Source organism: Mycobacterium sp. (assembly GCF_040509115.1).
Classification (GTDB): domain Bacteria; phylum Actinomycetota; class Actinomycetes; order Mycobacteriales; family Mycobacteriaceae; genus Mycobacterium.
In genome coordinates, this window is the sequence record NZ_JBEVLO010000375.1 from 1 (window position 1) to 44,852 (window position 44,852).

Consider the following 44,852-nt stretch of genomic DNA (forward strand, 5'->3'; position numbering starts at 1 on the left):
TGACCGTCGGGTTCGCCCGACGCGTGCCGACCTACAAGCGACTCACGCTGATGCTTCGTGATGCCGATCGCCTCGAACGGTTGCTGCTCGACGAGGAGCGTCCCATCCAGTTGATCGTGGCTGGCAAGTCGCATCCCGCCGACGACGGCGGCAAGGCGCTGATCCAGCAGATCGTCCGGTTCGCCGACCGGCCCGAGGTGCGGCATCGCATCGCGTTCCTCCCCGACTACGACATGTCGATGGCCAGGTACCTGTACTGGGGCTGCGACGTCTGGCTGAACAACCCTCTGCGGCCGCTCGAGGCGTGCGGCACGTCTGGCATGAAGAGCGCCCTCAACGGTGGGCTGAACCTGTCGATCCGCGACGGCTGGTGGGACGAGTGGTACGACGGCAACAACGGCTGGGAGATACCGACGGCCGACGGCCTCGCCGACGAGACCCGCCGCGACGATCTCGAGGCCTCCGCGTTGTACGACCTGCTGGAGAAGTCGGTCACGACGAAGTTCTACGAGCGCGACGAGCACGGCACCCCGCGGCGCTGGGTCGAGATGGTGCGGCACACGCTGCAGGCACTCGGCCCGAAGGTACTGGCCTCGCGCATGGTGCAGGACTACACCGAGAAGTACTACGTGCCTGCGGCGCAATCGCTGCGCCGCACGATCGCGGCCGTCGACGGGGTGCCGTTCGGGGCGGCGCGCGAGCTGGCCGGGTATTGCGAGCGCGCCCGCAAGGCGTGGCCGAGCGTGCGCATCAGCGACGTCGACAGCTACGGGTTGCCCGACACCCCGCTGCTCGGCTCTGAGCTGACACTGACCGCAACGGTGTACCTCGACGGGCTGAACGCTGACGAGGTCGTGGTGCAGGCCGTCGTCGGCCGGGTGGACGCCAGCGATGGGCTGATCGATCCGGTTACCGTGCCGATGGCCTACACCGGGGCCGCGGATGGCGGCAGCCAGGTGTTCTCGACCACGACTCCGCTACCGCTCGCAGGCCCGGTCGGCTACACGGTGCGCGTGCTACCGCACCATTCGCTGCTCGCCGCCGACAACGAGCTGGGTCTCGTCACCCTCGCGTGAACCGGATCCTCGAGGTCGCCGTCGACGGCGGACCGTACGCGCTGGCCGCGGGATCGGATGGCGCGATGTGGGTCACCTTGGTGCACCGCGGCGCGATCGCCAGGGTCGACGTCGACGGCAGCATCGCGGTCCATCCCGTCGCGGAGGACTCCAAGCCGTCGATCATCACCGCGGGGCCCGACGGCGCGTTGTGGTTCACCCGCTCGGGCGACGACCGGATCGGCCGGATCTCGACTTCCGGTGAGTTGCGATCGTTCGAATTGCGTTCCGGTAGTGAGCCATTCGGCATCACGGTGGGCCCGGACGGAGCGTTGTGGTTTACCGCGATGGCCACCGGCGTTGTCGGCCGGATCAGCGTCGACGGCGAGATCGTCGAGGTGGCCGCACCGGGCGGCGCGCCATCGATGATCACCACCGGACCCGACGGCGCACTGTGGTTCACGCTGAACCAGGCCAACTCCATCGGCCGACTCGATCCGGCGGGAGGCGTCACACTGCGCAAGGTTCCGACGCCGGCATCCGGTCCCGTCGGCATCGCGGGCACCCACGACGACGCGGTGTGGTTCACGGCCGTGCTCGCCGACAAGATCGGTCGCATCCCGATGGACGAGGCGCTGCAGGAACTCGACCTGCCTGGCAAGCCGCACGCCGTGGTCGCCGACCCGTCCGGCGGGGTGTGGGTGAGCCTCTGGGGCAGCGATCAGATCGCGCGGGTCGGGGCCGACGGAGAAGTCGACACCATCGATCTGCCCACGGGCAGCGAACCGCACGGCCTGGCGATCGGGCCCGACGGTGCGCTGTGGGCGGCGCTGGAGGCCGGCTACGTGATGCGCCTACCGACCGTATGACGCGTCTTGCGTGTTGAAACCCGCGCTCGGGTCGGGTTTCAACACACAGATCGCGGGAGGAGTCAGTCGAACCGGCCGAAGCAGCGGTCCTCGTCGCCGAGCACGCCCACGCGGAAGGCGTCGATGCGCGAGAAGCCCGACGGCACCGAGTCGCCGTTCACGTCGCTGGCGACGAGCCCGTTGACGAGCAGGCCGGAAACAGCCTCGTCCACGTCACCTGCGGTCAGCTTGATGGTCGTGCCGCTCGGAGTGGAGATCTCGTCGGTCATCTTGGTGGTCGCGACACCCGTCAGGCACGCCGTGCGCAACGCCGCCTTTGCGGTGTCCAGCGCGAGACCACCGCGCTCCTTCTGGAGTGCCTGCGTGAACCGGGACACGACCACCGAGTAGGCCGTGTTGTCGCCGGTGACCACGCCGCCGTCCACGGACTGCGTGCCCAACTCCTGCAACGCGGGCAGGTCGACGATGATCGTGTTGGTCCCCGGGCAGTAGGACGCGGCCCCGCCCGAACGGGCGTCGGGACAGTCGGCGGCGTCGAAGCCGACCTCCGGCGTTTCGGCAGGCTGAAACACGGCGTCCATCGCCTCGACGATCGACCGCACCGAGTCCTCGGTCACCGGCAACTCGCCCGTCTCGTCTTCGGGCAACAGCACGGGCAGGTCACCACGCCGCTGATTGATCTCCTTGAGGTCGATCGCCGCGCAAGAGCCCGCACCGTCGGTGAAGCCGAACTGGAACGCCGAAACGCGCTCGAACGCCGAACCGTGCTCGTTGGCGCCCGGCTCGTAGTCGCCTTCCATCAGAACCGGATCGCGGAAGGCGATCATCGCCGCCAGCAGGCTGTTCAGCCCGTCGCCGGTACTGAGGGTGAAGCGGCTGGACTTGCCTTCGGCGACCCAGCGCATGTACACCCCGGCCAGGCAGTCGGCCTGTTGCTCCCGGACCAGGACCGGCATCCCTAGCGATCGGCCCTGGCTCTGGAACTGCACCGAGTGGCCGTACTCGTGGGCCAGCACCATGGTGACCGCCATGTCGCCGTTGGCCTCACGCAACGACGGCAGCAGTTCGCCGCGGTCCCACCCGATGGTGTTCTCGTCGTAGCAGTAGCCGGCGTTGACCAAACCGATCGTGTCGCCGCCGCAGAACTCGGCGTCGTCGTAACGGGTGGAGTCCCAGGAGATCAGCGCGTCGATGGGGGTGAACTCGTCGTCGAACGCCTCACCGAAGGCCTGGCTCCAGAACTCCTCGATGTCGCTGACGGAGCTGCGAGCGAGCTCGTCGATCCTGCTGCCGTCGGTGTTGTCGACGTCGCGCGAGGGCTCCGCAGCGTCGTCACGCAGCCCGGTCGGGCCGTCGACGGCGGGCAGGCCCGCGACGCGGAACGGATCGTTGAACACCGAGACGGCGTTGCCCTGCAGCGTCGTTGCGCACGAGGTGAGAAGCAGTGCCGTGATCGCCACGACCGAGACGTGCAGCCGCCCCATGGACCCCGCCTTTCGCCCCCCGGCGGCCGAGGTCGGCGCGCCCCATGAAGTTGCCAGCCAGGATAGTGAACGTCGAGCTGCTGAGCCGGGGGATACGTCTATCGCATCCGCAGGCGTTCCAGCGCGCGTCGAACCTGGCTGGTGTCCGTGGTCGCCCAGAACGGTGGCAGCGACGCCCGCAGGAAGCCCGCGTAGCGCGCGGTGGCCATCCGCGAGTCGAGCACCGCGACGACACCACGGTCGTCGGTATGGCGCAGCAGGCGGCCCGCGCCCTGTGCGAGTAGCAGCGCAGCGTGGCTCGCCGCAACGGCCATGAACCCGTTGCCGCCGTGCGCCGCGATCGCCCGCTGGCGCGCAGTGATGAGCGGATCGTCGGGGCGGGGGAACGGAATTCGGTCGATCAGAACCAGTGACAGCGACTGGCCTGGCACGTCGACGCCCTGCCACAGCGACAACGTGCCGAAGAGCGAGGTCTCGTCGTCCTCGGCGAAGCGGCGCACCAGAGCCGACGTGGTGTCCTCGCCTTGGCAGAGCACCGGGGTGTCCAGGCGGGCGCGCATCGCCTCGGCCGTCGCCTTCGCAGCACGCGTCGAGGAGAACAAGCCCAGCGTCCTGCCGCCTGCCGCGGTGATGAGGCCCTCGATCTCGTCGAGTTGTTCGGTCGAGCCGGTGCCGTCGCGGCCCGGTGGCGGGAGGTGGGCCGCGACGTAGAGGATCCCCGACTTCGCGTGCGCGAACGGCGAACCCACGTCGATGCCCTTCCACCCGGGTGGGTCGTCACCCGTGGCGGTCAGCCCCCAGGACCGCGCCATCGCGTCGAACGTGCCACCGATGGTCAGCGTCGCGGAGGTGAGTATCACGGTGCCCTGCTCGAAGAGCCTGTTGCGCAACAGGTTCGCCACCGACAGCGGCGCCACCCGCAAGATGGCGCGCCGGGTACCGCGGTTCTCCTCGTGATCCAGCCACACCACGTCGGTGCGGTCGGGTATCGCTGGACCGAACGAGGCGAGGATGCGCGACGCGGTGTCGCTGACGTCGTTCAGAGCGGTGACCGCCTCGTTGCGCGCGGCGGCTGCCTTCGGGTCGCCGGGCGCGGTGTCGATCGCCGAGCGGGCCTTGTCGGACGCGTCGCGAAGCACGGTCAGATAGGTCGCCATCTCGTCGCCGAGCACGTCCTTGCGGCCTGGGTCCTCGTCGTAGATCGCCGAGGAGAACGTGGCGGTGGCCGCCTCCAGCCGTTGCGCGAGTTCGGGATCGATGAGTCTTGCCGACCGGCGCAACGCCACGCCGAGCATCGTCGCGGATAGCTCACCGGTGGCCACGCTGGTCACTCGGTCCACGAGTTCGTGAGCTTCGTCGACGACGAGGAGTTCGTGTTCGGGTAGCACGTTGATGTCGGAGATCGCGTCGATCGCGAGCAGGGCATGGTTGGTGACGACCACGTCGGCGGTGCCAGCCCGGCCGCGGGCCTTCTCGGCGAAGCAGTCGGTGCCGTACGGGCAGCGGCTGGCGCCGAGGCACTCCCTTGCCGAGACGCTGACCTGGCTCCACGACCGGTCTGCGACACCGGGCACGACCTCGTCGCGGTCGCCCGTCTCGGTGTCCGACGACCACTCGATCAGCCGCTTGACGTCGCGGCCGAGAGCAGTGGTCGCCACCGCGTCGAAAAGCTCCTCCTGCGGCACGTCGTCGGCGGAGTCGGAGGTCGACCCGTTGTGAATCTTGTTGAGACACAGGTAGTTCCCGCGGCCCTTGAGTAGAGCGAACTCCGGCCGTCGAGGTAGCTCGCCGGTCAGCGCGTCGGCCAGGCGAGGGAGGTCGCGGTCGAACAGCTGGCGTTGCAGCGCGATGGTGGCGGTCGAGATGACCACCGGTTCGGCCCGGTCGATCGCTCGCATGATCGAGGGCACCAGGTAGGCCAACGACTTTCCGGTTCCCGTGCCTGCCTGGACGGCGAGGTGCTCACCGGTCTCGAAGGCGTGGTCGACCGCCTCGGCCATCTGGATCTGGCCGCTGCGTTCGGTGCCGCCAAGCGCCGAGACGGCCTTGTCCAGCAGCTCCTTGACGCCGCCCGTGTCTCCTCCTCAGGCCGTGCGCGTCGGGTCGACCATGCGCGTGGGTATCGCCGGCTCGCCGCGAGAGAGCTTCAAACCGTCCCACGGCAGGCTGTGCAGCGCGGCGGCGACACGCGCGCGAGCCGAGCTGAGATCGAGGTCCGCCACGATCTCGCCTGCGCGAACCAGCGGATGCGCTAGCGCCGTGGCGGTCAGGCCGGGTTGCACGGCGGGAGGGTGACCCGTCGGATGCACGATCTCCTCGACGACGGTGCCCGTCGCCTTCGCCAACCGGTGGGCCTGCTTGCGGCCGCCGTGGGACTCCTTGTGGCTGCTTCGCTTCTCCACCGGGAGGCCGTCGACCTCGACGAGCTTGTAGACCATGCCCGCAGTCGGGGCGCCCGATCCGGTGACCAGAGAGGTGCCCACGCCGTAACTGTCGACGGGTTCGGCACGCAGCGAGGCGATGGCGAACTCGTCGAGATCACTAGACACGACGATCTTGGTTCCCACAGCGCCGAGGCCGTCGAGTTGGTCGCGCACCTGCCGCACCAGCACGCCGAGATCTCCCGAGTCGATGCGGACGGCACCGAGTTCGGGCCCGGCGACGGCGACCGCGTTGGCGACGCCCGCGGTGATGTCGTACGTGTCGACCAGCAGCGTGGTGCCCACGCCGAGGGCGTCCACCTGGGCCCTGAACGCTGCTTGCTCGTCCGGCCCGTCGGGAGTGGCGTGCAGAAGGGTGAAGGCATGCGCGCTGGTGCCCAGCGCGGGAACGCCGTAGCGGCGCTGCGCCTCCAGATTCGACGAGCCGGCGAATCCGGCGAGGTAGGCGGCTCGCGCTGCCGCGACGGCGGCGTACTCGTGGGTACGTCGGGACCCCATCTCGATCAGCGGTCTGCCCTCTGCGGCACTGACCATCCTGGCCGCCGCCGAGGCGACTGCGCTGTCGTGATTGAAGATGGAGAGGGCCAACGTCTCGAGAAGGACGCACTCGGCGAACGTGCCGTGCACCGAGAGCACCGGTGAGCCCGGAAAGTACAGGTCACCCTCGGCGTAGCCGTCGACGTCGCCGGTGAACCGGTAGTCCGCGAGATAGGTCAGAGTCTCCTCGTCGAGGAAGTCGCGAACCGTGGCCAGGTCGTCGTCGTCGAATCTGAACTGGTGCAACGCATCAAGGAATCGCCCCGTGCCTGCGACGATGCCGTATCGCCTTCCGTCGGGGAGGCGGCGCGCGAACAGCTCGAAGGTGGTCCGCCGGTGGGCGGTGCCGTCGCGGAGTGCGGCCGCGAGCATCGTCAGCTCGTACTTGTCCGTCAGCAACGCCGTGCTGGCACGCTCCTCGCGCAAGCGCTCGTGGGAAGTCACAGTGGCAACCGTAGCCGTTCGAAGTACTGGGGAGACCCCGTCTATTCTGGGCGACATGGTTACGCCAGCGCGGACCCAGCCGGGGACCCGGGAGGAACGCGGGGTCGAAACTACCGAGGCCACCGACAGTCCGTGGGTGACCCTCGTCTGGGACGATCCGGTGAACCTGATGTCATACGTGACGTACGTCTTTCAGAAGCTCTTCGGATACAGCGAACCGCATGCCACCAAACTCATGCTGCAGGTGCACGAAGAGGGCAAGGCCGTCGTCTCGGCGGGCAGCCGCGAGTCCATGGAGGTCGACGTGACCAAGCTGCACGCTGCGGGCCTCTGGGCCACCATGCAGCAGGATCGCTGAGACCCGGGGTACGTGGGCGTGCGCAAGTGGAAACGCGTCGAAACCGCTGAGGGAACGCGATTTCGGTCTGCCCTGGCGGCCCACGAGGCGGCCCTCCTGCAGAGCCTGGTGACCTCGATGATGGACATGCTGACCGATCGCGAGAACTCTTCTCCCACAGACGAACTCGAAGAGCTCACGGGGATGCGGACCGGCAACTCGCAGCCACCCGACGATGACACGATGAGACGGCTGCTGCCCGACTTCTTCCGGCAGCAGCACGACCACCCGGCCGGGTCGGGTACCGCCGAGAGCCTGAACAGTGCGCTGCGCAGCTTGCACGAGCCCGAGATCATCGAAGCCAAACGCCATGCGGGGCAACGCTTGCTGGACACTCTGCCGTCCGACGGCGGCCGGTTCGAGATCGCCGAGGACGACGCGCACTGTTGGGCGGCGTCCGTCAACGACATCCGGCTGGCGTTGGGCACGATGCTGGAGATCGGGCCGGGCGGTCCGGACCAGCTGCCCGCCGAACATCCCATGGCCGGACACCTCGACGTGTACCAGTGGCTGACGGTGTTGCAGGAGTACCTGGTGCTTGGGCTGATGGGCAAGCGGTGACCGCCCCGCAGGGCGATTCGGGCGCGGAAACCGTCGCTGGGCGAACGCAACCGCGCCCAAGTCACAGCCCGGGCTCGATCACCGACGTGTCGGGCCTCCTGGTCGGGCACCATCAGCGCCTCGACCCCGACGCGTCGCTGGGCGCGGGTTGGGCGTGCGGCACCACCGTCGTGCTCACACCGCCGGGAACGACGGGTGCCGTCGACGTGCGGGGCGGTGCGCCCGGCAGCCGTGAGACCGACCTCTTGGATCCGGCCAACAGCGTCCGCTACGTCGACGCCGTCGTGTTGACCGGCGGGAGTGCCTACGGGCTGGCCGCCGCAGACGGCGTCATGCAGTGGCTCGAACAGCACGACCGGGGCGTGGCCATGGACGGTGGAGTGGTGCCGATCGTGCCTGCCGCGGTGATCTTCGACCTCCCCGTCGGGGGCTGGGGTTGCCGCCCGACCTCGGAGTTCGGCTTCGCCGCTGCGAACGCCGCTGGCGTCGAGGTGCCCGTCGGCAACGTCGGTGCCGGTGTCGGGGCGCGCGCAGGCGCGTTCAAGGGGGGTCTTGGCACCGCGTCGATCAGGCTCGACGACATCGGCGTCACGGTCGGCGCGATCGTCGCGGTGAATTCGGCGGGCAACGTCGCCGACCCTCGCACCGGGCTGCCGTGGATGGCCGATCTGATCGCCGAGTTCAAGCTGACCCCGCCGCCCGGCGACCAGATCGCAGCCTTCGCCCGGCGCAACGACGAAATGTCCCCGCTGAACACCACCATCGCGGTCGTCGCCACCGATGCGGCGCTCAGTGCGGCGGCGTGCCGCCGGGTGGCGATCGCGGCGCAGGACGGCTTGGCGCGCACCATCCGACCGGCGCACACCCCGCTCGACGGCGACACCGTCTTCGCGCTGTCGACGGGCGCCGTGGAGGTCGCCCCGCCATCGGACACGCCCGCGGCGATGTCGCCGGAGACGAAGTTGACGACGAGGGTCGGCGCGGCCGCCGCCGACTGTCTGGCCAGCGCCGTCATGGTGGGCGTGCTCGCCGCCGAGTCGGTGGCCGGAATACCGACTTACCGTGGCATGTTGCCCGGTGCGTTCACGAGCTGAGAAGGGGAGACGTGCTGACCATTCGGCGTGACCTGGTCGAGGCCATGGTGGCGCATGCGCGCGCCGATCACCCCGACGAAGCGTGCGGGGTGATCGCTGGTCCGGACGACTCCGACCGGCCGGAGCGGTTCATCGCGATGGTCAACGCCGAGCGGTCGCCGACGTTCTACCGGTTCGACTCCGGCGAACAGCTCAAGGTGTGGCGTTCGATGGACGACGCCGACGAGGTGCCCGTGGTCATCTATCACTCGCACACCGCCACCGAGGCGTACCCCAGCCGCACCGACGTCAGCTACGCGTCCGAGCCGTTCGCGCACTACGTCCTCGTCTCCACCCGCGACCCCGAGGAACACGAGCTACGCAGTTTCCGCATCGTCGACGGGGTCGTGACCGAGGAACCGGTCACTATCGTCGACCAGTACTAGACCACTAGAGCCAGAAGAACCAGAGGAGCGTCACATGTCCGTTACGGTGTCCATTCCCACCATCCTGCGCACCCACACCGGCGGGGAGAAGCGGGTCACGGCCACCGGCGACACGCTGCAGGCGGTCATCACCGACCTGGAGTCGAACTACTCGGGCATCACCGAGCGCATCGTCGACGGCGGCAAACTGCACCGCTTCGTCAACATCTACGTCAACGACGAGGACGTACGGTTCTCCGGCGGGCTGGCCACCGAGATCGCCGACGGGGACTCGGTGACGATCCTGCCCGCCGTCGCAGGTGGGTGAGCGGGCGAATGACCCGCTATGACTCGCTGCTGGAAGCGCTCGGCAACACCCCGATGGTCGGGCTGCAGAAGCTCTCGCCGCAGTGGGACGACAGCTCCGAAGGTCCACACGTCCGGTTGTGGGCCAAGCTCGAAGACCGCAATCCAACGGGCTCGATCAAGGACCGCCCCGCACTTCGGATGATCGAGCAGGCCGAACGCGACGGACTGCTGCAGCCCGGGTCGACGATCATGGAGCCGACGAGCGGCAACACCGGCATCTCCATGGCGATGGCAGCGCTGATCAAGGGCTACCGGATGGTCTGCGTGATGCCGGAGAACACGTCGATCGAGCGGCGTCAGCTTCTCGAGCTCTACGGCGCGAAGATCATCTACTCGCCCGCCGAGGGCGGCTCGAACACCGCCGTTGCGATGGCCAAAGAACTGGCCGACGAGCATCCCGAATGGGTCATGCTCTACCAGTACGGCAACCCCGCCAATGCGGCCGCCCACTACGAGGGCACCGGCCCCGAGATTCTCGCCGACCTTCCCGAGATCACCCATTTCGTCGCGGGTTTGGGCACCACCGGCACGCTGATGGGCACCGGTCGGTTCCTCAGGGAGAACGTGCCGGGAGTCCAGATCGTCGCGGCCGAGCCGCGCTACGGGGAGGGCGTCTACGCGCTGCGCAACATCGACGAGGGTTTCGTTCCCGAACTGTACGACCCCGAGGTGCTGACGACGCGCTACTCGGTGGGGTCGTTCGACGCCGTGCGGCGCACCAGGGAACTGGTCCAGGTCGAGGGCATCTTCGCGGGCATCTCGACAGGGGCGATCCTGCACGCGGCGCTCGGCATGGCCGCCAAGGCCCGTAAGGCAGGCGAGCGCGCCGACGTCGTGTTCACCGTGTGCGACGCCGGTTGGAAGTATCTGTCGACCGGCGCGTACGCCGGTAGCCTTGATGACGCAGAGGACGCGTTGGAAGGGCAGCTATGGGCATGACGACTGGGGGGCAACGCCAGTGACGAGCCGCCCCGCGACCCCCACCAACAGGAAGCGGCCTGCGTGGATGGTGGGCGGTGCCACGATCGTCAGCTTCGTTGCCCTGCTGTACGTGATCGAGGCCGTCGACCAGGTGTCCGGAGATCGGTTGGAGGACAACGGCATCCGTCCGTTGGAGACCGACGGGTTGTTCGGCATCCTGTTTGCGCCGCTGCTGCACGCCAACTGGGGCCACCTGGTCGCCAACACCGGGCCCGCTCTGGTGCTCGGATTCCTCGTCACTCTGGCTGGCATGTCCCGGTTCATCTTTGCGACTGCGATCGTCTGGATCCTCGGCGGCATCGGCACTTGGCTCATCGGCAACGTCGGCGCCCCGCCGGGGGTGGAGACCAACCACGTTGGCGCGTCCGGGCTGATCTTCGGATGGCTCACGTTCCTCATCGTCTTCGGGTTCTTCACCCGCCACGTATGGCAGATCGTGGTCGGCATCGTCGTGTTCGTCATCTACGGCGGCGTGCTGTGGGGCGCCCTGCCGGGCACCTTCGGCGTGTCCTGGCAGGGGCATCTATGCGGGGGCATCGCGGGCGTGATCGCCGCGTACCTGCTGTCGGGACCGGAGCGCAAGGCCAGGGAACGACGCAAGCGCGGGGCCGCGCCGCAACTGTCGATCTGACGCGCCAAGCCGCTTTGCTGACTGAGGCGTTCACCACAGTGCAGAGCGGACTGGCTCGGCGTCTCGATCGGGATCGCGCCTGCTCCTGGGTCACAATGTGACGCGATGATGAGACTCGCCGGGAAAAGCGGTGATGTTTTCGTCACACGCTGTTGGGGCATGGCAAGCTTGTGTGCGTGCGAATCACCGTGCTGGGGTGTTCCGGTAGCGTTACCGGTCCGGATTCGCCTGCATCGGGTTATCTGCTGACCGCTCCCGACACCCCGCCGCTGGCCATCGACTTCGGCGGCGGCGTCCTCGGCGCGCTGCAGCGTCACGCCGATCCCGGCACCGTCAACGTTCTTCTCTCGCACCTGCACGCCGATCATTGCCTCGACCTTCCTGGGCTGTTCGTCTGGCGGCGCTATCACCCGGCACCGCCCAAGGGTCGTGCGCTGATGTACGGACCCACCGACACGTGGTCGCGCCTTGGTGCTGCGTCCTCGCCGGAGGGCGGCGAGATCGACGACTTCACCGACATCTTCGACGTTCGGCAGTGGGTCGATGCCGAGGCGGTGCAGATCGGTGCGCTGTCGGTGATGCCGCGTCTGGTGTGCCATCCGACGGAGTCCTACGGGATGCGCTTCACCGATCCGTCCGGGGCGACGCTGGTGTACAGCGGCGACACGGGCTACTGCGATCAGTTGATCGACCTCGCGCGCGGCGCCGACGCGTTTCTGTGCGAGGCGTCGTGGACCGACGGCCCGGACCGGCCACCGAACCTGCACCTGTCGGGTGCCGAGGCGGGCCGCACGGCCGCCGAGGCAGGTGTTCACGAGCTGCTGCTGACGCACATCCCGCCGTGGACGTCGCGCGAGGACGTGATCAGCGAGGCCAAGGCCGAGTTCGACGGACCCGTGCACGCCGTGGTGTGCAACGAGACGTTCGAGATCACGGCTCACTAGTCACGGCTCACTGGGCCGTCGCCCGCACCCGTTAGGGTTGGCGGGTGTCCAGACGAGAAGATGGCCGGCTCGACGACGAGTTGCGACCGGTGACCATCACCCGCGGCTTCACCAGTCACCCTGCCGGATCGGTACTCGTCGAATTCGGCCAAACCCGCGTGATGTGCACGGCCAGCGTCAACGAGGGCGTGCCACGTTGGCGCAAGGGCTCGGGCTTGGGCTGGCTCACCGCCGAGTACGCCATGCTGCCCGCCGCCACCCACACCCGTTCGGATCGCGAATCGGTGCGGGGCAAGGTCGGTGGGCGCACCCAGGAGATCAGTCGCCTGGTGGGTCGATCGCTGCGGGCGTGCATCGATCTGGGCGCGTTGGGGGAGAACACCATCGCCATCGACTGCGACGTGCTGCAGGCCGACGGCGGCACTCGCACCGCAGCCATCACCGGGGCGTACGTGGCGCTCTCGGATGCGGTGACCTACCTGTCTGCGGCGGGTCGGCTTTCCGATCCCCGTCCGCTGTCGTGCGCGATCGCGGCGGTGTCCGTCGGCGTGGTGGACGGACGCGTGCGGACGGATCTGCCCTACGAGGAGGATTCGCGGGCCGAGGTCGACATGAACATCGTCGCTACCGACACCGGAACCCTGGTCGAGGTGCAGGGCACGGGCGAAGGAGCCACCTTCCCGCGGACCACCCTCGACAAGATGCTCGACGCCGCGCTGGCGGCCTGCGAGCAATTGTTCGCGATTCAGACTGCGGCCCTCGAACTTCCGTATCCCGGTGTGCTGCCGGAGCCGAAGACGCCGCAGAAGAAGGCGTTCGGAAGCTGACCCGCGCGCGCAAGGAGCAGAGCAGTGGTTGATCTCCTCGTCGCCAGCCGGAACCAGAAGAAGCTGGCCGAACTTCGCCGGGTGCTCGACGCCGCCGGGGTGTCGGGCCTGCGTCTGCTGTCCCTGAACGACGTCGCTCCATTCGACGAGGCACCGGAGACGGGTGCCACGTTCGAGGAGAACGCGTTGGCAAAGGCGCGCGACGCATTCCGCGCTTCCGGTGTGGCCGCGGTGGCCGACGATTCCGGGCTCGCCGTTGACGCGATGAACGGGATGCCTGGCGTGCTGTCGGCGCGCTGGGCCGGGGCGCACGGCGACGACGAGGCGAACCTTCGGCTGCTGTTGGCTCAGCTGGGCGACGTGCCCGACGAGCGCCGCGGTGGCGCCTTCGTGTCGGCGTGTGCGTTGGTGTCCGCGGCAGGCGAGACCGTAGTGCGCGGTGAGTGGGCGGGCGTCATCGCGCGGGGGCCGCGTGGCGACGGCGGTTTCGGGTACGACCCAATCTTCGTCCCCGTGGGGTCGGAGCGCTCGGCGGCCGAGCTCAGCGCCGAGGAGAAGGACGCCGCGTCCCATCGCGGCAGGGCCCTGGCACTACTGGTGCCCGCGCTGCGTGACCTGCTCTGAACGGTCGATCGGCTACAAGTTGAAGGCGGCCTTGATCTGCTTGGTCTGGAAGTGTTCCACGATGATGCCGAGCAGTGGGATGGTGCCCGCGAGAAGCACGCCGATGGTCTTGCCGATGGGCCAGCGCACCTTGACCGACAGGTTCGCCGCGGACAGCAGGTAGACGAAGTACACCCAACCGTGCACGACGCCAATCCAGCTCGGCGGGTCCTCGACCTTGACGATGTACTTGAGCACCATTTCGTAGCAGAGCGCGATCAGCCAGAGGCCCGTCGTCCACGCCAGGATGCGGTAACCGGTCAGCGCCTTGCGGATGGCCTCGACGGACGTCTTCGGCGACGGGTCGGCGGCCGCCGGAGCGTCGGCGGGGGCTTCGGGGTCGGGACTGCTCATGGGGTGGTCCTGTCATCGGTGTTGTCGTTGGCCTTGGCAAGCTCGGCCAGATAGGCGTTGTACTCGCGCAGCGTCGGGTCGTCGTCGGACGGCGTTGCCGCCTTGGGGCGTTCGGGGAGGAGACCCTCGGGGATCTCGGTGGGCTGGCCGTCGCTCGGCTTCGGCGGGGTCTCTTCGTAGCGGACGAATTTGTAGTAGGCGTAGAAGCAGAAGCCTGCGAACATCGGCCACTGGAGGGCGTAGCCGAGGTTCTGGAACGACCCCGACGCCGATTCGTAGCGCGTCCATTGCCACCACGCCAGGGCCAGGCAGCCCGCGGCGCCGAGGAAGACCAACGCGATCAGCGCCGGTCTCCTACGCCGTGTAGTGGACATTCGTCCACGGTACCGCGACGGACTCGGGTCCGATGAACCCCTCTGCGGACCGCATGCTCGCCCCTTCGACGTTCCGGATGTGGGGGATGGTGACCGACGAATTCGTCGGTCGGTGGCGCGGTACTATCGGGCACGCTGCGGGCGTGGCGCAATTGGCTGACGCGCAGGTTTTAGGTACCTGTGTTCGAGAGAACGTGTGGGTTCGAGTCCCACCGCCCGCACTCTGCTAGCTGGTCGCGGCGTCGATCAACTCTTCAGCCGCCGATCTGGCGTACACCAGCGGCGCCTGGTCGTTGAGTGACGTCGCGAGGGCATTGCCTCCGTCGAACAGCACCGCGAGCTGGTGGCCAAGGCGCGACGGATCCCTGGCGCCTGCGGCCGTGGCGACGGTGACGAGGCGATCGACGAACGCGAGCTTGTGGGTCCGTACCAGCTCGTCGACGGTCGTCAATTCTCCTGCGCTCTCCACTGCCGCGTTGTGGAAGGGGCAGCCGCGGAAGCGTCCGGTGGGCATCGGCTCGAAGATCGCGAGAAGTCGGCTGCGAGGTGCTCCCTCGGTGTCGAGCGCCCGCTCGTAGGGTGATCCCCCTGCTGCGTCGATCCGCCCCAGGTACTCTTCGACGAGCCCTACCTTGCTCGGAAAGTGTTGGTAGAAGGTTCGTTTCGAGACGTGGGCCTCTCTGGCGATGCGGTCGACCCCCGTGGCGTGGATGCCGGCGCGGTAGAAGAGCCTCGCCGAGGCAGTCAGGATCCGCTCGCGGGCCCCTCTCCCGCCCCGGCTGGGCGTGGGCGTCTGGCTCATCGTCGAACCATACCGCTCGGTTTACTTCCAGCGAAAGCACTTGTACGGTCGAGAGGCTTAGTAAACCGATCTGTACCCAGCCTTCGGAGAGGAACCATGACCGAATCGACTGAGCCCACCGTCCTGGTGATCGGCGCCGGGGCACACGGCGGCACCGGCACCCGCGTCGTCGAGCAACTGCTGGCGCACGGCCGCCACGTCCGCCTGTTCCTACGGTCCCGCGGTGAGCACGTCGACCGCCTCGTCGACAAGGGCGTGGAGGTGATCATGGGCGATCTGATGGATCGCCGGACCCTCGTCGACGCGGTTCGCGGCGTCGATGCCGTCTACTTCGCCTATCCGATCGCGGCGGGTGCCATCCCTGCGGCGGCGAACTTGGCGTCGGTGATCCGCGCCGAAGGGCTATCCCCCCACCTGGTTGTGATGTCGATGGGGCCGAGTGCGGCGAATAGCCCGAGCGCGCTGGGGCGCGCGCAGTTCGTCGCCGAGGAGATCTTCACCTGGGCCGGCCTCGACCCGACGGTCCTCAGGGTCGCCGCGTTGTTCTTCGAGAACGTGCTGGTATTGCACGGCAACGAGATTCGCCACACTGGCCGCTTCGGGAACAGCTTCGGGACGGGCCAGGCGCCGTGGATCAGCGGACGCGATGCCGCCGATCTGGCCGTCGCGGCACTAGTGGATCCGGACCGCTTCGCCGATGACAAGGTCAGCTACCCGTCGGGCGCGGAGTTGCTCAGCCACGTCGAGGTGGCGGAGGTGATCAGCGCGGAGACGGGCAGCGACGTCGAGTTCGTGCCCGTCTCCCAGCAGGAGTGGCAGTCGACCCTGGAGGGCGCCGCGAAGAATTCCCCGGGCGTCGTCAACGCGGCAATGGCGCAACACATCTCGGCAGTGGGGGCGCAACTCGCACGGCGCGATGGGGCGGCAATCCCGCCGAATTCGCAACGGCTTCGGGAGATCATCGGCCACGCCCCGATGTCATTCGCGGAATTCATCCGCGAGCACCGCGAGGAATTCCTCCCAGCTCCGCCACCGGAGGCCGGATCGTGACCGACGTGCTCGGCTACCGCACGTTCGTCTCGCCACCGATACCGGTGGTGGGTGCGGGCACCGTACCCAACGGCGACCCACGAATGTTCTCGCCGATCACCACCACGTTGATCACCGGGGCCGGGGCAGCCGTCCTGGTCGACCCGCCGCTGACGATCGCCCAGGCCGCGGCGGTCGGTGACTGGATCGAGTCCTCCGGCAAGGAGTTGCAGGCGATCTACGTCACCCACGGCCACGCCGATCACTGGTTCGGCAGCGCCCCACTCATCGAGCGGTTCCCGGGAATCACCATCTTCGCGATGCCGGGCACGATCGGCGAGATGAAGATGCACGCGACGGCCACCTTTCGAGCAGCGTTGTGGGACAAACAGTTCCCCGGTCAGCTGCCCGACACAGACGCCGTCCGGCCCGTCGTTCCGCCAGCAGGCCGGCTCGAGTTGGAAGGCCAGGAGTTGATCGCCGTGGAAGTCGGACATACCGACACCGAAGAGACCACGGCGCTGCATGTGCCCTCGATCGGTCTCTTGGTCGCCGGCGACGTCGTCTACAACAACGTCCACCAGTACCTCCGCGAAGCGGACGGCGACGGCATAGAGCAGTGGCTGGCAGCCCTGGACACCGTGGAAGCGCTGCGTCCTCGGCGGGTCGTATGCGGACACAAGGACGTGAGCAAGCCCGACGATCCGCGCACGATCGACGAGACCCGTCAGTATCTCGTCGACGCGCAGAAACGCCTCGCTCAGCAGCCGACGGACCTCGAGTTCTTCGATGCCATGCTCGCGGACTACCCCACGCGGCTCAATCCCGGCGCCCTGTGGTCCAGTGCCGTCGCCCTGCTCGGGGACCCCTAGTTGCTCGCGGTCTTGAACCGGTTCCGGTAGGCGCTCGGCGTGATCCCGAGCTCGCGATGGAACAGGCGTCGCAAGGATTCACTGGACCCCAGGCCGGTCCGCTCGGCGACCTGATCCAGGGATGCGTGTCCGCTGGTGAGCATGGCGCAAGCCGCTTCAAGGCGGGTGCGGTCGATGAAGTGTTGTGGGGTGTGGCCGGTTTCGGCGAGAAACAGCCGTGACAGGTGCCGGGAGCTGATGCCCACCGTCGCCGCCAAGCTGGTCAGGGTGTGGTTGCGCTCGGGGTCGGTGGTGATGGCGTCCATCACGTCGCGAACGACGGAGTTGTTGGTGGGCAGCGCATCCAGTCGCACGCTGAACTGCGACTGATCACCCGGGCGGGCCATGAACACGACGAGGTCCCTGGCGACGTCGCGGGCGAGCGCGGGACCGTAGTCGTGTTCGATCAGCGACAGGGTGAGGTCGATGCCCGCCGTCACCCCGGCCGAGGTGACGTACGCCCCGTCGGTGACGAACAACGATGCCGAGTCGACGGTGACGTCGGGAAAGCGGGCGGCGAGCTGACGTGCCAGTTTCCAGTGCGTGGCCGCCCGTCGGCCGTCGAGGAGTCCAGTCGCCGCCAGGGGAAAGGCACCCGCGCAGATGGACACCGTCCGCGCGCTGCGCAGCGCGAGGGTACGGACGGCGTCGACGAGGGTGGCGTCGGTGATGCTCGCCTGCCAGTTCGGCGATCCCGGCACCAACAGCGTGCCGATGCGCTCCGGCAGATCGTCGACACCGGCATCCGCTCCGTGTCGGGCGCCCGAACTGGCCACCACGTCCGCTCCGGTGATCGAGGCATGCGTGATCCGGTAGGCCGACCCGAAGGAGTTGGCGGATGCGAATGCATCGATCGGACCGGTGACGTCGAGCATCTGGACGTCGTCGTACAGCAGCACGACGACGTCGTGCGGTTCGGTACCCAGGCTCATCGGCGGCCCTCCAGTCGACCAGTGTCCACATCTGAGGGTTTCATGGCCACCTTCGACGCGGCGGTGCCCTCGGGATCGGCCGATAGTCGAATCAATCGATCGACGGCCCCGTCGATCATCGGTTCGGAAGGACGGGTTTCATGACTGAGATCATCGCGGGAGTCTCGATTCCCGACAGTGCGCTGGTAGCCGACGCCACGGCGCTGATTCGGGACACCACGAACGACTTGATATTTCACCACTCTCGCCGGGTCTACCTGTTCGGCAGCCTGCAGTCCCGTCGGCTCGGAATCACCCCGGACGCCGAACTGCTATACGTGGCGGCCTTGTTTCACGACACCGGTCTGGTCGCGCCGTACCGTGGCACGGCGCAGCGGTTCGAGATGGACAGTGCCGACGCGGCAAGGGACTTCCTGGCCGCGCACGACATCACCGGCTCGGATGCCGACGTGGTCTGGGCGGCGATCGCATTGCACACCACCCCTGAAGTGCCGTACGCAATGCATCCGGTGATAGCCGCGACGACGGCAGGCGTCGAGACCGACGTTCTGGGAATCCGGTTGGAGGCAGCCACATCGGCCGAGATCGACGCGATCACCGCCGTGCATCCGCGGCCGAACTTCAAGGCCGAGATCCTGCAGGCCTTCAACGACGGGTTCAAGGACCGGCCGGACACGACGTTCGGCACCGTCAACGCCGACGTGCTTGAGCACTTCGTGCCGGGGTTCCGTCGCACCGACTTCGTCGACGTCATCAAGAACTCCGCGTGGCCGGAATAGCCGCACTCGGTCGGCACCACCGCCCGCAGTGGCAGGTCCAAGCCGAGACGCGCCCGGGTGGCTACGGACTGATGCAGCGCGCTACCTGCCGAACCGCTTCAACACCTGACGCGCCAGGCTCGGCGACTTGCCCGTCGCGGGCTGGCGGTCGGCGTAGGGCCACGGCTGATTGCGCTCGGGAACCGACGTGGCCCGGGCCTGCTTGAGCTGCATCCGCAGGTGCTGCCGAAGCTCGTGCAATTCCGGATCGGTCCACCGGTTGTCGGCCTCGACCGGATCGCTGGACAGGTCGTAGAGCTCCCACTGGTCGTCGAGCGGGTCGGTGCGGTACTCGTCGCCCCCCAACCCGTTCGATGCCAGGTGTCGGACACCGGGCTCGGTCCACGTGGCCGGATCGTCGAAGGTGCGCACCAGCTTCCACAGATGCCCGAAACCGCCGGGTGCGTCCACGTCCTCGACCCGCACCACCAAGCCCTCGAAGTTGGACGCGACGTGCGCCGGAACCCGGATACGCAGCGGCACCGGAGGATTCACGGTCTGCCCCAACTGCCGCGCCGCACCAGAAGCGCCGGTATCACCCTCGAGCACGTTGTCGCGGGTCATCAGATAGACGGCCCGGCCATCGTCGGCAGGTGCTCCGTCGACCACCGGCATCAGGTCGCGTCCAGGGAGCGGATGCACCTCGGAGAACGACTCGGCCAGTTCCGCAGCGACGCGCTCCACGTCGATGCCCGCCGCGCCCAACAACGTCGGCACGATGTCGACGTGCGACGTTGGCGCCGAGACGACTCGAGCCTTGGTCGCGCCCTCACCGACGCGGGCGACGATGAACGGCACGCGGGTGGCCTCGTCGTACAGGTTGAACCACTTCTGGTGCAAGCCACCGTGCGCGCCGAGCAGGTCACCGTGGTCGGACGTCCGCACCAGCACGGCATTCTCGGAGCCACCCTCGGTCACCGCGCGCCGCACCCGTTCCAGCGGCTCGTCGACCTCGGCGTGCAGTCGGTAGTACAGGTCGCGGTATTGCTGCGCATTGCGCTTGTAACCACGCCCGATCGCGGGAGCCGGTCCATATCCGGAGTAGTACGCCTCGCGAAATGCGATCTGTGCCGCGGGCTTGGTGCGCAAGTCCTCGTCGGCCGTGGGGGCGGCGGGAACGTGGGGCGGATCCAAGGTCGCGGAGGGTTCCACCGGGCTGCGCCGCTGCCACGCCGGAAAGAGCACGATGTCATGAGGATTGACGAAGCTGGCCACCAGGAGGAACGGGCGCAGCGCGTCCGCATCACCGGCGCGGCGTCGCTCGTACCGGTCGCTCAGCCAGGCGACGATCCGGTCGGCGAACAGCGGGTCGCGCCGAAAACCGCTGTTGGCCATCGCCGCTCCGTGCGGCTCCGGTCCCACCCACCCCGAGAAGCCGTACGCGTCGAGGCGATCGGCGTCGAGGTAGCGCTGAACGGCGGCGTGGTCGACGACTCCGTCGTCGTCATTGGTGGCCAGCGGCCCACCCGTCGCCGGGTCCTCCAGATCGGCGTGCGAGATGTGCCACTTGCCGTCGTAGTGGGTGTCATAGCCCGCGGCGCGGAACCAGTTGCCAAGGGTGGGAACCTCGCCCGCGCGCAGCCAGCGCAGCCGCGAATCGTCGAAACGCTTGCCGATGCCGTCGGTCTGGGTGACGCCGTGCAGGTCCGGGAACTGCCCGGTGAAGATCGTCGGCCGACTCGGCACGCACGCCAAGGAACCGGTGTAGTGACGGGCGAAGCTCACTCCGTTCTCGTCGAACCAGCGACGATTGGCCAGCGTGCGTTGCCGCCAGGCGAGCACGTCCGCCGACTCGTACGGGGGGACGGCGCGCTCCTCGTCGGTCATCAGAATCACGACGTCGGGTTGCGCATGCGAGGAGCCAATTGGCCGAAGGTCAGACATGGGTGTTCTCCAATCGTCGAGCCAGCCCTGCGAGCATCGAAGTGGATTCCTTGGCCATGCCGAGGCAGATGACCCACTCCGCCGCCCGCGCCACGGGATCGTTGCCGATCGCCACCGTGCTGGTGATCGTCACCGTCGTCGCCGCGCCGGACGCCTGTAGCGTCCAGCGATTGGCGACGTGCTTGAGCCGCCTGGGTAGGCCGGCGATGTCGTAGGCCAGCGCAGTGGGCGGGTCGAACTCGGTGATCCGTTCGACGAGCGCGTTGCGGCCCATCTGCACGCGACGGGTGGTGCCGATGGCGAGGCCGTCGGGGCCGTGGGTGAGGATGCAGGAGTGGTCGACGTTCCCGGCCCACGAGCTCAGGGCGCCGAAATCGGCAAGCACGTCCCAGATCGTCCGTAGCGGGGCGTTGATCGACCGGCTGCGCTTAATCCGTCTCCCGTCGCTTCGCACGCCAGGAATGTCCCCCACTCAGCCATCCAACACCATGCGCCGTTCAGATCATGTCGTTTCGGGTCAGCCACCGCATCACCGGCCAGCCGACGAACACGGGCAGCCAGCAAGTCAGCACACGGTAGAGCAGCACCGAGGGGACCGCGATCGCGGCGCTCACCCCGAACGCCGCCAGACCACCGATGAGGGCGGCCTCGACGGCGCCGACGCCGCCGGGGGTCGGAGCCGCCGACGCGAGCGTGCCGCCGATCATGGTGACGACCGTGACGGTGACGAAGGTGGTGTCGCCACCGAACGCATGCACACTGGCCCACAGCGCGAGCGCGGCGCCCAGAGTGGTTGCGGCGCAACCGGCGACGATGATCGCGCACCGCTTCGGCTCACGCACCAGGTCGACGAGCTCGCCGCCAACCTCCTTCAGACGGGGGCGCACCGCCATGCCGAGCCAGCGCCGCAGCTTCGGCACGAACGTGAACGTACCGACGATGCCGAGCGCCACCCCGCCGAGAAGGTAGAGCACCGTAGTGCTCGGGACGAAGTGCTCAAGGTTCGCCGACGTCCCCGCAACGACGCTGAAGAGGATCAGCAATCCGACGTGGGTGATCACCTGCACCGACTGCTGCAGCGCCACCGCGGCGGTAGCACGCACGGTGCCGAGCCCACCCTTTTGCAGAAACCGGGTGCTCAGCGCAAGGCCGCCGACGCCCGCCGGGGTCGTGGTCGCCGCGAAGGTGTTGGCCACCTGCATGATCGTCAGGTTGCGAAAGCTCACCGACCCCGATGCGCAGGCCCACAGCGCGGCCGCCGCGCCGACATAGGTCAGCGCCGACACGGTCAATCCGAGCAGCGCCCACCACCAGTTGGCCGTTCTCAGTTCGGAGAAGAACGCGGGCACCGTGCTGATGAACGGGTAGGCGACGTAGACCAACGCGACCAGCAGCACCAGCTGGATCATCTGGGTGCGGGTGAAACGGGTGATCGTCTCGGCCTTGATCTGGTCGGCTCCGGTCTGATGCATCACCTCGGCGCGCGCGGACTCAATCACGGTGGCGGGGTCGGACACCGATTCGCGGATGTGTCTCGGCACGGCGGACTTCGTCAACCGGCGGGACGCGTCCAACACGGCGGCGGCACCGAATTCCCCGATCGCCGCACGCACGGCGGGTTGGGCTCCGAAGATTGCCGTGGTGGTGACCAACAGCGTCGCAACGTCGGCCTGCAGTAGGACGGCGGTGGCACCGTATTCGGCACTTCCGAAGCCGCCGAAGAGCGCACCTCCGTCGTCGATGGTGATCTCCTTGCCACGTAGGTCGCCATGGGAGATCTGATGGCCGTGCAGCACGCCGAGGGCCTGCCACACGGGTGTCACCAACGATTCGTCGGCCGAGGACTGATCGATCGCGACGCCCCGGGCTGGGCTGTGCGCGTACAGCGTCCAGCCTCGGTCGAGCGCAGCCAGCGCCACCGTGGTGTTGTTGGCGAGGCCCAGCTCACCGATCGCGATGGCCATCAGGCCGCGGTGCTCGACGGCGCGCCGCATCGAGGCGTGCAGGGGCGCGGTTTCGCTGTTGCGCAATCGAAGTCGTCGCCAGATCTGGCGGACGATGCCGCCGCTGCGCTGGTTCGGGCCGTACAACTCGACGATGGTCCTCGACGCCTCGTCGACGTCGGAGTCCTCACACGATGCCCACAGCACCAGCGGTCCCGGCCCGGCGGGCCGCACCACCGTCAGTCCCGTCACCAGGCAACCGCGCTTGACCATCGCCCGCACGGCGCCGTCCAGCGGCACTTCCAGCGCGGGAGTTCCCACGACCAGGACGGTCAGGGCGCCGACGAACCATCCGACGGCAAGTCCGAGCAGGGAACGTGCAGGCACCACCGCGCTGACCACGAGATGGATCGGGACGAACGCCAGCAGCAGCGCCCACCACCACCGGCGCCAGCGGGCGGGCAGCCACGGCGCGGACACCGTCAGCACCGCAGCCAGCATCGCGATCCACCGCGGATCGTCGAGGAATTGGGACAGCAGGGTGTCCAGCCGATCGTTGAGGTCGAAGTGCCAGCGCGGCGCGGCGAAGCCGCTGGAGTTGAACGACAGCGCGACAACGGCGATCAGGCCCGCCGCCCCGTACGCGGCGAGTAACCGCCACTGCCGTGCGGTGACGAGACCGATGAAGATCATGAACGGCAGCGCCAGGATCGCGATGCCGTAGGCCAAGTACACCAAGTTGGACTGGGTGGGCGTCAGCACACCGACGATGCTCGAGATGGACCGCTCGAGCGCCACCCAATCGTTGCGGGTGATCAGCGAGCTGGTGATCACCGCCGCCAGGAAGACGAATGCAAGGGTCAACCGGAAGATGTCATTGGTCCGACGGATCAACGGTTGCAGCAGGTCGCCGGATACGGCCACCTCGCGTCCGTCAACTCGCATGTACCAGGGTCTCCCGGATCGCCGTCATGCCGCAGAGTCAGCGGCCCGCGGCCAACCTATCCCAGGTCGGGACGTGCGCCGGGCATTGTCGGACCGGGCTACATGTGCGTGCCACCGTCGACGCGCACCTCGGTGCCGGTGACCCAGTGGGCCTCTGGCGAGCCGAGCATCGCCACCACCGCGGCCACCGCGTCGGGTTTGGCGAACATGTCGCCGTCCTCGGTGGGCAGCACGGATCGGATCTTGCCGAGCAACGAGAAGTCCACGTCCGCAGGCAGACCGGGGCCGACGCTCTGCCGTGACGCGCCGACGCCGTCGGTCATCCCCGACGAGATCGAGCCGGGCTGTACGCAATTGAACCGGATCCGGTCCTTGCTGAACTCCAGTGCCAAGGCATGCGTCATCGCCTGAATTCCACCCTTGGATGCGGCGTAGGCGGCCATGTAGGGGTGGGCGAAGCCCGCCGAGGTGCTGCTGAAGTTGACGACGGCGGGGGAGTTGCCGAGCCGCAGCGGCGGGATCGCCTCCCTGGTGACCAGGAACGTCCCGAACAGGTTGACCCTGATCACGGTCTCGAAGTCGGCGAGGGTGGTGTCGGCGAAGTGTGAGGACCGCAGGATGCCCGCGGCGTTGACCAGGGTGTCCAGCCCGCCCATCGCGTCGAGCGCGGTCGCCATGGCGGCCCTGACGGACGCCTCGTCGCCGACGTCCATCAGGACCGTCGACAACCGCTCGCCGTACGCACCGGACTTGGCGACGGTGTCGGTCAAACCCGCGTCGCTGACGTCGGCGGCGACGACCAGGCCTCCCTCGGCGAGGATGCGCAGCACGGTGGCCTGGCCGATGCCGGACCCTCCGCCGGTGACGAGGACGCGGCGGTCGGCATAGCGATCAGCGGAAGTCGGCATGGGGCGATGATGCTCCACCGCGATGTCGATGTCCGGCTATTCGGGCTCGACGCCTGCCATGTGCAGCGCGGCGAGGTGGCTGAACAACATCGACGCCCCGATGGGGTTCCCGCCCCCCGGGTAGGTGGTGCCGCTCACCGCAGCCATCGTGTTGCCTGCGGCGTAGAGGCCGCCGATGGGCTGTCCTGCGGCGTCGAGGACCCTGGCGTGCACGTCGGTGCACAGACCTCCCTTGGTGCCGAGATCCGACAGGCCGAAAGCCGCGGCGTGATAAGGCGGCTCGACGATCGGCACCAGTGGCGACGCGCCGCCGGTGAACGCGCGGTCGTAGGCCTCGTCACCACGGCCGAAGTCGGCGTCGGAGCAGGCCGCCGCGAACTCGTTGAAGCGCGCGACCGTGGCGAGCAGGTTCTTCGGTGGCACGCCGATCGCGTCGGCCAACCCGGCCAGCGTGGCGGCGGTGTGCCAGAGCCCCGCCTCGCGGTAACACGCCGTGTCGACCATCGACACGCTCGTCGACCTCACCGGAGGAACTTCTCCCTCGGTGTCGTCATAGACCATCCAGAATGGCAGTTCCATTGCCCCCGAGCCGATTCGGTCGAGCACCGTCCGGCCCAGCCGGTCGTAGGGTCCGGACTCGTTGACGAACCGCCTGCCGTGGGAGTCGATGAAGATGCCGCCGGTGAACCACAGCGAGAACGTCGAACGGCCGTCGGGGTGAGTCAGACCCGGTGACCACCACGCCTGATCCATGAGGTCGGTGGCCGCCCCGGCGCGAATGGCGGCCCGATGCGCCAGGCCGGTATTGTCCGGCGCGCCCATCGAGTCCGCTACCCGCCCCGGGACGCCATACGCGGCGCGCATCTCGGGGTTCTGCTCGAATCCGCCTGCGGCCAAGAGGACTCCGCGGCGCGCGCCGATTCGCACCTCGTTGCCGCCGCGTCGGGCGAGCACGCCGAGGACGGCGCCGTCGGAGACGATCAGGTCGGTCAGCGGTGACTCGAGGTGCACCGACACGTCCGGGTACCGCCGCATCGCGGCGAGGAAGCGTCCGATCAGAGCGCGGCCACCGGTGAGCAACTCCGGTGCCGCCACCCCGAGGCGTTCGTTGTCGAGCGGACCTCGCACCCGGTCGGCGTGTTCGCCCAATGCGCAGGCCGGTAGTGCCCTTGCCACGATGTGCCGCAACCCATCTCGTCGCGCGCCCCGAACACTGCCGAAGTAGTCCGGCCAAGGCAGCACCTTGAACGCGAAGGAGTCGTCCTCCTCGAGGTACTCGACGAGCCGGGCGCCACCGCGCACGTAGGTGTCCTGCAGCTCGCGTGGCGTTCGGTCGCCGACGACCGCGTGAAAGTAGGCGAGGGCGTCGGCGATGGTGTCGTCGCTGCCCGCCCGTCGCAGCACGGGGTTGCAGGGGAACCACATTCCGCCGCCACCCGAGAACGCCGTCGTGCCACCGAACTTGTCACCTCCCTCCAGCAGCGCGACGGACAGTCCCTCTCGGGCCGCGGTGTAGGCGCCCGCCACACCGCCACCCGAGCCGACGACGACTACGTCGACGAGTTGGTCCCACTCCGGCGTCACCATCACCAAGCCCTAACTCCGCAGCGTGAATCCGGCATCGAGCGGCCACGAGGTACCCGTGATGAACTCCGCGGCGTCGGACACCAGCCATGCCACGGCGGCGGCGATCTGCTCGGGCCGGACCAGGGCGATGGGCAGCGCGTTCCGCTGCGACGCCAGCCACGGGTCACCCGCGGCGGACAGTGCCATCGTCGTCTCGTTGAGGATCATGTCGGTCGCCACCCCACTCGGATGGATCGCGTTCACCCGGACCGAATGCGGAGCCAACTGCATCGCCCAGCCCTGCATCAGGGCGACCAGTCCGCGTTTGGACGCCGCATAGGCTTGCAGCCCTGGACGTTCGGTGCCCGAGGCCTTGATGCCCTGCGTCGAGCTCACCAGCACGATGGACCCGCCACGGCCGCCTGCGATCAGCGCGGGGATGGCGGCGTCGACGGTGTTCCACGCCCCGATCAGGTTGACGTCGACGACGTCTCGGAAGACCCTCCGCGGATCGTCGGCGGCAGTCATGCGGATGATCCCCGCGTTGGCGATGACGACGTCGAGACGACCGAACTCGGCCAAGCCGTCCGCGACGGCCGCGTCCACCGCATCGGGATCACGGACGTCGGCGCGGCGGGCGAGGATCCGACGCCCCTGCCCCTCGACCAGCTTCACCGTGGCGGCGAGGTCCTCCTCCGTCGCGCCCGGGTAGTCCGTGGAGTCGAACTCCGCGCACACGTCGACGGCGATGACGTCGGCACCCTCGCTTGCGAGCTTCACGGCGTGAGCCCGGCCCATGCCGCGCGCCGCGCCGGTGACGAGGGCGACCTTGCCCGCCAGATTCGCCATTTCCCGAAGACAACCAGCCGGGCCCACCGATGTCAACGATGGCTAATCTCGGACCGTGACATCACACTGGTCGCCGAACCGACTCGGCAATCTGACGGGCAAGCGCATCGTCGTCACCGGCGCCACCAACGGTGTCGGCCTCGCCACCGCGCGCGCCCTGACGCGCGCCGGTGCGCACGTCATCCTCGCGGTGCGCAACCTGGAGTTGGGCGCGGAACGCGCCGCCGAGATGGGCGGGGAGACCTCCGTCCTCAAGCTCGACCTCGCCGACCTGTCGTCGGTGCGGGCGTTCCCCGAGCTGTTCGAGGGTGACGTCGACGTCCTGATCAACAACGCCGGGTTGGTGGCACAGAACCGCACGGAGACCGTCGACGGATTCGAGTCGACGCTGGGCACCAACTTCCTCGGGCCCTTCGCGTTGACGAACCTGTTGTTCGGAAGGGTGCGCTCGCACATCGTCAACGTCGGCTCCGACGCGCACAAGTCGGCGACCATCCATCTCGACGATCCCCATCTGCGCACGCGGAAGTGGTCGGCGTTCCCCGCCTACGCCCGCTCGAAGCTGGCGGTGATGCTGTGGGGGCTGGAACTCGACCGACGGCTGCGTGTGGCGGGTTCGCCGATCACCAGCCAGCTGACCCATCCCGGCTGGGTCGCGTCGAACCTCTCGAACCTCTCCGACAACCGTCGGATGGCCGCCTTCCACAAGGCGGTGCGGGCGGTGGGCAAGGTCTTCGCCAACGACATCGACGCCGGGGCCGCGCCGACGCTCTACTGCATCAATGAACCGATTCCGCCGGGTAGTTACGTCGGCATCGACAGCAGGTTCGGGTTGAAGGGCGGTCCGACGCTGAGCGGGCGCAGCGCTACCGCATGCGACTACGAGATGGCCGCCAGGCTGATCGAATTCGCCGAAGGGGAGACCGGCACGACGCTTCCCGGGTAAGGCCCGTCAGCCCCGCGCCAGCGCCCACCGGATGCCGCCCACCAGCGTCAGCCCGGCCAGCCGTACCGCGGTGGCCTCGACGGGGGGAAGGTAGGGCAGCCGCAGTGGCCGCCGCGCCCACGCGGGCAGCATGGCCACCGACGTCACCGCCAGCGCGGCGTACGGTGGCCTGGCCAGCAGCGGAAGCGGCGGCGTGAGCAGCAGGAACCTGGCCGCGTCGCGGGCCGCCGGGGTGCTGCGCAACTCGGGTCGGTAGGCCTCGACGCGCGCCTTGAGTTCCCGCTCGCTGCGCGGCGGGTCGGTCACCCCGAGGGCGGAGGCGACGCGGGCGGTGTCCGCGACGTACTCGTCGCGACCCTCCTGATCCAACGGCCTTGAGCCGTAGAGCTGATGCGCAAGAAGGAAACTGTCCACCTCGGCGACGTGCACCCATTCGAGCAGGTGCGGATCGGAGGCGTGATAGACCCGCCCGTCCGCCGCCGTGCCGTGCACCCTGCGGTGGATGCCCCTCACCTTGTCGACGGCCCGTTGGGCGTCGTCGGCCGGTCCGAAGGTGGTCACCGCGAGGAAGGTGCTGGTGCGCTGAAGCCGACCCCACGGGTCACCGCGATAATCGGAGTGGTCGGCGACACCGGCCATCGCCAGCGGGTGCAACGACTGCAGAAGCAGGGCGCGCAGCCCACCGACGAACATCGAGGCGTCGCCGTGCACGCGTCTGATCGGTCGGTCCGTCGGAAACCAGCGCGGCCCGGGTGTGTCATGGATGCGCGCCCGGTTCGCGGGCCCGTCGGGGCCCGCCACCATGCCGAACAGTCGTTGGCCCAAGCTATCTCGCACGTCGGTCAGACTTGGCAGCGCCACGACCTCGAATCTACGCCTGGTTCGCGAGTCGACGTCTCACCGTGAACTGCGCTCGCCTGCCTTGGCGCGACGTGCCGCCGCGTGCACCGACGACACGATGCGCGGCATCGCGGTGGCGTCATACCAACGCAACCAGGTGGCGGTCTCGTTGGCGTAGCGCTGAACGTCGTCGGCGTCCGCTTCGGTCGGGCGACGATGCGGGGCGGCGAAGTGGACGGTGACCGCCCCGGTCACCAGGCCGTCGGGAGCGCACAGCGGCGTCGAGAACACCGACCGGACCCCGGCCTCGAGCACCATTCGCCGATCCTCGGCGGTGTAGATCGAGGAGGTCTCGACGTCGTCGACGAACGTCTGGCACCGGTATTCCATCGTTGTGCCGCAAGCGGTTCCGGTGTCGTCGAGATAGCTGAAGTGATCGAGGAAGTCCCTCGAGAAGCCGCGCTGGTTCTCGATGACGAGACCACCGTGCACGGTGTCCCGCAATTGAACGGCGCCGAAGTCCGCGCCGAGGAGCGTGGTGGCGGACTGCAGCAGATCCCGCAACACCAGGGAACGATTCGGCTGAGCGCCGTAACCGCGCTCGGTGAACGACAACGGCGGCGGCTTCGAACGCCTCGTTCGCCGCGAGCCCCTGCCGAACTCGCCCGACGAGAGGATCGCCGCAGCCACCGAGCGGAGCTTGACGTTGTGAGTCTGCGACGCCTTCTGCAGGGCGCTGAATCCGAGGCCCGCATCGGCCAGGCCGTGTTCACGCTGCAGCCGTTCGATCGCCGAACTGATCGTCCTGCGCGACAACACGCCGACCCTGGGGATGTCCTCACCCAACTCGAAGTCGGCAGCGTCGTCTAGGGAGCCCCGCAAATCCGTGCCCTGCCCTTCATGCGAGCGGCGTTGTGAGCGACGGCCAGAGGCTGCGGTCTCAACCGTCGCTGGTGTCGAACTCAACCTACACGCGAGAGCGGGCATCAATGCTGGTAAATGGCACAAATCGTGGTTGACGACGATGGCAGGCGCCCGTCGGCGAGGCGTAGGTTCAGCCCGCCCGCAGCGGTCCGCGTTTGCCACGGCACACTCGGGAGAGCACCACCGCGTTCGTGCGGCATCACCGTCCTCGGCGCCGGCGGCGTCCAGATCGGAGCAGAGCATGCGTGAGACCGTCATCGTCGGGGCCGTCCGTACGCCCGTCGGCAAGCGCAACGGTGCGCTCTCCGGCCAGCATGCCGCCGATCTGTCCGCGGTGGTGTTGACCGAACTCGCCGAACGGACGGGCATCGATCCCAACGTCATCGATGACGTCATCTGGGGGTGCGTCTCCCAGGTCGGCGACCAGTCGAGCAACATCGGCCGCTTCGCGGTGCTTGCGGCGGGCTGGCCGGAACACATCCCCGGCACGACGGTGAACCGGGCCTGCGGGTCCAGCCAGCAGGCGCTCGACTTCGCGGTGCACGCCGTGATGTCGGGCCAGCAGGACGTCGTCGTCGCGGGTGGAGTGGAGGTGATGAGCCGGGTGCCCCTCGGTTCCGCCCGCGCCACCGGCATGCCGTACGGGCCGAAAGTCCTTGCCCGGTATGATGATTTCTCGTTCAACCAGGGGCTCTCCGCCGAGCTGATCGCCACCAAGTGGAACCTGTCCCGCACCCGACTCGACGAATACTCCGCGCAGTCCCACGACCGGGCAGCGGCCGCGCAGGACGCGGGCGCCTTCACCGACCAGATCGTCCCGATCTTCACCGAGGGTGACGTCGTCGCGGCCGACGAGGGCATCCGGCGTGGCACCTCGGTGGACAAGCTCGCCGGGCTGAAGCCGGCCTTCGCCGAGGACGGCGTGATCCACGCGGGCAATTCCTCGCAGATCTCCGACGGTGCCGCCGCACTCCTGGTGACCACGTCCGAGACCGCTCTCAACCTGGGGCTGACGCCGCTGGTGCGATACCGCGCCGGTGCCGTCACCGGCGCCGACCCGGTGCTCATGCTGACCGGTCCGATCCCCGCGACGAAGAAGGTGTTGCACAAGGCGGGCGTCGGCATCGACGACATCGGCGTGTACGAGGTGAACGAGGCCTTCGCCCCGGTGCCGCTGGCCTGGCTGGCCGACACCGGCGCCGACGAGGCGCGCCTCAACCCGCTGGGCGGGGCGATCGCGCTGGGCCATCCGCTAGGCGCCTCGGGTGCGGTGCTGATGACCCGGATGATCCATCACATGCGCGACAACGGAATTCGGTACGGGCTGCAGACCATGTGCGAAGGTGGCGGCACCGCGAACGCGACCGTCGTCGAACTCATCGGCTAGAGGAAGAGAGATCCGCATGCGCCGCGACCTGTTCACCGAGGACCACGAGGCGTTCCGCCAACTAGCACGCGAGTTCGTCGAGAAGGAGGTCGTGCCCAACTACGCCGAGTGGGAGAAGGGCGGCCGGATGCCCCGCGAGGTGTTCGCGCACATGGGCGAACTGGGGCTGATGGGCATCGCCATCCCCGAGGAGTACGGCGGCGGAGGCATCCCGGACTATCGGTACAACGTCGTCATGCAGGAGGAGGCGGCGCGCGCGCTGGTCACCCTGTCCACGGTGCGCACTCAACTCGAGGTGATCCTGCCGTACTTCCTGCACTACGCGAACCACGAACAACGGCAACGCTGGTTCCCCGGGCTCGCGGCGGGCACCCTGCTGACCGCCGTGGCGATGACCGAGCCGGGAACGGGGTCGGACCTTGCGGGCATGCGCACGACGGCCGTCCGCGACGGGGATGACTACGTGATCAACGGTGCGAAGACGTTCATCACCGGCGGGATGCAGGCCGACCTCGTCGTGGTCGTGGCCAGGACGTCGACCGATCGGGACAACCGACGAAACGGGTTGACGCTCTTCGTCGTCGAGGACGGCATGCCCGGCTTCACCCGCGGGCGTGAACTGGAGAAGATGGGGTGCAAGGTCCAGGACACCGCCGAGTTGTCGTTCGTCGACGTCCGGGTTCCCGCCGCCAACGTGTTGGGTACCGAGGGAGAGGCCTTCCGCTACCTCGGCAGCAACTTGCCGCAGGAGCGCCTGACCATCGCCGTCGGGTCGGTGTCCCAAGCGCGCTCGGCCATCGTCGCGGCGATCGACTACACGAGGGACCGCAAGGCATTCGGCACGCCCGTCGCGTCCTTTCAGAACACCAAGTTCGAGCTCGCCGCCTGCTCGACGGAAGTCGAGGCGGCCCAGGCGATGCTGGACCGCGCCGTCACGCTGCACGTCGAGGACGACCTGTCCGCCGCCGACGCCGCTCGCGTGAAACTGTTCTGCACCGAGGTGCAGGCCAGGGTGATCGACCGCTGCCTGCAACTCTTCGGCGGATACGGCTACATGATGGAGTATCCGATCGCCCGGCTGTACACCGATGCCAGGGTGGCCCGCATCTACGCCGGCACCAGCGAGGTGATGAAGGTGATCATCGCGAAGTCGCTCGGCCTCTAGGGACCCCGCGATTTGGGCGCGCTCCCGTTCGCGTGGCGAACGTTCGCGCGCCCAAGTCGCCCGTGGGATGGAGCGTCTTCCGCTGACCCGGCTACTGTCTCCTCGATGGAACCGTGCGCGATCGTGCCGCTGCCGGGGGCGGTCGACCCGTCGAGCGTCGTCGTCCCGGTGGCGGGCGAGGCACCACTGGTGCGCATCGTGCGCGCGGCACTGCACGGGGTCGGCCCGGCGCGGGTGGTGGTCGCGGTGGCGCCGACCCTGGCGACCGTGACCCGCGACTGTCTGAGCTCGGCTGGTCTGGACGCGGTGGCCGTCGTCGTGGCCAGCCACCCGGCATCACGCGGGGAGGTGCTGGTGGCGGGACTGGAACACCTTGGCCTTCAACCGCATTCGCCGACACCGGTCCTGCTCTGCGACCACCGGTACCCGCTGGCGCCCGGCGAACTCGCTGAAAGGGTGCTCGACGGTGTGGTCGCCGGTCACGACGTGGTGGTGCCCGTGCTGCCGGTGACGGACACGGTGAAGACCGTCGACGAGCTCGGATCGGTGCTCAGTACCGTCGACCGGTCCGCCCTGCGCACGGTGCAGTACCCGCGCGGTTTCACCGCCGCGGCGCTGTGGGACGCGATCTCGGGCCCGCCTGCGTCACCGCGCGACGGCGCGGACGAAGTCGACGCGGTGCTGCGCGCCGGCGTCGACGTCGCCACGGTGGTCGGGCATCCGGACGCCCTTCGGTTCGAGCTGCCCCGCGACGCGCCCCTGCTCGACGCCATCATCGGTTGCCGCCTCAGCTGACGCCGCCGCGCAGCAGCTGCTCGGCCACCAGGACGTCCGGTGCGAACGTCACCTTGAGATTGGTTGCCGCGCCGGGGTATACGCGTACGTCGACGTCGGTGAAGTGCTGGACGCAGGATGACGTGTCGGTTCCGTCGAACGTCCCGCCTGCCGCCAACCGGTAGGCCACGAGAAGCGGCTCGGCGCGAAACGCCTGTGGCGTCTGCACCCGCACCAGGGTGCCCTCGACCGGTGAGACCCGTCCATTGCCGACGTCCTTCACCACGTCGGCGGCCGACAACACCGGGATGGCGCCGCCGAAGGCGCGTGCCGTGGCCAGCGCCGTGGCCACCATGTCGGGCCCGGCGAGTGGCCTTGCGGCGTCGTGGATCACGACGACGTCGATGGCTCCCGAGGTGATGTCGGGCGCCAAGTACTCGAGTACGTTCTCCTCAGAGCCGTGTCGGGTATCGCCACCCTCGACCAGTTCAATTGTCGCAGAAGGAATTTCCTCAGCGAGGGTGGTGGCGGCGAGATTGCGCTCCCCGCGCCGGTGGACGACGACGGTGCGGGCGATGCCGGTCGAGCGCAGAACGGCATCCACCGACCACGACAGCATGCTGCGACCGGCCAGCGGCAGGTACGCCTTGTTGCCGTCGGCGCCGACTCGGGTTCCCATGCCCGCGGCCAACACGACGCCGACCGCGATCGGGTCCGGCGTCACGGGCATCCGCCAACGGTAGCGCGAGGTGCGCGCCCCGACCGGGCGCGGTCACTCGGCGAGGTCGAATGCCTTCAGTACCTTCGTCGGCCGGACCCGCACCACCAATTCGCCGGGGACGCCGTTGCGGCGCCCGTACTCCTCGGCCTTGTCGGCGCCCATGTACCTGCCGCCGGTGCGGGTGGCGACCTCGACCAGATCCTCGGGGTCCTCGCTGATCGACGCGATGCCCTGAACCTGGACGAACGAATAGGGCGGGTGTGGGTCGTCGACACAGATGACGACGCGGGGATCCCTGGCAACGGCGCGCCCCTTGGCGGTGTCCTTGCCGGTGTTGAACACGAGCTGCCCGTCGTCGACGACGAACCAGACCGGTGCCACCAGCGGCCTTCCGTCGGCCGCTAGGTAACCGAGCATCGCGGTACGGGTCCCCTCGGACAAGAATGCGATCACGTCATCGGTGAGTTGGTCCACCCCGACCACGTTAGGCGACGGCGCGCGTTCGCCGGTCCAATTGACAGCGGACAGTTATACGGCCTAAATGTATTCATCCAAAAGATGCCGGGTGGTTCGGCGCTGGCATGACGAGGGGGTGAGCGTCGGATGAGCGACACACAGCTCGCCCCGTCGAAGCTCGCCCGCTTGATCAGAGTGTTCGCGCTGCCGATCTTGCTCGGCTGGTTGGCGCTCATGATCGCCACCAACGTCCTGGTGCCCCAGCTGGAGGTGGTGGGCCAGCAGCACACCGTCTCGATGAACGCCAAGGACGCTCCGTCGATGATCTCGATGCAGCACATCGGCAGGACCTTCGACGAGTTCACCTCCGACAGCAACGCGATGATCATCCTGGAGGGTGAGCAGCCGCTCGGTGCTGACGCCCATCGGTACTACGACGAGATCGTCAAGAAGCTCGAGGCCGACAAGGCCCACGTCGAGCACATCCAGGACTTCTGGGGTGATCCGCTGACGGCGGCCGGCGCGCAGAGCAACGACGGCAAGTCGGCCTACGTCCAGGTCTATCTGCACGGCAACATGGGTGAGACCCTGGCCAACGAGTCCGCCGAAGCGGTTCGAGCGATCGTCGACGAGACCCAGGCGCCACCGGGGGTGACGGCCTATGTCACCGGCGGAGCGCCGTTGGTCGCCGACCAGCAGGATGCCGGCGACACCAGCATCATGATCGTCACGATCCTCACGATGGTGGTGATCGCGGTGATGCTCATCCTGGTGTACCGCTCGGTGGTCACGATGATCATGGTGCTGCTGATGGTGTTCGCCGAACTCGGCGCCGCCCGCGGGATCGTGGCCTTCCTCGGCTATCACGAGATCATCGGCCTCTCCACCTTCGCGACCAGCCTGCTGACCCTTCTGGTGATCGCCGCGGGTACCGACTACGCGATCTTCCTCATCGGCCGATATCAGGAGGCACGCGGCGCGGGAGAGGACAAGGAGTCCTCGTACTACTCGATGTTCCACGGGACCGCCCACGTCGTGCTGGGCAGCGGCCTGACCATCGCCGGGGCGATGCTCTGCCTCAGCTTCACGCGGCTGCCGTACTTCCAAACCCTTGGCGTGCCCTGCGCCGTCGGCACCCTGGTCGCCGTGCTCGCTGCCCTGTCCCTCGGGCCCGCGGTCATCGTGCTGGGTTCTCGCTTCGGATTGTTCGAACCGAAGCGCGCCATCCGGTCGCAGGGTTGGCGCAGGGTGGGCACCGTCGTCGTGCGGTGGCCCGGTCCGATCCTGGTCGCGACGATCGCGCTGGCCCTGGTCGGGCTGCTCGCGCTGCCGAGCTACCGGGCCAACTACAACGACCGCGAGTACCTGCCCACCGACATGCCCGCCAACGTCGGGTACCAGGTGGCCGACCGGCACTTCAATTCGGCGCGGATGAACCCCGAGCTGATGATGATCGAGAGCGATCACGACCTGCGCACGTCGGCCGACTTCCTGGTGATCGACAAGATCGCCAAGGCCATCTTTCGTACGCCCGGCATCTCCCGCGTCCAGACGATCACCCGGCCAGACGGCAAGCCCATCAAGCACTCGACGATCCCGTTCCAGATCAGCATGCAGGGCACCTCGTCGCAGATGAACCAGAAGTACCTGCAGGACACGTTCGCCAACCTGCTCACCCAGGCCAACGACATGCAGACCATGATCGACACCCTGACGCACATGCTGGCGCTGATGGACGAGCTCTCCGAGAACATCCACGAGATGACGGGCAAGATCACCGAGCTCACCAACACGGTCTACGAGCTGCGGGATCACATCGCCGACTTCGACGACTTCTTCCGGCCGCTGCGCGCGTATCTCTACTGGGAGCCGCACTGCTACGACATCCCGATGTGCTGGGCGGGGCGGGGCATCTTCGACACGCTGGACGGCATCGACGCGCTGAGCGACCAGATCGGTGGACTGGTCGACAACATCCAGCAGCTCGACGCGCTGACGCCCCAGTTGGCGGCGTCGCTGCGGCCCCAGCTGGAGCAGCTGAAGTCCGTCAAACAGATGCTGCTGAGGACGTATCAGACCCAGAAGGGCTTGCAGGACCAGCAGTCGGCGATGCAGGAGAACTCGTCGGCGATGGGCGACGCGTTCGACGCCGCGATGAACGACGACACGTTCTACCTGCCGCCGGAAATCTTCGACAACGCGGACTTCAAGCGGGGGATGAAGAACTTCATCTCCCCGGACGGGCACGCGGTGCGGTTCATCATCAGCCACGAGGGCGACCCCGCGAGCGCCGAGGGCATCTCGCACATCGACGCGATCAAGCAGGCCGCGAAGGAAGCCATCAAGGGCACGCCGCTGGAGGGCTCCAGCATCTATCTGGCAGGCACGGCGGCGACCTACAAGGACATGCGAGACGGCTCGTCCTATGACCTGATGATCGCCGGGATCTCGGCCGTCACCCTGATCTTCATCATCATGCTGATCATCACGCGGGCGATCGTGGCGGCGGCGGTGATCGTGGGCACCGTGGTGCTGTCGCTCGGTGCGTCGTTCGGGCTGTCGGTACTGCTGTGGCAACACCTCCTGGGTCTCGAGCTGCACTGGATGGTGCTGGCCATGTCGGTGATCCTGCTGCTCGCGGTGGGATCGGACTACAACCTGCTGCTGGTGTCCCGGTTCAAGGAGGAACTCCACGGCGGACTGAAGACCGGCATCATCCGCTCGATGGCGGGCACGGGCTCGGTGGTCACGTCGGCCGGGTTGGTCTTCGCCTTCACCATGGCCTCGTTCGCCGTCAGCGACCTCATCGTGATGGGGCAGGTCGGCACGACGATCTCGCTGGGCCTGCTGTTCGACACCCTCATCGTCCGCACGTTCATGACCCCGGCGGTCGCCGCGCTCATGGGCAAGTGGTTCTGGTGGCCACAGGTGGTCAGGTCGCGGGCGGCCAGCCGCCTGCACGGCCCGGTCGCGGGGGACCCCGTCGTCGTCGACACCAAGGCTTAGCGCAGCGGCTCGACCGACCGGTACGGTCGACTTCCTTCAGGAAGGGAGTTTCATCGGGTGACTGAGTCGGAGCCCCTGCAGCCCGTGGTGCGCGCACACCACCTCCGCAGGATGACGGGACGCGACCCCCACGAGCGCCACCGGGTGGCCACCCCACTGGAGCTGCTGTTCGACCTGACCTTCGTCATCGCGTTCGGGGTCTCCGCGTCGGAGTTGTCCCACGCCCTCGCGGCCGGACACGTGGGCGTCGGACTGGTCGGATTCCTGTTCGCGACGTTTTCGGCGTGCTGGGCGTGGATCAACTTCACCTGGTTCGCGTCGGCCTATGACACCGACGACTGGATCTACCGCGTCTTGACCATGGGGCAGATGGTCGGCGTCCTGGTGCTGGCGCTCGGCATCCCGCCCTTCTTCGCCTCGATCGAACACGGCGGCCATCTCGACAACGCCCTCATGGTCGCCGGCTACGTCGTGATGCGGGTCGCGATGGTGGCGCAGTGGCTGCGAGCGGCGCGGCAGGACCCCGAGCGCAAGCAGGCCAGCATGACGTACGCGACCGTCATCACCGTGGTCCAGGTCGGCTGGATCGTCTCGATCTTGCTGCCGCTGTCTGTGGTCACGGGGCTGGTGGTCTTCGCGCTGCTTGGGCTCGCCGAGATGGTCGGCCCGTGGCTCGCCGAGACCCGCAGGGGCGGCACGCCGTGGCACGCCCACCACATCGCCGAGCGGTACGGCCTGCTCGCGATCATCGCGCTCGGCGAGGGCGTCGTCGGCACGGTTGCGTCCCTGACCGCCGTCGTCAGTGAACACGGGTGGACGCCGGACGCCGTCATCCTCGCCGTCGCGGGCACCGGATTGACGTTCGGCATGTGGTGGATCTACTTCGCGGTGCCCGCAGCGGACCTGCTGCACTCCCACCGGGAGCGGTCCTTCCCATTCGGCTACCTGCACATCGCGGTGTACGGGGCGATCGTCGCGACCGGGGCGGGCCTGCACACCGCCGCCTACTACGTCGAGGAGCATTCGGAGCTTGGCGCCGTGGGCACCGTGCTGTCCGTGGCCATCCCCGTCGGTGCCTACATCGCACTGGTCTTCCTGCTCTACGGTCTGATGGTGAGGAGCTGGGACGCGTTTCACGTCGTGCTGCTGGTGCTGAGCGCAGGTGTGCTGGTGGCCGCCGTGGCGTCGGCGGCCGCAGGCGTTCCGATGACCGCGTGCCTGTTGATCGCCACCTTCGCGCCGTTCGTCAGCGTCGTCGGCTTCGAGATTCTGGGCCACCGGCACGCGCAGGAGGCGATCGCGGGAGGCAGCCACGACGACTGAGAGACCCAACGGATCAGCGCGGGGTCGCGTTCGGGTCGAACGTCTCGAGCAGCGAGCGTTCCTGCTCGGCCTTCATGAGTCGGCGTGCCTTCTTGCGGGTGATCAGGATCCCGACGACCGCGAGGATCCAGACCGCGTACTGCACGGTCCAGGCCAATCGGAACGAATCGAACGAGTAGCCGCCCGCCGCGTCGAGGATGACGCCCATCGCCTGCATCACCAACAGCGCAGCGATGAAGCCGCCCATGTTCACCATTCCCTGAGCGGTGCCGAGGACGGAGCTGGGATTGAACGTCCTGGCGAAGTCGAAGCCGACCATGGACCCGGGTCCGCCGATCGAGATCACCACGATGAGGACACCCAGCAGCCACAGTGGCGCCCGGCCGGGCAACGCCAGCACCACGGTCCACGCGATGGCGTTGCTCACGATGATGGACAGGACGATCCGCGACCGCCAGAGCGGGTAGCGGCCCGTGAAGATCCCGACGACGATGCCCGCCGAGATGGCGACGACGACGGAGACGGTCAGGAGTGCGCCCGCCACGCTCGTCGATTGCCCCTGGGCGACCGTGAGGTAGGGCACGCCCCACATCAGGCAGAACACCGTGACGGCGAACTGGCTACCCATGTGGGTGAAGAACCCGAGCCGCGTGCCGGGACGCAGCCACACGGCTTTGACGCTGGACAGCACGGCCCTCGCCGACAAGTTCTCGGACGCGACCACCCGGCCCCGCGGGGTGTCCTTGACCACCAGCATGACGACGACAGCTGCGATGACCCCGAACGCGGCGACCGACAGGTACGCGGTCGCCCAGCTGCTGGCGGTGAGGAGGGCGAGGAACGGCACGGCCGACAGCACCTGCCCAAGCTGACCGCAGATGCCCGTCAGCTGGGTCAGCAGCGGGACCCGCCGGGGCGGGAACCAGCGGGGCACCAGCCTCAGCACCGAGATGAACGTGAGGGCGTCGCCCAGCCCGACGATGGCCCGCGCCACGATCGCCAGCGGCAAGGACTCGGTCAGGGCGAGCATCAGTTGTCCGCCGGACATCAGGGTGGCGCCCGCGACGATCAGCGCCCGCGACCCGTACCTGTCCAGCAGCACGCCGGCAGGTACCTGCGCAGCGGCGTAGACGATCACCTGAAGCACCACGAACGTGGAAAGCACGCTGGGGCTGGCGTTGAATCGCTCGGCCGCATTCAGCCCTGACACGCCAAGAGTGGTGCGGTCGAGCACGGCGATGATGTAGGCCAACAGTCCGATCGTCCAGATGATCCACGCACGCACTCGGTGAATCGTTGCGTAAGTTGGCGCCTCTTGGCGAATCGGCCGAAAAACATGACGCGGATGTGTAAATCTCGCAAACATCGGGAACGGGCTACCATGGTTTAATGCATCGTTGCGGGCCGAGAGAATTCAGCACCGTGACCGGCCGTTTGGGGGAGCATGGGGTTGTCTGAGTATCGGCTCGACGAGCTGGCAACCCTGTCGGGCGTCAGTGCCCGCAACATTCGTGCCTATCGCGAGCGAGGTCTGCTCGATCCGCCGCGCCGAGAGGGGCGCTTAGCCCTCTACGACGACCACCATCTGTCGCAGTTGAGAACGATCAACGAGCTGCTCCGGAAGGGCTTCACCTCGGCACACATCGCCGAGTTCCTCGCGAGCACGCGCAACGGACACGATCTGGCGGGCATTCTGGGGCTGCAGCAGTCCATCTTCGGGGAGCGTCGGCACGGGGCCGTTGTCGCCGCCGGCGTCGACCCGGACGGCGACGAGGCCCGTCGACTGGTGCAGCACGGGCTGGCCGAGATCGTCGACGACGGGGTGACGTTGGTCGATCCGAACATCGCCGAGATCGTCGGGCGTGCGCCCGAACAGTTGCCCTACGTCCAGACCATCCTGCGCGTGGCCGACGGCATCGCGGACTTGCTCGACGAGCTCGCGGCCGCCGTGGTGCGGGCGTTGGAGGCCGGGCTCGCAGCACGGTTCGGCACGAATTACGTGCCGAAACCCGAGGACATGGTCGAACTGAGTCGGCTGGTCACCGACTACCGGGCGCTCGGCAGACGCGTGGTCGCCGATCAACTCGAGGACGCGCTACAACGCATCGTGGTCAACGCCGTATCCGACTACACCCCGGACACCGTGCCGGGTGGGCAGCGGGACCAGGCCTCGCCCTGAGCGTCTACACGCGTGCGGTGCCGGGGTCTCCTCCGAAGCGTTGAGCCAGCCACACTGGGATGATCGCGAGGATCGTCAAGGCCGCGGCGACCACGTTGATGACCGGAGCCTGGTTGGGACGGAAGAGGTTTCCGAAGATCCAGATCGGCAACGTCTGCACGGCCGGTCCCGCGGTGAACGTCGTGACCACGATCTCGTCGAAGCTCAGGGCGAAGGCCAGGATGGCTCCTGCCACCAGGGCGCCCCGCATCATCGGAAACGTCACGTACCGGAACGTCTGCCACGACGACGCCCCGAGGTCTGCCGAGGCATCTTCGAGATCCGTTCCGAGCCTGCGTAATCGGGCCTGGATGTTGTTGAAGACGATCACGATGCAGAAGGTGGCGTGTCCGACGATCACCGTCGCCAATCCCAGTGTCACGCCGAGCGTCGACGTGAAGGTGGCGTTGAGCGCGATGCCGGTGACGATGCCGGGCAAGGTGATCGGAAGAACGACGAGGAAGCTGATGGTGTTGCGACCGAAGAACTCGTAGCGCTGGACGGCGAAGGCGGCCATGGTGCCCAACACCAGCGCTATCACGGTGGCGCCGAGGCCCACCACTGCCGAATTCGCCAGCGACGTCCACATGCCGTCGTTGTTCCAGGCGTCGGCCCACCACCGCAGCGTGAACCCGGTCGGGGGGAAGGCGAACGTCCGCGACGAGTTGAACGCGTTGAGCACGACGAGAAGCAGTGGTGCGTAGAGGAATGTCAGCACCAGCACGGTCCACACTCGAACGACGCGGCGGGCCCCGGTCGATAGCATCAGACGTTCTCCAGGGCGCCGGTGCGTCGCATCGCGAGCAGATAGAGGATCACCGCGACGAGCGGAATGATCGAGAGTGCGGCCGCCAGCGGTTGGTTGTTGGCGGTGACCAATTGTCCGTAGATCACGTTGCCGAGCAGCTGTGTCTTGCCGCCGACGATCTGGACGGCGATGTAGTCACCGAGTGACAGCGAGAACGTGAAGATCGACCCGGCAGCGATACCAGGAAAGACCAACGGGGCGACCACCATTCGTAGCGTCGAGACGTCGGAGGCGCCCAGGTCCGAACTCGCGTCGATCAGATGGTTCGGCACGCGATCGAAGCTCGCGAACACGGGAATGATCATGTACGGCAACCACAGGTAGGTCAGCGTGATCACGGTGGCGGTCAGTCCGTATCCGGGGCTGTACCCGGTGACGGTCGACAGCGGCCCGTCGGGCGCCAGCATCACCCGCCAGGCATATGCCTTGACCAGATAACTGGCCCACAACGGAGTGGTGACGGCGACCAACAGCGCCACGCGCATTCGTGGCGAGGCGATCTTGGCCATGTACAGGCCGAGGGGGATGGCGAGCACCGCACAGATGACGGTGACCAGAACCGCGACCACGATCGTCCGCGCGGTGACGGTGCGGTACAGCTCGCCGGTCAGGACGTCGACGAAGTTGTCGCCGGTGACAGTCTGCACCACCCGGCCCGTGAATGAGTTGGTCGTCCAGAAGGCCGAGACCAGCAGCACGGCAAGCGAACCCAGGTACGCGACCACCAGCCACGCCATCGGTGGAATCAGAAGGAACGCCAGGGTCAGCCGTCGGAGCCGGCCCTGCTGTGACCGCCCCGTCTTGTCGACGACGGGAGCGGCTGTCGTCACCCCTTTATTTCCTGCCACTTCGTGGTCCACTCGTCGTAGGCCGTGCAGTTGTCGCCGCTACCGTCCACGCACTTCTTGGTCGGCGTCGTCCAGTAGTGGATCTTCTCGGCGTAGGCGGCGTCGGTGGCGTGGTAGACGTCGCAGAAGTCCTTCTGGGCGGTGAACTCGCACGCCTTGGTCTGGGCGGGCGCCTCTCCGAAGAACTCGGCGACCTGGGCGTTGACCTCCGGTGAGGTGATCCAGTCCATCCACTTGTACATGCAGTTGGGATGGGCCGCCTTCGCGGCGATCATCCAGGTGTCGGACCAGCCCGTCGACCCCTCCTTGGGGACGATGGCGTTGACCTGAACCTTGTTCTCGCCACCGATCGTGTTGGCGATCACCTGCCAGGTGGTGCCGATCACCGACGTGCCCGTCTCGAAGGCCTGCACCTCCTTGGTGTAGTCCGACCAGTACTCGCTGATGTTCTCCCGCTGCGCCTTGAGCAGTTCCACTGCGGCGTCGAGCTGTTCGGACGTCAGGGAGTACGGGTCCTTGATGCCCAGCTCGGGCTTCGACTTCGACAGGTAGAGCGCGGCGTCGGCAATGTAGATGGGTGAGTCGTACGCCGTCACCTTGCCCTTGTACTTGCTGCCCTCGTCGAACACGGCTCCCCAGGAATCCGGGGCGTCGGTGACGACTCCGACGTTGTACATCAAGAGGTTCGCGCCCCAGCCGTGGGGAATGCCGTACATCTGGCCGTCCACCGAGTTCCACGGCTTGTCCTTGAGGAACGGCGAGATGGTCTCGTAGTTGGGCACCAGGGAGGTGTTGACCGGTGCGACGTCCTCGCCGTAGATCAGCCGCAGCGTCGCGTCGCCGGATGCGGACACGCCGTCGTACTGTCCGGAGTGCATCAGCTGCACCATCTCGTCGGACGTGCCGCCGATCTTGACGTTGACCTTGCAGCCGGTCTTCTCGGTGAAGGGCTGCACCCAGGTGTCCTCGGCGTAGCCCGCCCACGCGATCAGGTTCAACTCGCCCTCGCCGTCGCCGACGGTGGAAAGGGGCTCGATCTTCGGCGGTGCCCCTGCTCCGGAGTCGTCGGCGCTGTCCGAACCGGAGCACGAGACGAGGAGGGCGGCACACGCGGCAAGGGTGACGCCGATGCGCAACGCTGAGAGATTCATGACGCTCCGTTCAATTCGGTTTCTGGTCAATTCAATTGGTGAGATCGTGCACGGCACTGTCGGCCCAGGCCAGGGTTATGGGCGTGCCGTGGCCCAGGTCGTCGGGCAGCGTGGCGGTGGCGTTCAGGACGGTGGCGGTGAGCGTGATTCCTGACGCGGCGATCGCGGCAACGCGGGTGGTGGGGCCTGCGTAGATCACCTCGGCGACCGTGGCGTCGACGGTGCGGGTTCCGGGTGCCGCCACGCCGCCGTGGGCCAGCACGGCGATCCGCTCCGGCCTCACGGCGAACATGCCGGACCGGCCGACCAGGGCCTCGGCGGCGTCGCCGTCGAGGACGTTGGAGGTTCCGACGAAGTCCGCGACGAAACGATTCACCGGGTTCTCGTAGACGTCGCGCGCCTTGCCCACCTGCTCGATGCGCCCCGCGTTGAAGACCGCCAGCCGGTCGCACAGTGTCAGGGCCTCGTCCTGGTCGTGCGTGACGATGACGAAGGTGATGCCCACTTCGCGCTGAATTGCCTTGAGCTCCACCTGCATCTGTTCGCGCAATTTGAGGTCGAGCGCGCCGAGCGGTTCATCGAGAAGCAGCACCCGGGGACGTCCGACCAGCGCGCGGGCCAGCGCCACGCGTTGCTGCTGACCGCCGGAGAGCTCGGCGGGCTTGCGGGCCTCGTAGCCGGCGAGCCGGACCATCTCGAGCGCTTCGGCGGCGCGGCGACGCCGTTCGGGCTTCCCGACACCGCGCACCCGCAGCCCGTACTCCACGTTCTGGGCGACGGTCATGTGCGGGAACAGCGCGTACTGCTGGAACACCGTGTTGGTGTCGCGCTGGGCGGGCGGGAGTGCGGTGACATCCTTGCCGGACAGCTTGATGGTGCCGGCCGTGGGTTGTTCGAATCCGGCGACCAACCGCAGCAGAGTCGTCTTGCCGGACCCGGAGGGCCCGAGAATCGCGAACAGCTCACCGTCGGCGACGGACAGGTCGGCGCCCTCGACGGCTACGACATCTCCTGGGAATTCCTTGCGGACCCCGATCAGCTCGATCTGCGGGACAGCGGCGGCGCGGTCGGACTCCGCGCCCTGCTGCGACGTGGCCGCTCCGGATGGCATGGACGAATCCTAGGAACAACAACGCGATACCGCAGTGGAGCGACGATATCGCCCCTCAGCGAGTGGCGGGCGCAGCCATCGCGGCGGCCAGGTCCGGCGGGACGGGCATCGGTGTCATCAGTCCGGCCGCCGTCCTGCCGGTGTTGCCTTCAGGATAG

45 protein-coding genes and 1 tRNA gene are annotated in these 44,852 nt (G+C 67.9%); 23 read left to right on the forward strand and 23 right to left on the reverse strand.

The window, feature by feature from the left end; all coding sequences use genetic code 11:
- A partial coding sequence (gene glgP, locus ABW137_RS25870; protein ID WP_526404320.1) for an alpha-glucan family phosphorylase occupies positions 1–1,076 on the forward strand: 1,076 nt, incomplete at its 5' end.
- Positions 1,077–1,081: 5 nt separating this feature from the next.
- Positions 1,082–1,924, forward strand: a complete 843-nt coding sequence (locus ABW137_RS25875) for a Vgb family protein (protein ID WP_526404357.1) — start codon at positions 1,082–1,084, stop codon at positions 1,922–1,924.
- A gap of 62 nt (positions 1,925–1,986) precedes the next feature.
- On the opposite strand, the gene ABW137_RS25880 is transcribed toward ABW137_RS25875, so the two are convergent.
- The 3 genes from ABW137_RS25880 to ABW137_RS25890 all read right to left on the reverse strand — a co-directional run bounded on the left by ABW137_RS25880 (position 1,987) and on the right by ABW137_RS25890 (position 6,830).
- Positions 1,987–3,408, reverse strand: coding sequence for a neutral zinc metallopeptidase (locus tag ABW137_RS25880; protein WP_526404321.1), 1,422 nt, complete (start codon positions 3,406–3,408; stop codon positions 1,987–1,989).
- Between the two features lie 98 nt (positions 3,409–3,506).
- Entirely contained in the window at positions 3,507–5,408 is a 1,902-nt protein-coding gene (locus tag ABW137_RS25885; protein ID WP_526404322.1) for an ATP-dependent DNA helicase, read from the reverse strand.
- 84 nt (positions 5,409–5,492) lie between these two features.
- Positions 5,493–6,830 (reverse strand): nicotinate phosphoribosyltransferase, encoded by a 1,338-nt coding sequence (locus ABW137_RS25890; protein WP_526404323.1) that lies wholly within the window; start codon positions 6,828–6,830, stop codon positions 5,493–5,495.
- Positions 6,831–6,885: 55 nt separating this feature from the next.
- Between ABW137_RS25890 and clpS the strand changes: the two genes are divergently transcribed.
- The 10 genes from clpS (at position 6,886) to rdgB (ending at position 13,662) form a co-directional block, all read left to right on the forward strand.
- Complete coding sequence (clpS, locus tag ABW137_RS25895) at positions 6,886–7,188, forward strand: ATP-dependent Clp protease adapter ClpS (RefSeq protein WP_526404324.1); 303 nt, start codon at positions 6,886–6,888, stop codon at positions 7,186–7,188.
- Positions 7,189–7,206: 18 nt separating this feature from the next.
- The gene (gene aosR, locus ABW137_RS25900; protein WP_526404325.1) at positions 7,207–7,788 is read left to right on the forward strand and encodes an oxidative stress transcriptional regulator AosR; all 582 of its coding nucleotides are present in this window, start codon (positions 7,207–7,209) and stop codon (positions 7,786–7,788) included.
- Between the two features lie 77 nt (positions 7,789–7,865).
- Positions 7,866–8,882: a P1 family peptidase gene (locus tag ABW137_RS25905; protein ID WP_526404358.1), complete on the forward strand. Its 1,017-nt coding sequence runs from the start codon at positions 7,866–7,868 to the stop codon at positions 8,880–8,882.
- Positions 8,879–9,307: a M67 family metallopeptidase gene (locus ABW137_RS25910; RefSeq protein WP_526404359.1), complete on the forward strand. Its 429-nt coding sequence runs from the start codon at positions 8,879–8,881 to the stop codon at positions 9,305–9,307. The genes ABW137_RS25905 and ABW137_RS25910 overlap by 4 nt, the downstream gene beginning before the upstream one ends.
- 34 nt (positions 9,308–9,341) lie before the next feature.
- Entirely contained in the window at positions 9,342–9,614 is a 273-nt protein-coding gene (locus tag ABW137_RS25915) for a MoaD/ThiS family protein (protein WP_526404326.1), read from the forward strand.
- Between the two features lie 8 nt (positions 9,615–9,622).
- Positions 9,623–10,594, forward strand: coding sequence for a PLP-dependent cysteine synthase family protein (locus tag ABW137_RS25920; RefSeq protein WP_526404327.1), 972 nt, complete (start codon positions 9,623–9,625; stop codon positions 10,592–10,594).
- Between the two features lie 67 nt (positions 10,595–10,661).
- Positions 10,662–11,267, forward strand: coding sequence for a rhomboid family intramembrane serine protease (locus ABW137_RS25925; protein ID WP_526404360.1), 606 nt, complete (start codon positions 10,662–10,664; stop codon positions 11,265–11,267).
- A gap of 170 nt (positions 11,268–11,437) precedes the next feature.
- On the forward strand, positions 11,438–12,211 hold the full coding sequence (locus ABW137_RS25930; RefSeq protein WP_526404328.1) for a cyclic nucleotide-degrading phosphodiesterase: 774 nt from the start codon (positions 11,438–11,440) through the stop codon (positions 12,209–12,211).
- A gap of 44 nt (positions 12,212–12,255) precedes the next feature.
- Positions 12,256–13,038 (forward strand): ribonuclease PH, encoded by a 783-nt coding sequence (gene rph, locus ABW137_RS25935; protein ID WP_526404329.1) that lies wholly within the window; start codon positions 12,256–12,258, stop codon positions 13,036–13,038.
- A 24-nt stretch (positions 13,039–13,062) separates the two neighbouring features.
- A complete protein-coding gene (gene rdgB, locus ABW137_RS25940) occupies positions 13,063–13,662 on the forward strand; it encodes an RdgB/HAM1 family non-canonical purine NTP pyrophosphatase (RefSeq protein ID WP_526404330.1) in 600 nt (199 codons plus the stop codon).
- 12 nt (positions 13,663–13,674) lie between these two features.
- Here rdgB and ABW137_RS25945 read toward each other — a convergent pair whose 3' ends face one another.
- Positions 13,675–14,055 (reverse strand): DUF3817 domain-containing protein, encoded by a 381-nt coding sequence (locus ABW137_RS25945; RefSeq protein WP_526404331.1) that lies wholly within the window; start codon positions 14,053–14,055, stop codon positions 13,675–13,677.
- Positions 14,052–14,429 carry a hypothetical protein gene (locus ABW137_RS25950; protein ID WP_526404332.1) on the reverse strand — a complete coding sequence of 126 codons (378 nt, stop codon included), beginning with the start codon at positions 14,427–14,429 and terminating at the stop codon, positions 14,052–14,054. The genes ABW137_RS25945 and ABW137_RS25950 overlap by 4 nt, the downstream gene beginning before the upstream one ends.
- A gap of 137 nt (positions 14,430–14,566) precedes the next feature.
- On the opposite strand from ABW137_RS25950, the gene ABW137_RS25955 reads away from it, so the two are divergent.
- Positions 14,567–14,650: transfer RNA gene (locus tag ABW137_RS25955), tRNA-Leu, on the forward strand.
- A gap of 5 nt (positions 14,651–14,655) precedes the next feature.
- Here ABW137_RS25955 and ABW137_RS25960 read toward each other — a convergent pair.
- Complete coding sequence (locus ABW137_RS25960) at positions 14,656–15,231, reverse strand: TetR/AcrR family transcriptional regulator (protein WP_526404333.1); 576 nt, start codon at positions 15,229–15,231, stop codon at positions 14,656–14,658.
- A 96-nt stretch (positions 15,232–15,327) separates the two neighbouring features.
- On the opposite strand from ABW137_RS25960, the gene ABW137_RS25965 reads away from it, so the two are divergent.
- Positions 15,328–16,281 (forward strand): NmrA family NAD(P)-binding protein, encoded by a 954-nt coding sequence (locus ABW137_RS25965; RefSeq protein WP_526404334.1) that lies wholly within the window; start codon positions 15,328–15,330, stop codon positions 16,279–16,281.
- The gene (locus tag ABW137_RS25970) at positions 16,278–17,132 is read left to right on the forward strand and encodes an MBL fold metallo-hydrolase (RefSeq protein WP_526404335.1); all 855 of its coding nucleotides are present in this window, start codon (positions 16,278–16,280) and stop codon (positions 17,130–17,132) included. Before ABW137_RS25965 ends, ABW137_RS25970 begins: the two co-directional genes overlap by 4 nt.
- On the opposite strand, the gene ABW137_RS25975 is transcribed toward ABW137_RS25970, so the two are convergent.
- A complete protein-coding gene (locus ABW137_RS25975) occupies positions 17,129–18,103 on the reverse strand; it encodes a GlxA family transcriptional regulator (protein ID WP_526404336.1) in 975 nt (324 codons plus the stop codon). The two genes, ABW137_RS25970 and ABW137_RS25975, sit on opposite strands and share 4 nt — an antisense overlap.
- A gap of 140 nt (positions 18,104–18,243) precedes the next feature.
- On the opposite strand from ABW137_RS25975, the gene ABW137_RS25980 reads away from it, so the two are divergent.
- A complete protein-coding gene (locus ABW137_RS25980; RefSeq protein WP_526404337.1) occupies positions 18,244–18,882 on the forward strand; it encodes an HD domain-containing protein in 639 nt (212 codons plus the stop codon).
- An 81-nt stretch (positions 18,883–18,963) separates the two neighbouring features.
- Here ABW137_RS25980 and ABW137_RS25985 read toward each other — a convergent pair whose 3' ends face one another.
- The 6 genes from ABW137_RS25985 to ABW137_RS26010 all read right to left on the reverse strand — a co-directional run bounded on the left by ABW137_RS25985 (position 18,964) and on the right by ABW137_RS26010 (position 27,016).
- Positions 18,964–20,805 (reverse strand): sulfatase-like hydrolase/transferase, encoded by a 1,842-nt coding sequence (locus ABW137_RS25985; RefSeq protein ID WP_526404338.1) that lies wholly within the window; start codon positions 20,803–20,805, stop codon positions 18,964–18,966.
- Positions 20,798–21,268: an SRPBCC family protein gene (locus tag ABW137_RS25990; protein ID WP_526404361.1), complete on the reverse strand. Its 471-nt coding sequence runs from the start codon at positions 21,266–21,268 to the stop codon at positions 20,798–20,800. The genes ABW137_RS25985 and ABW137_RS25990 overlap by 8 nt, the downstream gene beginning before the upstream one ends.
- Positions 21,269–21,302: 34 nt before the next feature.
- On the reverse strand, positions 21,303–23,693 hold the full coding sequence (locus tag ABW137_RS25995) for a lysylphosphatidylglycerol synthase transmembrane domain-containing protein (protein ID WP_526404339.1): 2,391 nt from the start codon (positions 23,691–23,693) through the stop codon (positions 21,303–21,305).
- A gap of 98 nt (positions 23,694–23,791) precedes the next feature.
- On the reverse strand, positions 23,792–24,601 hold the full coding sequence (locus ABW137_RS26000; RefSeq protein WP_526404340.1) for an SDR family NAD(P)-dependent oxidoreductase: 810 nt from the start codon (positions 24,599–24,601) through the stop codon (positions 23,792–23,794).
- Positions 24,602–24,637: 36 nt separating this feature from the next.
- Positions 24,638–26,188, reverse strand: a complete 1,551-nt coding sequence (locus tag ABW137_RS26005; RefSeq protein ID WP_526404341.1) for an FAD-binding protein — start codon at positions 26,186–26,188, stop codon at positions 24,638–24,640.
- Positions 26,189–26,197: 9 nt separating this feature from the next.
- Positions 26,198–27,016, reverse strand: a complete 819-nt coding sequence (locus ABW137_RS26010; protein WP_526404342.1) for a mycofactocin-coupled SDR family oxidoreductase — start codon at positions 27,014–27,016, stop codon at positions 26,198–26,200.
- 55 nt (positions 27,017–27,071) lie between these two features.
- Here ABW137_RS26010 and ABW137_RS26015 point away from each other — a divergent pair, with 55 nt between their 5' ends.
- Positions 27,072–27,962: an SDR family NAD(P)-dependent oxidoreductase gene (locus ABW137_RS26015; RefSeq protein WP_526404343.1), complete on the forward strand. Its 891-nt coding sequence runs from the start codon at positions 27,072–27,074 to the stop codon at positions 27,960–27,962.
- Positions 27,963–27,968: 6 nt separating this feature from the next.
- On the opposite strand, the gene ABW137_RS26020 is transcribed toward ABW137_RS26015, so the two are convergent.
- Together ABW137_RS26020 and ABW137_RS26025 are read right to left on the reverse strand one after the other, a co-directional pair.
- Positions 27,969–28,766: an oxygenase MpaB family protein gene (locus tag ABW137_RS26020; RefSeq protein ID WP_526404362.1), complete on the reverse strand. Its 798-nt coding sequence runs from the start codon at positions 28,764–28,766 to the stop codon at positions 27,969–27,971.
- Positions 28,767–28,859: 93 nt separating this feature from the next.
- Positions 28,860–29,684, reverse strand: coding sequence for an ANTAR domain-containing protein (locus tag ABW137_RS26025; RefSeq protein WP_526404344.1), 825 nt, complete (start codon positions 29,682–29,684; stop codon positions 28,860–28,862).
- 283 nt (positions 29,685–29,967) lie between these two features.
- Between ABW137_RS26025 and ABW137_RS26030 the strand changes: the two genes are divergently transcribed.
- The 3 genes from ABW137_RS26030 (at position 29,968) to ABW137_RS26040 (ending at position 33,073) form a co-directional block, all read left to right on the forward strand.
- Positions 29,968–31,113 (forward strand): thiolase family protein, encoded by a 1,146-nt coding sequence (locus tag ABW137_RS26030; RefSeq protein WP_526404345.1) that lies wholly within the window; start codon positions 29,968–29,970, stop codon positions 31,111–31,113.
- A gap of 16 nt (positions 31,114–31,129) precedes the next feature.
- On the forward strand, positions 31,130–32,278 hold the full coding sequence (locus ABW137_RS26035; RefSeq protein ID WP_526404346.1) for an acyl-CoA dehydrogenase family protein: 1,149 nt from the start codon (positions 31,130–31,132) through the stop codon (positions 32,276–32,278).
- A gap of 105 nt (positions 32,279–32,383) precedes the next feature.
- Positions 32,384–33,073, forward strand: coding sequence for an IspD/TarI family cytidylyltransferase (locus ABW137_RS26040; RefSeq protein ID WP_526404347.1), 690 nt, complete (start codon positions 32,384–32,386; stop codon positions 33,071–33,073).
- Here ABW137_RS26040 and ABW137_RS26045 read toward each other — a convergent pair.
- A complete protein-coding gene (locus ABW137_RS26045; protein WP_526404348.1) occupies positions 33,066–33,782 on the reverse strand; it encodes an IspD/TarI family cytidylyltransferase in 717 nt (238 codons plus the stop codon). The genes ABW137_RS26040 and ABW137_RS26045 overlap by 8 nt on opposite strands.
- A gap of 42 nt (positions 33,783–33,824) precedes the next feature.
- A complete protein-coding gene (locus ABW137_RS26050) occupies positions 33,825–34,247 on the reverse strand; it encodes a PPOX class F420-dependent oxidoreductase (RefSeq protein WP_526404349.1) in 423 nt (140 codons plus the stop codon).
- A 129-nt stretch (positions 34,248–34,376) separates the two neighbouring features.
- On the opposite strand from ABW137_RS26050, the gene ABW137_RS26055 reads away from it, so the two are divergent.
- Together ABW137_RS26055 and ABW137_RS26060 are read left to right on the forward strand one after the other, a co-directional pair.
- Entirely contained in the window at positions 34,377–37,235 is a 2,859-nt protein-coding gene (locus tag ABW137_RS26055; protein WP_526404350.1) for an MMPL/RND family transporter, read from the forward strand.
- 57 nt (positions 37,236–37,292) lie between these two features.
- Positions 37,293–38,558: a low temperature requirement protein A gene (locus ABW137_RS26060; protein WP_526404351.1), complete on the forward strand. Its 1,266-nt coding sequence runs from the start codon at positions 37,293–37,295 to the stop codon at positions 38,556–38,558.
- Between the two features lie 13 nt (positions 38,559–38,571).
- On the opposite strand, the gene ABW137_RS26065 is transcribed toward ABW137_RS26060, so the two are convergent.
- Positions 38,572–39,843: an MFS transporter gene (locus ABW137_RS26065; RefSeq protein WP_526404352.1), complete on the reverse strand. Its 1,272-nt coding sequence runs from the start codon at positions 39,841–39,843 to the stop codon at positions 38,572–38,574.
- Positions 39,844–40,002: 159 nt separating this feature from the next.
- Here ABW137_RS26065 and ABW137_RS26070 point away from each other — a divergent pair, with 159 nt between their 5' ends.
- The gene (locus ABW137_RS26070; RefSeq protein ID WP_526404353.1) at positions 40,003–40,737 is read left to right on the forward strand and encodes a MerR family transcriptional regulator; all 735 of its coding nucleotides are present in this window, start codon (positions 40,003–40,005) and stop codon (positions 40,735–40,737) included.
- Positions 40,738–40,741: 4 nt separating this feature from the next.
- On the opposite strand, the gene ABW137_RS26075 is transcribed toward ABW137_RS26070, so the two are convergent.
- The 5 genes from ABW137_RS26075 to ABW137_RS26095 form a co-directional block, all read right to left on the reverse strand.
- The gene (locus tag ABW137_RS26075; protein ID WP_526404354.1) at positions 40,742–41,542 is read right to left on the reverse strand and encodes an ABC transporter permease; all 801 of its coding nucleotides are present in this window, start codon (positions 41,540–41,542) and stop codon (positions 40,742–40,744) included.
- Positions 41,542–42,321 (reverse strand): ABC transporter permease, encoded by a 780-nt coding sequence (locus ABW137_RS26080; RefSeq protein ID WP_526404363.1) that lies wholly within the window; start codon positions 42,319–42,321, stop codon positions 41,542–41,544. Before ABW137_RS26080 ends, ABW137_RS26075 begins: the two co-directional genes overlap by 1 nt.
- Positions 42,322–42,410: 89 nt before the next feature.
- Positions 42,411–43,583, reverse strand: coding sequence for an ABC transporter substrate-binding protein (locus ABW137_RS26085; protein ID WP_526404355.1), 1,173 nt, complete (start codon positions 43,581–43,583; stop codon positions 42,411–42,413).
- Positions 43,584–43,614: 31 nt separating this feature from the next.
- Complete coding sequence (locus tag ABW137_RS26090; RefSeq protein ID WP_526404356.1) at positions 43,615–44,694, reverse strand: ABC transporter ATP-binding protein; 1,080 nt, start codon at positions 44,692–44,694, stop codon at positions 43,615–43,617.
- A gap of 55 nt (positions 44,695–44,749) precedes the next feature.
- Positions 44,750–44,852, reverse strand: a 103-nt coding sequence (locus tag ABW137_RS26095; protein ID WP_526404364.1) for a DUF3703 domain-containing protein, incomplete at its 5' end; no start/stop codon positions are given.

Bases quoted from the DNA above. Each gene is read 5' to 3' on its own strand.
- ABW137_RS26005 (WP_526404341.1), bottom strand. From the start codon at position 26,188: ATGGTGACGCCGGAGTGGGACCAACTCGTCGACGTAGTCGTCGTCGGC.
- ABW137_RS26075 (WP_526404354.1), bottom strand. From the start codon at position 41,542: ATGCTATCGACCGGGGCCCGCCGCGTCGTTCGAGTGTGGACCGTGCTG.
- ABW137_RS25960 (WP_526404333.1), bottom strand. From the start codon at position 15,231: ATGAGCCAGACGCCCACGCCCAGCCGGGGCGGGAGAGGGGCCCGCGAG.
- ABW137_RS26055 (WP_526404350.1), top strand. From the start codon at position 34,377: ATGAGCGACACACAGCTCGCCCCGTCGAAGCTCGCCCGCTTGATCAGA.
- ABW137_RS26020 (WP_526404362.1), bottom strand. From the start codon at position 28,766: ATGGTGGCGGGCCCCGACGGGCCCGCGAACCGGGCGCGCATCCATGAC.
- ABW137_RS26040 (WP_526404347.1), top strand. From the start codon at position 32,384: ATGGAACCGTGCGCGATCGTGCCGCTGCCGGGGGCGGTCGACCCGTCG.
- clpS (WP_526404324.1), top strand. From the start codon at position 6,886: ATGGTTACGCCAGCGCGGACCCAGCCGGGGACCCGGGAGGAACGCGGG.
- ABW137_RS25965 (WP_526404334.1), top strand. From the start codon at position 15,328: ATGACCGAATCGACTGAGCCCACCGTCCTGGTGATCGGCGCCGGGGCA.
- ABW137_RS25980 (WP_526404337.1), top strand. From the start codon at position 18,244: ATGACTGAGATCATCGCGGGAGTCTCGATTCCCGACAGTGCGCTGGTA.
- ABW137_RS25885 (WP_526404322.1), bottom strand. From the start codon at position 5,408: ATGGCCGAGGCGGTCGACCACGCCTTCGAGACCGGTGAGCACCTCGCC.
- ABW137_RS26045 (WP_526404348.1), bottom strand. From the start codon at position 33,782: ATGCCCGTGACGCCGGACCCGATCGCGGTCGGCGTCGTGTTGGCCGCG.
- ABW137_RS25975 (WP_526404336.1), bottom strand. From the start codon at position 18,103: ATGAGCCTGGGTACCGAACCGCACGACGTCGTCGTGCTGCTGTACGAC.
- ABW137_RS26090 (WP_526404356.1), bottom strand. From the start codon at position 44,694: ATGCCATCCGGAGCGGCCACGTCGCAGCAGGGCGCGGAGTCCGACCGC.
- ABW137_RS25880 (WP_526404321.1), bottom strand. From the start codon at position 3,408: ATGGGGCGGCTGCACGTCTCGGTCGTGGCGATCACGGCACTGCTTCTC.
- ABW137_RS25945 (WP_526404331.1), bottom strand. From the start codon at position 14,055: ATGAGCAGTCCCGACCCCGAAGCCCCCGCCGACGCTCCGGCGGCCGCC.
- ABW137_RS25995 (WP_526404339.1), bottom strand. From the start codon at position 23,693: ATGCGAGTTGACGGACGCGAGGTGGCCGTATCCGGCGACCTGCTGCAA.
- ABW137_RS26070 (WP_526404353.1), top strand. From the start codon at position 40,003: ATGGGGTTGTCTGAGTATCGGCTCGACGAGCTGGCAACCCTGTCGGGC.
- ABW137_RS26035 (WP_526404346.1), top strand. From the start codon at position 31,130: ATGCGCCGCGACCTGTTCACCGAGGACCACGAGGCGTTCCGCCAACTA.
- ABW137_RS26080 (WP_526404363.1), bottom strand. From the start codon at position 42,321: ATGGCGTGGCTGGTGGTCGCGTACCTGGGTTCGCTTGCCGTGCTGCTG.
- ABW137_RS26030 (WP_526404345.1), top strand. From the start codon at position 29,968: ATGCGTGAGACCGTCATCGTCGGGGCCGTCCGTACGCCCGTCGGCAAG.
- ABW137_RS26085 (WP_526404355.1), bottom strand. From the start codon at position 43,583: ATGAATCTCTCAGCGTTGCGCATCGGCGTCACCCTTGCCGCGTGTGCC.
- ABW137_RS25915 (WP_526404326.1), top strand. From the start codon at position 9,342: ATGTCCGTTACGGTGTCCATTCCCACCATCCTGCGCACCCACACCGGC.
- ABW137_RS25950 (WP_526404332.1), bottom strand. From the start codon at position 14,429: ATGTCCACTACACGGCGTAGGAGACCGGCGCTGATCGCGTTGGTCTTC.
- ABW137_RS25920 (WP_526404327.1), top strand. From the start codon at position 9,623: ATGACCCGCTATGACTCGCTGCTGGAAGCGCTCGGCAACACCCCGATG.
- ABW137_RS26000 (WP_526404340.1), bottom strand. From the start codon at position 24,601: ATGCCGACTTCCGCTGATCGCTATGCCGACCGCCGCGTCCTCGTCACC.
- ABW137_RS25925 (WP_526404360.1), top strand. From the start codon at position 10,662: ATGGTGGGCGGTGCCACGATCGTCAGCTTCGTTGCCCTGCTGTACGTG.
- ABW137_RS25985 (WP_526404338.1), bottom strand. From the start codon at position 20,805: ATGTCTGACCTTCGGCCAATTGGCTCCTCGCATGCGCAACCCGACGTC.
- ABW137_RS26010 (WP_526404342.1), bottom strand. From the start codon at position 27,016: ATGGCGAATCTGGCGGGCAAGGTCGCCCTCGTCACCGGCGCGGCGCGC.